The following is a 57,671-nucleotide window of genomic DNA, read 5'->3' on the forward strand; positions in this document are numbered from 1 at the left end:
ATGGGCTGTAGTACTTGGAGCTGTCAGTGGGACAGTGGCCAGCTTAAGGGATCCTGTACTAGGTGTATCGCCATACTTTATGATTCCTCTTGGTCTAGCAGGCGGTATCTTTGTCGGAATGTTAGCAGCAGGTTTAACAGAAGCGCTAAATGTGTTTCCTGTACTTGCCAAAAGACTTAGAATAGATGGAAAAATCATCATTTTAATAATGGCAATTGTGTTAGGGAAAATTGTTGGTTCAATCTTTCAGTGGGTTTATTTTGTACATCACTAAAAACTTCTTCTATCACGAAAGGATATCCCAGAATGAGTAATCGCAGACGGGTTATAGTAATTACGGATGGTGATGAGTATGCGAAAAGGGCTGTCGAACATGTAGCACATGAAATTGGTGGTCGCTGTATTACAAGTTCTCAAGGAAATCCTTCGGTACTTTCAGGTGAAGAACTTGTCAAATTAATTAAAATGGCCGCTCATGATCCAGTACTAGTCATGTTCGATGATAGTGGTCTAGTTGGTGAAGGCGCTGGAGAAAAAGCCTTAAAATACGTTGCTACTCATAAAGATATCGAAGTGCTAGGAATTATTGCAGTAGCTTCAAAAACACATCAGGCGGAGTGGACAAGAATAGATGTAAGTATTGACCGCGACGGTGAATTAACCCCATATGGTGTAGACAAGTTTGGTATACCAGAACTTGAAATTGGAAGGTTAAATGGAGATACCGTTTATTGTCTTGATGAATTAGATGTCCCCATTGTAGTTGGAATTGGAGATGTTGGTAAAATGGCGCGACGCGACCATTACGAATACGGTTCGCCTATTACAAAAAAAGCGGTTGAACTCATACTCGAAAGGAGCGGATATCGTGTCAAGGACAACAGATAAGAAATGGCCGATACCTGAATCATTACATGAAATAGAAAATTATATGAAACAGCGTGTTGGACTGGGTGTTAGTTTTGATTTGGGTGTCAGAAAACTAAAAATCCTGAAGAAGGATGTTCATTTTTATTTTGTAAATGGGTTGATTGATACAAGTTTCGTCATTGAAATAACCGAGCAACTTGTTGAAATCAATAACCATGAAAAGCTATCATCTGATCTCCTGAAGTTAGTAGAAAACCGTATTATTCATCAAGCAGTGGAGCATATAAAGACACTTGATGAATTAGTAGACTTAGTTCTATCAGGGCTAATTGTGGTTGTTGTGGAAGGTGCCGCAGTAGCACTATCCGTTGATGTAAGGAGCTACCCTGGGAGGACACCTCAAGAGCCGGATACAGAAAAAGTAGTACGGGGATCTAGAGATGGTTTTGTAGAAAATATTATCTTAAATACAGCTCTTACAAGAAGAAGAATTCGTGACGAGCGATTAAGGTTTGAGATGTTGAAAGTAGGAGAACGCTCAAAAACAGATGTAGCATTGGGCTATCTTGAAGATGTAGCAGATCCAGACTTAGTAAATATACTGAGGAAAGAAATTAACGCTATTGAGGTTGACGGAATACCGATGGCCGATAAGACAATTGAAGAGTTTATACTAAAACAAGGATTTAACCCATATCCGCTAGTTAGATATACGGAACGGGCTGACATTGCAGCAACACATATACTCGAAGGCCATGTTGTTATTTATGTAGACACCTCTCCAAGTGTCATTATCTCTCCAACGACATATTTTCACCATGTACAACATGCTGAAGAGTTTAGAGAATCACCAGTGATGGGTACTTTCTTACGCTGGATGCGCTTTCTAGGCGTTCTAACGTCTATTTTTTTACTACCTTTTTGGTTATTGCTCGTACTAGAACCATCCTTATTACCAAAAGCACTTTCATTCATAGGTCCGAATGAAAAGACCAATATACCCATTGTAGTTCAGATTTTCTTAGCCGATTTTGGAATTGAGTTTTTAAGAATTGCAGCCATACATACACCTACACCATTGTCAACTGCGATGGGATTAATTGCTGCTGTGTTAATCGGGCAAATTGCAGTAGATGTAGGGTTATTTGTACCAGAGGTTATTCTTTATGTTGCCATATCAGGGATTGGGACATTTACAACACCAAGCTATGAATTAAGTGTAGCGAATAAGATTGGCAGATTAATTTTATTATTATTTGTAGCATTTTTCAAAACTCCTGGTTTCGTAATTGGGACAACATTATTGTTTATTCATTTAGTCACGACAAAAACGCTCAACACCCCATATTTCTGGCCGTTCTTACCTTTTGAGCCCAAAGGGTTTTTACAAATTATCTTCCGAAGGGCTGTACCAGGAGCGATTTTCAGGCCTAGTATTGTTCACCCAAGGAATCGTTTTCGTCAGCCGCCAAAAGCAGAAAATAAATGAGATATTGCGGAATAGTATTAGTTGTGCTAAAGTAAATTTTACCTGAGTAAAAGGATAGAAAAAATAAAAAATAGGCAGTATCCTTTGCGGATTCTGTCTATTTATTTATTACTTTTTTATTGTTTAACATACACTAAAAACAAGAGTATTCATGGAGAGAGGGAAGGAAATGTATTTTTACGGGACAACCGGGGTAAATGGTAGAGGGAATTTGGAAATAGGCGGAGTAGATGCAGTTGAGTTGGCCGAACAGTTTGGAACTCCCCTCTATGTTTATGACGTTGCGTTAATGAGGGAAAGAGCAAGAGGATTCAAGCAAACCTTTGAAGAACAGAAAGTGAAATCACAGGTTGCCTACGCGAGTAAGGCATTCTCAACCATTGCAATGCTACAGCTTGCCGATGAAGAAGGATTATCTTTAGATGTAGTATCAGGAGGAGAATTATATACCGCCATAAAGGCTGGTTTTCCTGTTGAAAGAATTCATTTTCATGGGAATAATAAAAGTAGAGAAGAATTAGAAATGGCGTTAGAGAACAAAATTGGCTGCATCGTAGTGGACAATTTTTATGAACTAGAGTTATTAAAAACAATTAGCAAAGAAAAAAGTGAAACTGTAAATATTTTATTAAGGGTTACTCCAGGGATTGAGGCCCATACCCATGATTATATTTTAACTGGACAAGAAGATTCTAAGTTCGGTTTTGATTTGCAAAATGGACAAGCGGAAGAAGCACTTAAAACAGCCCTTTTGTGTAACAACTTTGAGGTTCTAGGATTACATTGCCATATTGGCTCACAGATTTTTGAAACAACTGGCTTTTTGTTAGCTGCTAAAAAAATCGTTGAGCAGATGAATAAATGGAAGCATGAAATATCTTTTGAAGCTAAGGTGTTAAACTTGGGCGGTGGTTTTGGAATTCGCTATACAAGTGAAGATGAACCAATGTTACCTTCTCAATATGTAAGCGAGATTATTAGGGAAGTTAAAGATTTAGTTGAACAATTTTCATTAAAGATGCCTGAGATTTGGATTGAGCCAGGTCGCTCACTTGTTGGCGATGCTGGAACCACGTTGTATCAGCTTGGATCCTCAAAAGAAGTACCAGGTGTTAGAAAATATTTAGCTATTGATGGGGGAATGAGTGACAATATTAGACCTGCACTCTACCAAGCAAAATATGAAGCGGTTTTAGCTACTAGACCATTAGCTGAGACAACTGAAACTGTTTCTATTGCTGGGAAATGTTGTGAATCTGGAGATATGCTCATTTGGGATCTGCCCTTGCCGGAAAAAAATGATGATGATTTATTAGCTGTTTTTTGTACGGGTGCTTACGGTTATTCTATGGCAAACAATTATAACCGCCTGCCACGGCCTGCTGTTGTATTTGTAGAGGATGGAAAGGCAAACCTGGTAGTGAAAAGAGAAACTTATGAAGATTTGGTTAGACTAGATCTGCCATTAAAGTAAATAAGCTGCCGTGTTTACGGCAGCTTACTTCTTTTCTTTGAAGAGATGGATTCTTTTTATTAATTAGTGTACAATGTAGGGCAGTACGCTATCTTCAAATACTATTTGGAGGTTTCAGCATTGAAGAAAAATAATTGGACAGTTTTTACCATTCTTATTGGTATTTCTGTTATTTGGGGAATAATATACTGGATAGTAATTGCCCCCAACCAGTAATAGTATGAAATGATAATATCGATGGTCAATCATCCATGTAACTGACATGACACTTTAATTACTCAACTACATACTATAAATAAATCTGAATAATATTTATATTTCAAAAGTGAAAAATAGACTATTTTTATCTGGTTTATTTCATATGATGAGGGATCTATTATGTTAATTCGTTATAAGAAAAATTTCGAAAAAATCGCGATGGGTTTGTTGTCCTTTATGCCGACTGAAAAGGACTTAAAGAAACTTCAATTAACGATCAAAGAATACGAGAACGAAGAGAACTGGCAACTATTTCTTTGGAAGGAAGAAGATATCATAGGGCTGATAGGGGTGCGCAATAACGACCTCGATCATTCACTGGAAATCCAGCATATTTCAGTTAATCCCTCCCATCGATACCAAGGGGTGGGTAAGAGAATGGTTAAAGCTTTAAAGGATTTCTATCCGGATAAGACAATAAAATCAAATGAACACACATCTGCATTTATTGATAAGTGTGAGCTATACTAAATGGCAACATCTAAAGAGGCAGCAATTATTCGCTGCCTCTTTTCTTGTTTATTGCATTTAATCTATCTTGAATGACAGGTGTTCGATCCCTTAAGGAATGTCTATTTACTAGCTCTTTATCCGAAATATCGCTTTCTTTCCCCCAAACATACCCTTTATTATTACATTCTGCTTTGCATTGTTCCAATAAGTTGGGATCGTTGATGGGTAGATTGAAGCTTTGATAAGGTTTTTCGTTTTCTATTGCTGCCAAAAGTTTGTGTAACAGCGGAAAAAGGAATAATTTATTTACACCTAGCTTTGATATTTCATGATCATGCTGAGTAAAGATTCGAATAGCTTTTTCTAACGTTCTCTTGGCACCAGCAAAATTAGAACGACGGTGATGATAAGTTGAAACTGCAAGAAGGATGAATCCGACCCAAATTGAATCCTTATGACCTTCCGTTTTCGTTTTCCAATATTCTTCTAAAATTTCATGGCATTCAAAATAATCGCGATCAGCATGGAAATGAACTAAGAACTTAATATAATCTCTTGGATACAAAACATCCTGCTCCTTTTCTGTACGTTTATGTATAGTTTATCACATTCAAAACGGTAGATAACCAGATAAGTTTGACTAGGAACAAAGACAAAGCCTGCCAGGTTAAACAGGCAGGCTTCTTTTTGATGTTAGAACCAAGAAGCACCAACGATAATTAACAGAATAAATAAAACTACGATTAACGCGATTCCGCCACCAAAACCGTAAGCGCCATCAGCCATATTTAAAACCTCCCAGAGTTTTTACCCTTTTCCCTGTCATCTTATGTAGTATCTCTGTCCAAAGTTATGGGCAATCATCCCTTTTTGCCATTTTATAAAAAAAGCAAAGGCAAATTTCTATTGGATAACCAATCCGAATCCACTATACTAGTAATAGTTATGAATTAATTTTAAGAAAATTTTTAAGGATTTTGGTGAAGAATGACTCCATATAGTGTGAAAATCGATGCGTTCGAGGGGCCGTTGGATTTACTCCTCCATTTAATTAATCGGCTAGAAATTGATATATATGATATTCCAGTTGCTCAAATTACTGAGCAATATTTAATTTATATAAAAACAATGACTGATCTTAAACTTGATGTAGCCAGTGAATTTTTGGTAATGGCTGCAACCTTGTTAGCGATAAAAAGTAAAATGCTTCTGCCTAAACATGAGGAAGAAATGAATGAACTAGACCCCGAATTAACCTTTGAGGAAGATCCAAGGGATGAACTGGTTGAAAGGCTGATAGAATATCGTAAATATAAAGAAGCAGCACATGATTTAAAATCAATGGAGGAAGAAAGGGGACTTATGTTCACCAAACCTCCAAGTGACCTCTCAAATTTTGCCAAAGAAAACCTGCCTGAAAAATCTGAGTTGAATATAACCCTATATGATATGCTGGCTGCTTTCCAAAAACTATTAAGAAGAAAAAAGTTACAAAGACCTTTAGCAACGAAAATTGCCCGTCAGGAAATTTCCATTGAAACGAGAATGACGGAAATTATGGACGAATTAAGATTGCTTAGAGGGAAAAGGAATTTTTACGATTTGTTCCCTTACCCCGCTAAGGAACATATTGTGGGGACATTTCTTGCCGTTTTAGAGTTAATTAAAAGAAAAGAAATCGATGTAGAGCAAGATGAGAACTTTGGAGACATCTTTGTCCATGCAATTGAGGAAGGAGCAGAAGGACTTGGAAATTATTAATTGGCAGAATATCTTAGAGAGTCTTTTATTTGCAGCTGGCGACGAAGGGCTGACAATTAAACATATAGCAGAGGTATTAGAGATCAATGAGTTGAAGGCTGCTGAAGTAATTGAAGAATTAAAAGAGGTGTATGATAACGATCAAAATCGAGGGATTATGATTGTTCAGCTTGCAGGTACTTATCAGCTTGCAACTAAAAAGGAAAATGCACCATATTTAAAAAGACTTGTTGATTCGCCAAGCACTACTGCCTTGTCACAGGCTGCCTTAGAAACATTAGCCATCATAGCTTATAAACAACCGATCACACGAGCAGAGATTGAAGAAATTCGAGGAGTGAAGACGGAACGTCCATTGCATACGCTCATGTCAAAGGCACTTATTAAAGAGGTCGGACGAGCAGAAGGAACAGGCAGGGCCTATCTTTATGGAACTACAAAAGAGTTTCTTGATTATTTTGGCTTAAAAAGTATCGATGAACTTCCTTTGCTCCCTGACAAAGTAGATGAAGAATATGTGCAAGAGGAAGCCGATTTGTTTTTTGAGAAATTTCAGGAAACGATTGGCTCTTAAACGGTTTGGTTGTGTTAAAATAAACTTAAGTATTTTGTTTGGATGATTTCCAATTTAAAGGTATTACATGATTTGTCCAAGGCTAAAGGAGATTGATTTAGTTGCTAATTAAAGAATGTATAGGATATGAATTAGAAAAGGAGCAATCGAATACATCAGAGGATTTCTTTAACAGAAGTGAAGTGACATTTGTTGAAGAGGGGGAGGAAAGAACGCTTCACGTTCTTTATGTTAGGTTTTTTGATGAATTCATTCACGAATTTACTCCATATCAGGAGAACCCAATTCTGACCCTAGGGGAAATGAACATTACATTTAAAGATATTGTGGCCCTTGTATGTCTAATAAAAAATCCTGGTTTACGCCAACGAAAAAGGTTGTATATTAATTCTAAACATGAATTTGCCTCCTACTTCAAAGGGATTGACTACAGCAAATTGCCTGAAATCCTGTTCTCAATAAAGCAGAATAAACCTTTCGAGCTTCAATCGCCATTAGAGTACATCACGCAGCCTAGTTAAAACTATTTACGAAAACTAAAAGGGGTGTAAAGTATGGGAAATGCATTAGTCAAAACCCAGCTTAATGACGTTAAAGAATTTTTAGCTAATACAAGCTTAAAATTAGAAAATTATCTAAATGAAACAACTATTGTCCAAATGCAGCGGGAAAAAGAGAGTGACCTTAATTACTACAAAATAATTCTTTCAAACCTTAGAAAGCTTTTGGTCTATAGTGAGGAAGGGTTAGAAGCCTGTTCGGTTATTCTGCAGAGTGAGCCATTTCAGAAAGCAACAGCAGAAAAAACTCTTTATCGAATTTTCCATCAATGCATTGAGGAATTCTTCTCTCCGAAAAATGATGCCTGGTATGAAAACAGTCGAAGTGCTTATACAGGCAAGAATTCTATAAAATTTTATAAAGAAATACCAGAAAACCTTCAGGTATTAATTAAAGGTTTAGAAGGTGAGTTTCAGAGAATTAGAGAAGAATTAGAATTTTATGAAACAGACTACCGGACAAAGATGATCCAATCAAAATAGTTATTTCTTTTAAAAAGCTGACCGTTATTAAAATGGTCGGCTTTTTTTATTACTAATTAATATTAATCATAAACCTGACGGTAATTCATACTCTTTAGGTAGTTAAGTTTTTAAGGAGGTATACAATGAGTCAGTTTAGGAATTATCTACAAGAGCTGTTTAAGTGGAATGAAGATATAAAAAAGTTTTTAGGCTCGCAGGAGGTCGAAAACAATACGGAGCTATGGGAACAACTCGATCGCTTTACAAAATTAGTAGAAAATGGCAGCAACAGTGGACAATTGTCGGACACAGAGCTGCTAAATCTTCAGACAGAAGCTGAGAATATTCATGAGCAGATGGAGAATTATTTTAATAGGAAACGGGTTGTAGGAACGATTTGGGTAAATGAAAAAGTAATTCCCCCTGGCGAACATACCCTCCCTGCACTCCCATATGCATACAACGCCCTAGAACCCTATATCTCAGAAGAAATAATGAGACTTCATCATGATAAGCATCATCAATCATATGTAGACGGTTTAAACAAAGCAGAACTTAAACTTAAGGATGCAAGGAAAACAGGTGACTTTTCCTTGATTAAACATTGGTCGAGAGAATTGGCTTTTCACGGATCAGGACACTATCTTCACACAATATTTTGGAATAATATGACCCCGAATGGTGGGGGGAGTCCACAAGGTCCGCTAAAAGAGAAAATAGATAATTATTTTGGGAGCTTCGACAATTTTAAGAAACAATTCTCAGAAGCAGCAAAACAAGTAGAAGGAGTCGGATGGGCTTTGCTAGTCTGGTCTCCTCGTGCAAGGCATTTAGAAATTCTTCAATCCGAAAGACATATGCTTTTAACACAATGGGATACTATTCCATTGCTTGTTCTAGATGTTTGGGAACATGCCTACTATCTCCAATATAAGAACAATAGAGGAGAATACATTGATAATTGGTGGAAAATTGTAAACTGGAACGATGTAGAACTACGCTTTGATCAAGTAGCTGAGATAAAATGGCCGGCTTTTTAAGTTTTTGTCAGAGCAATCAGTGTTTTTTGCTGATTGCTTTTGTTTAATATGGACAAAGTGTCATAACAATTCTTGTCCTGCATAAAATTTTATAAAACGCGAAAAAGCTAAAGAAGGGGACGAGGTAAATCTTATGAGAATGATTTGGAAGCTAGTCATTTTTACCCTCATGCTCTCACTCATCATGGCAAACATTCCTCAAAAGGTGGATGCTTCTGTTTCCGTAAGTGCACGCAGTGCTGTATTAATGGAACAAGAATCTGGACGTGTCCTATTTGAGAAAGATGCTCATACAAAAAGGAGAATAGCTAGTATTACTAAAATCATGACAGCGGTGCTAGCGATTGAGTCAGGGAAAATGAGTGATATAGTGAAAGTAAGTGAACAAGCTACCCGTACGGAAGGGTCATCGGTATATTTAAAGCCTGGAGAAAAAATAAAATTAGAGCACTTAGTTTATGGGTTAATGCTACGCTCTGGTAATGATACTGCAGTAGCAATTGCTGAAAATGTTGGCGGCAGTTTAGAAGGTTTTGTGTATCTGATGAACCAAAAGGCAAACGAAATTGGGATGTTAAATACCCATTTTGCCAATCCGCATGGTTTAGATGACCATGAGGACCACTATTCAACAGCATATGATATGGCGTTACTGACACGTTATGCAATGCAATATGAGAAATATAGAGATATTACCGGGACAAAGGAGCATCATGCACCAAACCCAGCAGAGAATTGGGAAAGAGAATGGAAAAACAAAAACCGCCTTCTAACAAAATATAAATATACAACAGGCGGTAAAACAGGATATACCAAACGTGCAAAAAGAACCCTTGTTACTACTGCTGCAAAGGGTGAAATGAACTTAATCGCAGTAACGATCAATGCTCCAGATGACTGGAATGATCATATTGCAATGTTTGAAAATGGTTTTAAAGCTTATGATATGGCGGAGGTGTTACCAGAAGGAAAATTAAAGCTTAAAGAAAACGAGGATTATAAGAATCAATTATATATAAAGGATTCATTTGTATATCCTGCAACAAAAGAAGAAATGGATTTATTTACCGTTAAATATAAACTGAACAAGCCGCCTGAAAATTGGGACAGGTCCAAGAATAATGAAGCAATCGTTGGAAGAGCATTAGTATACCTTGATGAAAAAGTTATTAAGGATTTGCCAATCTATTATGAAGCGATTCCAGAAAAGAAAAAGGGATTATTCGACTCCTTAAAAGAAATATTCCTATCCATTCTAGGTGTGAAAATGAATGGTTAATTACATTTGGGTTTTCATGATGGTAATTGGAATTGTTTTTGCAATGATAAACGGAACAATGGGAGAAGTTAACAAGGCTATATTCGATGGAGCAAAGGAAGCTGTTACTCTCTGCATTGGATTAATAAGTATACTCGTTTTTTGGCTAGGTTTAATGCGTATTGCCGAGGAATCAGGACTACTGAAACGGCTATCAAAGTTATTTAGACCTTTAGTAAAGAGATTATTTCCTGAGATACCACATAATCATCCAGCCATGGGCTATATTTTATCCAATATGATAGCCAATATGTTTGGTTTGGGGAATGCAGCCACTCCTCTTGGAATTAAGGCAATGGAAGAGTTAAAACGTTTAAATGGGGGAAAGAACTCAGCAAGCAGATCAATGGTAACCTTTTTAGCAATCAATACAGCAAGTATCACCATCATTCCTACCACGGTAATTGCTATTAGGATAAACTATAATTCTGCTTCTCCAACTGAAATAGTTGTACCGACCTTAATTGCAACTATTATTTCAATGCTAGGAGCAGTGATGATTGATCGTTATTTCTATTACCGGCGGAGCCGTAAAGGATGAGAAGCATGGAAATTATTTCACTCATTTCTCTAGGATTTATACCTGTATTAATAGGCTTTATACTCTTGTATGGAACGTTTAAGCAAGTTCAAACATATGAAAGCTTTGTTGAAGGTGGAAAAGAAGGAATCAAGATAGCTGTTTCAATTATTCCTTTTTTAGTTGGAATGTTAGTGGCCATTTCAGTGTTTCGTGCCTCAGGAGCATTAGAAGCTCTAATGAATTGGATCCGGCCAGCAATGGAGGCAATCAATGTCCCCGCTGAAATCGTACCCTTGATTTTAATAAGACCTATTTCAGGTACAGCTGCGCTTGGCATGACTAGTGATTTAATTGCAGTTTATGGACCAGACTCATTTATTGGCAGACTAGCTTCTGTCTTGCAAGGAAGTACAGATACGACCTTCTACGTGTTAACTGTATACTTTGGAGCAGTTGGCATTAAAAAAATGGGTGATGCACTAAAAGTGGGATTACTTGCGGATGTGGTAGGAATTATAGCAGCGGTTGTTGTCATCACACTATTTTTCGGAGCAGTTTAGTTTGTTTTACGATTTTTCATACTAAGTATTGGCAGGTTCCTTATAAAATAGGGCTTGCTTTTTTATTTTTAGGGTTTATTAATATCACCTGCTTTGAAAAAAGGCAAAGTTGTGTCATAATTCATTAGGATAGAATAATGAATTTTGTTTTTTTGGGGAATTTGGTTTTTCCCTACGTGTCCGAATACAGGCTAACATATGAGGTGAATTAATAAATGGAAAGATTACAAAAGGTAATTGCCCGTGCAGGCATTGCTTCTAGAAGGAAATCTGAAGAATTGATTAAGGAAGGTAGAGTAAAAGTAAACGGAAAAATCGTTACTGAACTAGGGATAAAGGTGACTCCTTCTGATCGGGTAGAGGTTAATGAAGTACAAATTGAGAGTGAAGTACCTGTTTATTTCTTATTATATAAACCCCGTGGTGTCATTTCGAGTGTAAGCGATGAGAAAGGAAGAAAGGTGGTAACAGATTTCTTTCCACATTTAATGGAAAGAATTTATCCTGTTGGTCGTCTTGATTACGATACATCAGGCTTATTGCTGCTAACCAACGATGGTGAGTTTGCTAATTTACTAATGCATCCTAGTAACCAAATTGAAAAAGTATATGTGGTTAAAACAAAAGGAATTCCAGCAAAGGAAAACCTCCGTAAATTGGAGAGGGGAATTCGTCTAGAGGATGGAAAAACTGCACCAGCAAGAGTTAAAATGCTTTCTGGAGATACGAAAAAACAAACAGCTATTATCGAAATTAGCATTCATGAAGGACGTAATCGACAGGTTAGAAGAATGTTTGAGGCAATAGGTCATGATGTTCTGAAATTAAAAAGAGAACGATATGGATTTTTAACATTGAGTGGTCTAACAGCGGGAGATGCAAGGGAATTAACTCCACATGAGGTGAAACAATTAAGAGCGATGGCAATGGATTTAAAGAAAAAGTCATAAAGATGTCACAATTCCATTCATCATTTACACTGTGTAAATGATGATAAATGATATACTTTAGACAAAATGTATCGGAGACTAGAAATACTGGGGGAGGACTTATGAAAAAACGGCGATTAATTATGAGGACAATCATCCTGCTCGTTCTAGGTGCAGCCGTAGCCTATACATTGTATGCAAACTTAACTAAAGACAAATTAGATCGAGTGGCTATTGGCAAGGAAGCTCCGGATTTTGTATTGGTAGATATGGATGGAACGAAACATCAATTATCCGAGTATAAGGGGCAGGGTGTATTTTTGAACTTTTGGGGAACATGGTGTAAGCCCTGTGAGGAAGAAATGCCTTATATGAATAATCAATATCATCAATTTAAAGACAGCGGGGTACAAATTCTAGCAGTAAATATTAGTGAGTCAGAGCTGGCGGTTAATCAGTTCGCAGCTCGACATAGCCTTGATTTTCCAATATTAATCGATAAGGATGATCAAGTCCGGACCGCTTATAGTATTGGTACGTTACCTGCAACTTATTTAATTGATAAAGATGGCAAAGTCATTAAATACCATACCGGACAGCTGACAGAAAGAGCAGTAAGGGAGTTCATGGAGAAAATTAAGCCGTAAGGTTGTTGGGAGATTTTTCAAATGAAAGATGTAAAATGTGAATGTGGTCATGTTAATCCACATGGGACCGTCTTGTGTGAAGCATGCGGGAAGGTTCTCGTTGAAGAGGCTATGGAAACTAAACTGCTCGATATGCGATATGAAGGCAGTGCTCGACGCTCACAAACATATAATAAAACGATTGTTGATAAAATATGGAATTTCTTTTCCTCTGTTAAGGTAGGAGTTAGTTTAATTGTTATTACCCTAGTTGCCTCAGCGGTTGGCACCATTCTTCCTCAGGAAATGTATATTCCTTCTGTACAGCCAAGTGTATATTACCAAGAGGAATATGGGTGGGTTGGAAAGCTATACTACGACTTAGGTTTTCATGACTTATATAGTTCTTGGTGGTACTTAATTTTAGTTGCCATGATTGGCGTCTCCCTTGTCATTTGTAGTCTTGATCGGGTAGTCCCGTTGTACAAAGCGTTAAAAGTACAAAATGTCACAAGACATGAAGGTTTTTTAAGACGCCAGCGTATCTTTGGTGTAACTGAGAGTGTCAATGTAAAGGACTTGGCTAGTATAAAGGAAGGTTTAAAGGCTAAAAGGTACAACGTTCGCGAAAAAAATGGTGACCTGCTAGCTGAAAAGGGCCGTTTTTCTCGCTGGGGCCCTTATGTAAACCACGTTGGACTTATTATTTTCTTAATTGGCGGTATGCTTAGATTTGTACCTGGTATGTATATCGATGAAGTCTTGTGGCTTCGTGAAGGGGAAACAAAGGTAATTCCTGAAACAGACGGACAATATTATATTACTAATAATAAATTTACCGTAGACCATTATGATAAAAATGAAAATAAAACTTTTGAAGCAGCTATTGACCGTGCGGGTATGGTTGTGAAAAACTACCAAACAGATGCTGTTCTTTATAAAAGAACAGGACCCGCTATTCCGGGTGAAGCACCAGATCTCAATAAGGTGAAGGAACATAAAATTAGAGTTAACCAGCCGTTGAAGTTTGAACATTTTGCTCTTTATCAGGTTGACTTTAAACTAAACGAATTAAACACCATGACCTTTTCCTTAACTAACAAAACTACCAAGGAAACCTTCGGGGATCTAAAAGTTAACCTTTATGAACCGGAGCCGAAGTATGAATTGGGCAATGGATATAGTGTAGAATTAATTAGTTATTTTCCCGATTTTGAGTTTGCAAAAACTGGGGAACCAACGACAAAGTCTAGAATCCCAAATAATCCTGCCTTTGTATTTAAAATGTTAACACCTGAAAAACCGCAGGGGGAAACAAGCTTTGTTGCGATTCAGCAGACGATTGAACCATTAGGGGAAAATGAATACAAAATGGCATTTAAGGGTGTTGAAACAAAAAATGTAACTGCCCTAACAGTTAGAAAAGACTTAACACTTTGGATAATTGCACTTGGCGGTGTTATTTTCATGATAGGAGTTGTACAAGGTGCCTATTGGAACCATCGAAGAGTCTGGATTCAACAAAAAAATGGACAGGTTTGGGTTGCGGGTCATACGAATAAAAACTGGTATGGTTTGAAAAGAGAATTAGAGATAGTATTTTCAAATACAGCTATAAATATTCCAGAAGATCAACTTCAAGAGAAAAATACGGATAAGGAGGGAGTCTAGTTGGTAACAATAAGTAGTAATTTACTTTATATTGCATTTATTTTATATTTAGTTGCGACCCTCTTCTTTGGCGGTGCCATAAAGTCAAATCATGGTATGGAAGAAAACAAAAAGGGAACAAATCGGTGGGGGAAATTAGCCGTTCTTCTTACCATTATCGGCTTCATTGCTCAAATAGGTTATTTCATTACAAGATGGGTTGCAGCTGGACATGCACCAGTTAGTAATTTATTTGAGTTCACAACATTTTTTGGAATGTGTCTTGTCGGTGCGTTTATCGTAATATATTTTATCTATCGAACTCCGCTTTTAGGTTTATTTACGTTACCGGTTGCTATTCTTATTATTGCTTATGCGAGCATGTTTCCAAGAGACATTTCACCATTAATACCTGCATTGCAAAGTGACTGGCTGCACATTCATGTAACAACTGCAGCACTCGGAGAGGCTATTCTAGCGGTGAGCTTTGCCGCAGGACTGATCTACTTGGTTAAGGTTATTGATCAGACAAAAGCTAGTAAAAGAACATTTTGGCTAGAAGCTGTAATGTTTAGTTTAGTGACAACAGTAGGTTTTGTTTTAGTTTCAACGGTCTTTTCAACTACGGATTATCACGCTGAATTTAAATGGATTGATAAGAACAACCAGGAAGTAACAATGGAATACACCATGCCGGCGATAACAGGCCCCCATGAATGGGAATTAACAACAAAGGGTAAATTTGAACCGCTTGTTGAAATGCCAGCTATTATTAATGCCAAAAAATTAAACACTGTTATTTGGTCTCTTATCGGCGGAATTCTACTTTATGGTGTAATAAGGCTTTTATTAAGAAAGCGGATGGCTGCCGCTTTACAACCTTTAGTAAGAAATATTAAGCTTGATTTAGTTGATGAAATTAGTTATCGATCCGTGTTAATCGGGTTTCCAGTGTTTACACTCGGAGCATTGATATTTGCAATGATCTGGGCGCAAATTGCATGGACACGTTTCTGGGGATGGGATCCAAAAGAAGTTTGGGCACTCATCACCTGGCTGTTCTATGCTGCATTCCTTCATCTGCGTCTCTCAAAAGGGTGGCATGGTGAGAAATCAGCTTGGCTTGCCGTAATTGGCTTTATCATTATTATGTTTAACTTAATCGCAGTAAACCTAGTCATAGCCGGTCTCCATTCATACGCAGGTTAAGACACCAACCTTATAGGCCTTCACCTTAGTGAAGGTCTTTTTAGAAAAAATTTTTATGTTTAATCGTCAAAATTTAGACACTTTTTAAACAGCCATTTTCTTTAAATTATAGATTAAACGATTAGCATTTTGTACAATAAACTGCATGGGGGGATTATAAATGGAAAAAGACGTGAAGATTTTAGTGGTTGATGATGAAGAAAGGATTCGCCGCCTTTTAAAGATGTACCTTGAGCGTGAGGACTATCTAATTGATGAAGCTGAGGATGGAATTGAGGCACTCGCGAAGGCTACAGCAAATGATTATGATGTAATCCTTTTAGATTTAATGATGCCAGGTAAAGATGGAATCGAGGTTTGCCGAGAACTGAGAGAAAAGAAAGCGACTCCGGTTATCATGTTAACAGCAAAAGGTGAAGAAGTTAACCGTGTGCAAGGGTTTGAAGTCGGCACAGATGATTATATTGTGAAACCATTCAGCCCGAGAGAGGTAGTTCTTCGGGTCAAGGCACTATTAAGAAGGTCTTCTCAAACTTCTTACTTGCAAACTGATACAACATCTAAAGATATTATCGTATTTCCACATTTAACGATTGATAATGATGCTCACCGGGTAACTGCCGATGGTAAAGAAGTAAGTTTAACACCAAAGGAATACGAATTGCTTTATTTCCTATCTAAATCACCAGATAAAGTATTCGACCGTGAACAATTACTAAAGGAAGTTTGGCACTATGAATTTTTCGGTGATTTACGTACAGTCGATACGCATGTGAAGCGTCTCCGCGAAAAGTTAAACAAGGTTTCGGAACAGGCCGCTAGGATGATTGTAACGGTTTGGGGAGTGGGGTATAAGTTCGAGGTAGTAAATGAATGACCTTTCTAAGAAGTGTAGTAGGTAAACTTTGGTTTACTATTATTTTTTTAGTATCCTTTATTCTGTTTATATTAACAGTGATGCTAGTAGAATTCTTTGAGAATACCAACATTACTCAAACTAAAAATGATTTGACGCATACGGCAGAGAAAATTGCCAGGGTTTTAGAAGAACATCCAGAAGAACAATTTCCGCTGGGGCTTGAAATATCTTGGGAAATTATAGATGAGGTTACAAAGGTGGTTATCATTAAAAATTCTGATGAAAGCTATTACTCACCCAATACGGAAAACGGAGTAAAGGTCCAATTATCAGAACTTAGAGATGATAACGAACTAGCAAAAGTATTTGAGGAACGTACTTCGGTTGAGAAAGTTTCTAACCTCTCCAGTGAACGTGAAGATATTGAAACAAAACACTTTATTATCGGTGTCCCACTTCAGTTAGATCCTGAAGAGAATGGAGCCGTATTTATTTACCAGTCATTGGAGGATGTACAAGAAACAACACGTTCTACCACAAGTTTTATATTATTGGTAGCCGGTGTGGCGATCATTTTGACGACAATATTTGCCTTTTTCCTATCAACAAGAATTACAGCTCCTTTGAGGAAGATGAGGGAAGCCGCTTTTGAAGTTGCAAGGGGTAAGTTTGATACCAAAGTACCCATATTAACGCATGACGAAATTGGTGAGCTGGCAACAGCCTTTAATCAGATGGGGCGTCAATTAAAATTTAATATGAATGCCTTAAGTCAGGAAAAAGAGCAGTTAGCAAGCATCTTAAGCAGTATGGCAGATGGGGTAATTACCTTTAATCGTGATGGGACCATCTTAATCACCAATCCACCCGCTGACCGCTTCCTCCAGTATTGGTATTACGAAAAAGGGGGAAACAGCAGTAACACGGAAGCTATTCCTTCAAAGGTTATGGAGCTGTTTCAGCTTGCAGTTGATACTGAGCAGGAGCAGGTTGGTGAAATCTCGCTTCAAGGCCGTCACTGGGTGATTCTTGTAAGTCCGCTATATAGCAATCGATTTATCCGTGGGGCAGTTGCCGTCTTGAGGGATATGACAGAGGAACGTCAGTTGGATAAGTTAAGAAAAGACTTTATAGCTAATGTATCTCATGAGTTAAGGACCCCGATTTCAATGTTGCAGGGTTATAGTGAAGCGATTGTTGATGATATTGCGGAATCTCAGGAAGAGAAAAAGGAAATGGCTAAAGTGATCTATGATGAATCGTTAAGAATGGGACGGCTTGTAAATGAGTTACTGGATTTAGCTAGGATGGAGGCTGGCCATATCCAGTTAACAGTTGAGGTAATGGATCTTGATTCTTTTATGAATCGAATTGTTCACAAGTTCCAAGGCCTAGCTCGGGAAAATGATATTTATCTAAGTGCAGAGCTAGATAAAGATATTCCGGCCATTTCATTTGATCCAGATCGTATTGAGCAGGTATTGACAAACTTAATTGATAATGCAATTAGACATACTCCTGAAGGGGGTTCTGTCCGGTTACACGTTACGCAGCACGAGAAAAGTATTAAAGTGGAAGTATCCGATTCTGGTTCAGGTATACCTCAAGAAGACTTGCCTTTTGTTTTTGAACGGTTTTATAAAGCAGACAAGGCCCGAACAAGAGGAAGAGCTGGGACAGGCTTAGGGTTATCCATTGCTAAAAACATCATCCATGCTCACCGAGGACATATATCGGTTCAAAGTAAAATCGGACAAGGAACGACATTCACCTTCCTTTTACCTCGAATATAGCAAAAAAATAGAAAATTATGCCGATTGTTCTTGATTCACGAGAAACAATAAGGTTTCGTTTAACAACTCATTCAATTTGAATGAGTTTTCTTTAAGTTTGAGGCTTTAACTTCTTTAAATTGCCTTTCTTTTTATTTACAGAAAGTCTATATTAAAAATGTGAAACTTTTTATACATAGGTATCGACTAATACTATGAACGGGGAGGGGAAATGATTTGGACTCCGTTTTCGATGAGCTATATCAAAAGTATCATCATGACGTTTTTCAATTTCTATTTTATATGGTAAGAAATAAGGAACATGCTGAAGATCTTGTACAAGAGGTTTATATCAGGGTGTTTAAGTCTTATCACCGGTTTGAAGGTAAAAGCAGTGAGAAAACATGGCTATTTTCGATTGCAAGAAATGTGGCAATCGATTTCTTTCGCAAGCAAAAAGGCTGGAAAGATCGGTTACTTGATAAATTTGATTGGTCTACAAGTCAAGTCAAGGATGAATATCCCATACCTGAGGAGATTACCGTTCAAAATGAAGAGATTAAGTGGATCTATAAATGTCTTGAATATTGTACGGTAGATCAAAGATCAGTAATAATCCTTCGGTATCTTAATGGTCTTTCTATTGCTGAAACGGCTCAAACACTTGGCTGGACAGATAGTAAGGTGAAGACAACACAGCATCGAGCTCTAAAAGTATTAAAAAAGCACATGGAAATGTTTTACGAAAAGGAGGGTTTAGAAAGTGAGAAAATCAGAGTGGAGTGATAAACAGCTTGAGGATTTATTGAGGCAAATGCCGAAGATACAGGATCAGCGCCATCCTCGCGAGATCTACCAAAATCTCTCTGTAAAAAAGCGGAAAAGGCCAATCTGGTTATTACCTGGAATTGCCACAGCCGCCGCCGCGCTTCTTTTTCTAATTCTTATTCCTAAACTCATGGTTGGAACTGAGTATTCGTTAGACCGTGCCCAGGAAGAAAAGTCATCCTCAGCAGAAAACTCTAGGATGACAGAAGACAATGCTAACTCAATAATGATGGAAAAACAAGACGATGCGAGTCTCGAAGAAGAATTAACACATTCTCAGCTTGAACAGGCTGCTCTTGGAGGCGGCAAAACATTATTATTTGAGGAAGAAATAGGCAATGGTAGGGTTATAACGTATTGGATTCCAGATTCACAGGTGCAAAATCTAGTTCCAATTTCGACCGTTGTTACTCATGAAGAGGGAGCAAATTGGTTAACAGTGTTTACGGAAACTATGGAAAAGTTAACAGAAGAAGAGTGGGGTTTAAGTGAATTTTACCCGCTTAATGCCACCTTAACTATAGACGCTAAAGATAATAGTTTAATGGTTGATGTACCCAAAGACCATAAATATGGGCAAGGATCAGCCATGGAAACAAACTTTATTAGTAGTTTGGTTAGAAATATAGCATCAAATAGTGATATAAGTAAAATTAAATTTTTTACAAATGGTCAACCAGGAATCGAATTGGGGAATTATGGTATTTTAAATGAATTACCCGTTAATCCAGATGAGAATCGTGCTTATTTTCGATTTACACCTGAAGGTGAGCAACTGCCAATGCTCGTTCCATCTTCAGATTCTTACAAGGACATTAACGCTGCTCTCAATGCTATGATGAAGGGGCCATCACCAGAGACGGGGTTATCTTCTTCCTTGGTGCCTTCCATTCAAATTCAGAATGCAAGCATAGCTGGAACCCAATTAGTCATAACCTTAAGTGATGGTTCAAACTTGGAAAATAATATTGATACCATGTATTCAGTCGAAGCAATATTATTAACGGCCAAGGATTTTGGGCTAAAAACTGTACTATTTGTAAATGCCCCAATTGAATATTTAGGACCTTATCAATTAACTGCTGAAATAAAAGTTCCATTAGCAGCAAATTATCGTCCACTCTAATACTAAGAAAATCGATCTTAAAAGTGATCGATTTTTTTGTATAAAAAGTCGAATGTCTCCAAATTATAACAAGTATGCTCAGGCAACCTCTCCAAAAATGGAACCAAATGTTCTATTTGTTCATAAACTGACATATGGTTTTGAAGGAGAGGACAAGAACTAAGGAGGAAGAAAATTGCGAGACTACATAAGGCGGCTATTAATCGCCGCAATTATGGCGCTATGTGTTGGTTTATTATTTCTTGGAGGTACACAAACAGAAGCGAAAACCCCAGAGTCAAATGAGCTTCAAAAGGAATGGATATGGCCAACTGATGGCATCATATCTGATACATATGGAACTAGGAATGGGGATCATAAAGGAGTGGATATTGCAGGGAACCTTAACTCCCCTATTATTGCTGTAGAAGACGGAATAATTGAAAAGTCCTATTATTCCAATACATATGGCCATGTTGTATTTATTAAACACCCAAGTAATTTTGTCACCGTATATGCGCATTTGAACAAAAGATTAGTAAAACCTGGACAAAATGTAAAACAAGGAGACAAAATTGGCACAATGGGAAAAACGGGTGAATCCACAGGAGTTCACCTCCATTTTGAAACCCATCAAACGGAGTGGACATTCGATAAGAAAAATGCTTTTAATCCTGAAATACTGTTAGGTAAGGCGGAAGTAGGATTTACTGTCCTTGGAGGGAGAAAAAGTAACGGTGAGGAAACTTTAGAGGCTAGCTCCTATCCAAAGGAAAGTAAAAATCATTATGTTGTACGAGCTGGGGATACACTAACCGCTATCGCAAGGGAAAATAACCAAACAGTTGCCAAGTTAAAGGAATTTAATCAACTCCAGTCTGATTTAATCAAACCAAATCAAATACTCATCGTAGATCAATGATCAAAACCCGCTGCAAAGTGCAGCGGGTTTTCTTAATAGAAAAGTATTTTTGTGAATAAAAACGTAACAATTGATCAAATTTCTTATAAAGCCTTATGACAGGTAGTACAACTGGAATACTATTTATTCTGTCAGCAATTTTTATGCTATGTTTATTCGAATGCAAGCCTGGATCAACCGGTTAACTTAATAAAAAATACTTAAGGTCAAAAAGCAGCCAGAGAGCATCTGGCTGCTTTTTTGCAAAAGGCTGTGTTAAACTAGGCTGTTGATTTACGCTACAGTCGCTATGCTTTCCGCGGGCTCGCCCGTGAGCCTATTACAGCTTCGCACCTGTGGGGACTCACTCAGCTCGTACATTCCGCAGGACAAGGAAGGCTACGGTAGCGAAACATCGCACGAAGAAAATGTGATTTTCATTTTCGAGGAGTCAAGCGCCTTTCACTCCAATCAACAGGTTATAAAATCAACAGTATCCATTAACACAGCCTTGCAAAAAAATTCCCCCTTATTGAAAAGGGGGAGCAGCTTAATTACAACCTTTTGACAATTATTCGAATTTTGTTGCGTCGCCCTCAAATGGTTCGTCAGCGACTTTAATAGAGTCTGTAGGGCAACCCTCGAAAGCATCCATCATGTCGTCAATTAAAACATCAGGAATTTCAACAATTCCTTCGTTATCATCAAGTGTTACAAATGCGATGCCCTCATCATCATAATCGTAAATATCAGGTGCTGCAGCACCACAAGCTCCACATGCAATGCAAGTTTCTTTGTCAACGATTGTATACTTTGCCATGAAAAAAACCTCCCAATAAAATAACAAAAATTATTCTTACTTATGCTTCCACTGGTTATGGAAACGCATTACTCATTCCTATTGTAAAACTGTATGACTAACTTTTCAATAGAAAAGTGCTCAGTATTTAAATACTTAGATATAAGTTAGAGTTGAATCCTGCTTATTATTTACAATGTAACGAATCTCTTCTTGATATGATAATGCATGCATTCATGTTATGATAATATAGAAAAACATCAAAATTTGTCGATACTAAATATAAAGTGGTGGAGATATGCAATATATCGAGAACGTTATGCTATATTGTTTAAAGCAATTAAATGGAGAAAGAACTATTTATTCCATCTACCATCTTTTGAATGGAAAAAAGTCATCTCAAACGCTTCAGGATGCACATTTATTTCTACTTAAAAAGTATTTCCGTATACTCGAATCTTTAACCAGAGAAGAATTTGATCAGATCATGAAACAATTAATCGATAAACAATATATTGAGACTATCGGGGAACAAAAGTTTGTGCTGAGCAGTCTCGGGGAAAAAGCTCTGAATACTACTATGCCTAATGAGTATATAAATGGGTGGAAATATCATCATTTGACATCTTTAGTTTGGGAAAGATTGTCCTTGATGGTTCAGGTAACCTCTAATTTAACTTTCCAAGAATCCCAATATATTCCGGTTCAAAAAAGTTCCGACGTTCACAACTGGCTAAAAAAGGTGCTTAAGAAACAATTGGTTCAGAAAAATGAGATGGGGAGAATTCTTTTTTTGGAATTAGTAGATTGCCTTGAAGGAGCAAAGGACCTTAATCCTTCTGTATTAGTCTTCCGATTAACCGGTTATCAACAAATTGGACTTACCTCAATACAAACAGCTCATATGCAGAAAATGAATCTAATGGATTATCACCTTGAATTTACTTCGATCATTCATTATATCCTCCAAAGGCTTGAAAAAGATTTTACCCGCTATAAATTGTTATCTTTGCTCTTATACGATATACAGGAGAATGACATACTAACACTTTCAGCCAGAAAAACATGGAGCCTGTTATCCCAAGGGTTCTCCTTAAAAGAAATTGCCGAAATACGAAAATTAAAAATGAGCACAATTGAAGACCATCTTATAGAGTTTGCCCTAAATGTAGAGAATTTCTCGATAGACACATATGTTGAGAGAGAGATCCAACAAAAAATACTCAAAATTTCCCAACGAGAATCCTCCAGACAACTTAAGGTCATTAGGAATTTCCTAGAAGAAGTCTCCTATTTTCAAATAAGACTGGTTATGGCAAAGTATGGTGATCGATAATGGAACTAGAAAAATTATTAAAAAAGCATTTTGGTTTTGATCAGTTTAAGCGAGGTCAAAAAGAGGTAATAACGTCTATTCTTAGTGGCAATCATACGCTGGCAATGTTACCCACAGGTACAGGGAAATCGATCTGTTATCAACTTCCTGGTTATTGTACCAAAGGGCAGACATTAATTGTCTCGCCCCTTTTATCGCTCATGCAGGATCAAGTGGAACAACTGATGAAGTTCGGAGAAAAAAGGGTAGTTGCGTTGAATTCCTTTCTGACTAACGAAGAGAAGTCAGATGCCTTTCAGAATTTATCTAAATACAAATTTATCTATATTTCTCCAGAAATGTTAAGTATTCCATGGGTCATCAAAAGGCTTCAGCAATTGTCCATTTCTCTTTTTGTAGTAGATGAAGCTCATTGTATTTCACAATGGGGATACGACTTTCGGCCAGACTACTCGAAGCTCGGAGAAGTGCGATACAAACTAGGAAATCCACTTACCCTTGCATTAACTGCGACGGCTACGAAAAACGTAAGGGAAGATATCATACAATCCCTCCAATTAAAAGAATTAAATAGATACGTATCATCAGTAGACCGTGACAATATTGCTTTTTATGTAGAAGAGGTCCCTGATTATCTTGGAAAAAAACAACGAGTATTTGACCTAGTTTCACAATTAGAAAAACCTGGGATTATATATTTCTCTAGCAAACGGATGGCTGAGGAAATGGCCTCTTTGTTAGCGAATCAAGGGAAAAACCGGGTTATGGCTTATCATGGGGGATTAGACCAAGAACAAAGGATACTTATTCAACAGCAATTTATTAATAACCAATTAGACGTAATTTGTGCAACAAGCGCATTCGGAATGGGTGTAAATAAAGAAAATATTCGTTTTATTATCCACTATCATATGCCTATGCAAATAGAATCGTATTTACAGGAAATAGGCAGGGCCGGTAGAGATGGCCAAAAGAGTATTGCGATATTGTTATATTCTCCAGGAGATGAGCAGCTCCCCTTGCAGCTTGCTGAAGGAGAGTTACCTTCCGAACAGCAAATAGATTGGCTGTTCAGAAACTATCCACAGATCCTTCAAGAAGTCGATTCTTCCCTCCATTCATATCAACAGTTCGGAGAGCACGCTGGTTTGTCAGAAGTCCAGTGGAGGCTATTACAAGACTTAATAAATCAGAATCAAGGAATTTCAAGTCTGCAGATGTTGAGGAATAAGATTTTACAAGTAGTGAATGGGAGATTGACAGAAAAGAGAGAGAATATACAATACCTGAAAGAATGGATACGTTCCAATTCCTGTAGAAGAGAAATAATCCTTAACTATTTTGAAGAAGAATTAATGCCTGAACAAAATGAGTATTGCTGTGATAATTGCGGCTTGGAAGTTGCTTCATATAAACAGAAAGACAGTAGTGTTGGTTCTTCCGCAAATCAGAGTGGATGGAAGGACTATTTAGAAAATATTTTAACAAATAGCAGGTTAAGTAAATGAAAAAAAAATATACAGAATTAATTAATGGACTAACAGATAAAGAACTATTGTTTCATCTTTATATGACACAATTGATTTTGTTGGTTATGTCGATTATTTTGGGATTTCTTCTTTATGACCGTTACTCCTTTTTACAAAATACCGACATAACTGACCCAAGAATATTTACGATTGGGATTCCAGCTGGTATCGCTGTTGTTCTTTTAGATATTTTGTTAATGAGATATCTTCCGCCTTCTTTTTATGATGATGGGGGATTAAATGAGAGGATTTTCAGAAATAGGAATGTTCTTCATATTGCATTTATTGCAGCCTTTGTAGCGTTTAGCGAGGAATTATTGTTTCGAGGAGTGATTCAGACTAAGGTTGGTTTAATTGTTGCCAGCATAATCTTTGCAATCATCCATTATCGATACCTTTTTAATTGGTTCTTATTTTCAAACATTGTGCTATTAAGCTTTTTAATTGGTTTTATATATGATTGGACTAATAATCTGGCTATTACTATTGTGATGCACTTTACCATTGATTTCTTATTAGGTCTATATATTAAGTGTAAAAAGGTAAAAGATGTCAATGTCCAGGAAGGAGATTAATATGAATAAGGAAGAACCGTATCGTGACCAAGCCGAAAGATTAAGGAGAAGAATTGAGAAAATCAATGAACAAAACTTAGTTGAACAGGATAAACTGCCCCCAAGAGAGCAAATTCATCGTCAAAAACGAAAAAAAACAAAGATGAAAATAAAATATCCTGTCATTCGGCTATTGGTTTTATCGTTTATTCTTCTTCCGATCATTATCTTTAGTATGAATTCTTATTATAATGACAAGAATCGGGGTGGTGTAGAAAAAACTACTGTGCCTACCTCTGGCTACGAAACCGTAAAGTTTGAAGAAGCTAATACTGATCATATTGTGGATGAAGATAAGGAAGAGGAACAGGCTGTTGTTGAGGTAGATTTGGCTGTTGAAACTGAGCCGGTAGAAGAAGTGATCCCACCTGAAAATGAAGCTTCTGAAAATGGAGTCGAAACTCCTGAAACAACTGCATCAACGAAAAATGATGAAACGAAAACCCAGCAAAATAATTTTATCTACCACACAGTTCAGCCTGGTGAAAACCTTTTTAGAATATCGATGAAATATTATCATTCGAAGGCCGGAGAGGAAATTATAAAAAAAGCGAATAAGCTGTTAAATGAGAATGTATATGTTGGACAGGTATTGAAGATACCACTTGAAAATTAACCGATCTGTGATCGGTTTTTTTATTGTAAAAATCATATTCAAAGGGACAAGTTCATATTAATGAAGGGAGGAGGGTGATAAAATGGATTCTCCAATCCTTTTACTAGAATATACGGATGAAGCAACGAAACATATGCTGGAAAATGTGAGAAAAAGAAAACAAAAATTTGATGATGCTAAAAGGTGGCATTATTACTCCATTTATGGAACGCTCTTTTTTGCCTTTATTTTCTTTGCCTATTTTTATTTCACAATAGCGAAATTTTATTCTTATTCCTTTTTCGCAATGTTTTCTGCCTCAGTCAACGATAGCGTTAGTGTTTTTTTGTTTTTTGTTACACTTGGCATATATGGGGCTATGAATGTTTTGAGACAGCAGAAGGATAAAAAGGAAAAGGAATATCAAGAATTACGATGTGAAATTGTGGATCGAAGTAAGGATTTATGGAAAAAAGAAGAACAGTGGAATAACCGGCATCATGTTTTTGAAGTAATGAAAAAGAAATATGATATAAACCTTTATCATGAAAAAAAATAAAGAAGCAGACAGACCTGCTTCTTTGATATTAAAATATCCTTTTCTTATCTCTTTCATCTTTTAATATTTCAACAGCCTCGCGGAAACGCTGAGAATGGATAATTTCTCTTTCGCGAAGGAAACGAAGACCATCATTTAAATCAGGATCATCACTTAAATTAATAATCCACTGATAAGTCGCTCTAGCCTTTTCTTCGGCTGCAATATCCTCATATAAATCAGCAATTGGATCACCTTTTGCTGCAATATAGGAGGCAGTCCAAGGGACACCAGCGGCATTATGATAAAATAAAGCACCATCATGATTTGCGTAATGGTCTCCTATGCCTGCAGCTTTCATTTGTTCGGGAGTGGCGTCTTTTGTAAGCTTATAAACCATCGTTGCAATCATTTCTAGGTGTGCAAACTCCTCAGTGCCAATATCAGTGAGCAGTCCTATAACCTTATCGGGTATGGTATACCTTTGATTTAAATAGCGAAGTGCGGCTGCAAGCTCTCCATCTGCACCACCGTATTGTTCAATTAAGTATTTTGCTAATGTTGGATTGCATGTACTTACACGAACAGGATACTGTAGTTTCTTTTCATATACCCACATCGATTTTTTCCCCTCCCTATTTAAAGTTTGATTATTACCCATTTTAAAAGTCAAAGGCAAAACGATTTATACCTGCCACGGCCAAGGAGAGTCATTCCAATTCCAGGGGTGTCCGGAATAACTATTTCCATATTGCAGTAAGGGTCCAAACTGACTCTCAAATAGTTTTTTTATTTTTTTCCTCTCTTTCGCATAATGATTGAATTGTTTAATCGCTTCTAAGTCATCAGGGTGAGTATCCAAATATAATGTTAGTTCGACAAGGACAAAGTCAACTGCTTGAAGCTGCTCAAGCACCTGATAGTATTCAGCAGGGACTTGTTTCATTCTGGAATCCCTCCTTTTGCTTTCTCATAAGGGTTGTAGTATGGATCATAAAAGGGTTTCCATAGGGTTCCCGCCTTTAGGGCCTCAAGTGGTGTAAATTGTGGAAGATTTGGTGGTTGAAATCCCATATAAAGATTTGGGGGAGTAGAGTATACTTTTTCAGGTATTGGCTTGCAGGGGTCATAGGGACTGGCGTACGGCTGCCAAGTTTTGTATAGAGTAAACATAATAGCCCTCCCTCGGGTCAATTTAGTTTATAAATATGAAAAGAATCTTCATATCATGACATAATCTTTTATTTGTAGAGGGTTCTTTGCTACTATTGTTGAAGTATAATAATGATGCAGGATTATTACTTTGAGGTGATGGGGATGTTTGTAAAAAATATTATGATTCCTAGAAATGAGTGCGTAACAGTAGAAAAAGGTACACCGGTAATGAATGCTTTAGAACTGCTGGAAAAGCACCAGATTGATGGAATACCGGTTTTAGAAGGCAGTCGCTATTTAGGAGTTGTTACTCGTTACAATATTTATGAAAATTATTTTATTTCTGGTCAGCCAAAAGAACAGTATTTAGCAGAGACCTTAGTAAATGATGTGGCAACACATCAAGATGACTTTTTAGAGGGTGGAGAAATGTTTGAGCGAACTCTGTTAGAGCTTAAAGACTTTCCACTGTTAGCTGTTCTAAGTGAAGACCAAAAATTTCTTGGGGTGGTAACACGTTCTGATGTGTTGACTACATTTGGCAGTGCTTTTGGAATCAATCGTCCTGGTGTCCGAATTGCCTTTACTTCTGTTGAAACTGAAGGACGAATTGCTCGTCTTTCAGAAATTGCCCATCACTTCCATGAACATATTATATCCCTTGTTACCTTTGATGAAACAGATAAACTAGTTAGAAGAATTGTCATGAAAATTGAGAAAAAAGATAATATCAATCGTTTTACTAAAAAGCTTGAAGAACATGGTTTTAGAATTTTAAGTATTCAAGAGGACTAGTTGCCTGATAATTGGAAAGTATAGGAATCCTTTTCATACAATCGTATGGGAGGGATTTTTTTATGCTGAAAATAACTTGGAGACTTTTTATGACTTTTTTATGTGGGTATTTATTAATACAATGGTTTCCTGTTATTCATCCCGTAAAGTTTTCTGATTTTATGATAAGGTTAATTATCAATCCGTTAGAATTCTTTGCTGCTTCAATTGCCTTCGTTTTCGGATTAGTTATGAGCGGCCAATTACTGGAAGAGATGATCCAGCATGTCATAGGGGTGTTGAGGAAACAAGATTCCATGTCACATTCTACCATAGCTGCCTTAACGGGTTTAACTTTTGTTTACTTTTTCCTTTTTCAAAGCGGTTGGGAACAAACAACTGTCCTTTTTAGTTTTAGCTTTCTTTATGGTATGATTTCCTTAAACAGTTGAATTAAAAAAGGGGAAAAGAGAGTATGATGATTGCTATTTTGGTTGGTATCCTTCTAGGCATATCTCTCTTGTTGTATATGGTGAGAGAAGCGTTTTTAAATAAAATTGTGCATCATGAATTTGCTTTTAGCGAATTTCCGGCAACATTCGGCAAGGTCACGATTTTTTTTATCTCTGATATACATAGGCGAGTCATTGCTGATAAAGTTATTGAAGAAGTAAAAGGGAAGGCTGATATTGTCATTATTGGCGGAGATTTAACAGAAAAAGGGGTACCGTTTGATAGGGTTAAGGAAAATCTGAAGAAGCTTAAACAGCTTGCACCAGTTTATTTTGTTTGGGGTAATAATGATTATGAAACAGATTATCGCAAATTGGATGCTACCTTTCTTGACTATGGAATAAAGGTTTTAGATAATACAGCAGTTACCTTTGAGTCAAAAAGCGGCGATAAATTATCTGTTTTAGGGATAGATGATATCAATCAAAAGCGGGATCGTCTCGATTTAGCTTTATCTGACGCGGAGTCAAAAAGTTTTAAGATATTAGCCAGCCATTATCCTGATATAAAAAATAAGCTAATGCCGGATCATAAAATTAATCTTGTTCTCAGCGGGCACACCCATGGGGGACAAATACATATTCTTGGCTATAGTCCATACAAAAAAGGTCGAGTCGAAAAAATAGGGAACACAACAGTTTTGATCAGTAATGGCTATGGTACCACTGGGGTGCCACTTAGGCTTGGCGCTCCTGCAGAATGTCACTTAATTACCTTAATTCATGATAGCAGTATTAAAAATAATAATTAATACGTTTCTAAGTTAAGCGGGGGAAACAGATGGAAGACCAAGAGGGTAAATATAATATTAAAGCTGTATCATTAATGCTCGGAATCCAGCCGGGAACTCTCAGGGCATGGGAAAGACGGTATAAAATGATTGCGCCAGTCAGAAACGACTCAGGGCATCGATTGTACACGGAGGAACATATTAAACTTTTAAGAATATTATTAAAGAAAACCAATCAAGGGTTTACAATTAGTCAAGCTGTAGCCATGATTAACCAAAAACCTTTATATGTAGAAACAGATGCAGAACAGCCTATTTATCAACAACAGTTAGTAAGACTGACAGAAGAGCTGTTAGAAGCATTCATTAAGTTTGAAGAACCTAAGGCACAAGAGGTGATAAATACATTATTTTCTATATTTACTGTTGAAAAAGTTATCTTTGACGTACTCAGCAACGTTCTGGTTAATATGGGGAGGTTATGGGAAACGGGTAAAGCAAATAGCAGTCATATACATTTTGCCTCCATGCTCATAAGGTCACGAATAGCTTCTATTTATTATAACCACACGGCTAATCCGCTTCGGCCAAAAGCAGTAACCTTTTGTAGTCCGGGTGAATGGCATGATATTGGCCTTTTAATTTTTTCGTCTTTTTTACGTCGGCAGGGGTTAAATGTTATTGATTTGGGAGCTAATATCGGTGCAGATGACCTGGATCAGAGTTTAAAAATAATTCAGCCAAAGTATTTATTTATATCCTGTACAATGGAGGAGAATATACCACCGACAATTGAACTGATTAATCAGCTTACTGAAAAATTTCCAAGTCTTCGAATTGGTCTAGGGGGCTCTGGATTCTGTACATTAAAGCAGGTGGAGAAAAAACAGCTTTCAAATATATTCGTTGGTCAAACTATAGCTGAATGGGAGAAGTGGCAAATGTAAAGGATGATACATAGACAAAGCACCAACCTGAATTTATGACATAAACTAAAAATAAGAGTTACGTCATGGCAGGGGGCTTAATATATGCGCTTAGAACGCTTAACCGTTAATAAAATAAAGATTTTCTTAACCTCTGATGATTTATTTGAAAGGGGACTTTCAAAAGAGGACATTTGGAAGGATTCAATTAAATGGCATCAGCTCTTCCATGATATGTTGGAGGAGGCTAGTGAGGAGTTTGATGTAGAAATTCAAGGTTCTGTCGCAGTTGAAATTTTTTCTCTACAAGCACAAGGCATGATTTTGATTATTACGGTTGACGAAACAGACAGTGATGAAGAAGTTTTGTTTGATGGCTTTGTGGAGATGCAAGTTAGGCTTGAAGGCTGTGAGAACCTCTTATATGAATTTGTCTGCTTTGAAGATATTATTGGCCTTTCTAAGAGGCTGGCTGTGCTAAATATTATGTGCGGAAGTGTATATTGCTTACATGGTCACTATTACTTACTTTTAGAGAATCTTGATTCGGAAATGATTGAAAAGGCTGCGGCATTATTATCAGAGTATGGAACAGCTTCTATACTAAGTCAACATGTACTCTTAGAATATGCGAAGAGGGTAATTGAAGATAACGCAGTTGAAACAATCCTGCATTATTTTAAATAAAGTTTAACCAAACTACCAAAAGGACTTAACTCACCTTTTTGGTTAGTTTGGTTAGCTTTAATAGTTTATGTATATATACATGAATGAGCTATTACTTTAAGCCAGCTGCTTTCCTTCTTTATCACACTAAAACACTCAACTGTTAGCGCTTACAAAATATTTTCGAAATACGGTAAAAGTGAATTTTTGTTCTTGCATAAATCAATTAAACGTGTATACTTGTGTCTGAAAGCGACAACATTCGTTAAAGTGATACTTAGGAGGTTTACAGATGGTAGCCGAAAAAGGAAATGAAAAAACGATTCAAGAGGGGAAAAATGATGTGTTGAAATCAACACAAACTGTTATACATAAAGCTCTTGAAAAGTTAGGTTATCCGGAAGAGGTATACGAATTATTAAAAGAGCCGCTGCGTATGATGACAGTTAAAATTCCAATTAGAATGGATGACGGTTCTGTTAAAATATTTACTGGCTACCGTGCCCAGCACAATGATGCTGTTGGCCCAACAAAAGGGGGAATCAGGTTCCACCCGGATGTAACTGAAACAGAGGTTAAAGCACTTTCCATTTGGATGAGTTTAAAGTGTGGGATTGTAGACCTACCTTATGGTGGGGGTAAGGGTGGAATTATTTGTGACCCACGAGATATGTCATTTAGAGAGCTTGAAAGACTAAGCCGTGGATATGTACGAGCAATCAGTCAAATTGTTGGACCAACGAAGGATATTCCTGCACCTGATGTATTTACGAACTCACAAATTATGGCATGGATGATGGATGAATACAGCCGTATTGATGAATTCAATAATCCTGGATTTATTACAGGTAAACCTTTAGTTTTAGGTGGTTCACATGGGCGGGAATCTGCAACGGCAAAGGGTGTTACCATTTGTATACGTGAAGCGGCAAAAAAGAAAGGTATCAATATTGAGGGTGCCAGAGTTGTTGTACAAGGCTTTGGGAATGCTGGAAGCTTTTTATCTAAATTCATGCATAATGCTGGAGCAAAAGTAGTTGGAATTTCAGATGCTTATGGTGCATTATATGATCCAAATGGATTAGATATTGATTATCTCTTAGATCGTCGTGACAGCTTTGGAACCGTTACAAAATTGTTTAACAATACCATATCAAATAAAGAGCTTCTTGAATTAGATTGCGATATTCTCGTTCCTGCAGCGATTGAAAATCAAATTACTGCAGAAAATGCCCATAATATTCGTGCCAGCATTGTGGTGGAAGCTGCAAACGGTCCCACTACATTAGAAGCAACTGAGATTTTAACTGACCGGGGAATTCTTTTAGTTCCTGATGTGCTTGCTTCTGCCGGTGGTGTTACTGTTTCTTATTTTGAATGGGTGCAAAATAATCAGGGTTATTATTGGACAGAAGAAGAAGTTGAAGAAAAGCTTGAGCGGGTAATGGTAAAATCCTTCAACAATATTTATGATACAGCCCAAACACGCCGTGTAGATATGCGATTAGCTGCCTATATGGTGGGGGTAAGGAAGATGGCTGAGGCCAGCCGCTTTAGAGGTTGGATTTAATTTATATGTTTTAATATTGAAACTAAACAAAAAAACTCCTATCATAAGACGGTAGGAGTTTTTGATTTTAAGTCAGTTTTTTACAGGGGTGTTACACATGCAGATAGAAGATATTATTATTATCGGTGGAGGGCCATGTGGGCTGGCTGCTGCCATTGCCATGAAGGAAATAGGAAAAAATCCGCTTATTATTGAAAAGGGGAATGTAGTGAATTCCCTCTATCATTATCCGACTCATCAAACATTTTTTAGTACTAGTGAAAAACTAGAAATAGGGAATATTCCATTTATAACCGAACATTATAAACCAAAGCGAAACCAGGCACTTGTTTATTACAGAGATGTTGTAAAGAGAAAGGAACTTCGAATTAATGCTTTCGAAACAGTTTACAAGGTTTCTAAGCAGGACGATCTGTTTTTGATTAGTTCCAATACAGGAACTTACAAATCCCGTTTTCTAGTTGTTGCAACCGGATACTATGATCATCCTAACTATATGAATGTACCTGGTGAGGATTTACCTAAGGTGTTTCATTACTTTAAGGAAGCCCATCCTTATTTTGATCAAGATGTTTGTGTCATTGGTGGGAAGAACTCCAGTGTTGATGCCGCATTAGAGCTTGTTAAAGCAGGCGCTAGAGTTACTGTGTTGTATCGTGGGCATGAGTATTCCCCAAGTATTAAGCCGTGGGTACTGCCGGATTTTGAAGCTTTAGTCAAAAATGGCACGATTACGATGGAATTCAATGCACAAGTAAAAGAAATTACCGGGGACAAGGTGATTTATGTAAAGGATAACTTGGAAAAAGTGATTGATAATGATTTCGTTTTCGCAATGATAGGCTATCATCCTGACCATCAATTCCTTAAAACAATGGGGATTGAAATAGATGAGCTAACAGGAAGGCCATTATATAACCCAGATACGATGGAAACGAATATTGAAAATATTTTCATAGCAGGAGTTATCGCTGCTGGTAATAACGCAAATGAGATTTTTATTGAAAATGGCAGGTTCCATGGCGAACAAATAGCTGCTTCAATTTTAGAAAAAGATGAAAAGGGTGAATGATATGAAAAAGGTAGTCTTGTTAACAACAGGCGGAACGATTGCTAGTAAACCTAACAAAGACTCAGGCAAATTGGCTTCTGGAGAATTAACAGGAGAAGAACTTGCAGCAATGTGCAATCTGCCTAAGGATATTGAAGTTATTATTGAATCTGTGTTTCAAAAAGCTAGTATTCATATTACTTTTGAGGATTTAGTATTATTAAAAGAAAAGATTGAAACATATTTTACTGATGATACGGTTTCAGGTGTAGTGGTTACCCATGGAACAGATACCCTGGAGGAGACTGCTTATTTTCTAGATTTAACGGTAAACGATTCAAGGCCTGTCATTGTTACTGGGTCACAGCGTTCACCGGAGGATTTGGGCAGTGATGTTTATATAAATCTTAGGCACGCAATTTATTCTGCTTGTTCAGATGATTTAAGAAATGCTGGTACTGTCGTTGTTTTTAACGAGAGGATATTTGCGGCGCGATATGTGAAAAAAGAACACGCATCGAATATACAAGGATTTAATGCTTTTGGCTTTGGTTACTTGGGAATCATCGATAATGATGCTGTACACGTTTTTCAGAAACCTATTAAGCGTGAATATTTTCACATAACACAACCTATTCCGCAGGTTGAAATTATTAAGTGTTATATGGGTGCTGATGGGAAATTTATCAAGGCTTCCAGGGAAGCTGGGGTAAAGGGCATTGTCTTAGAGGGAGTCGGTCGTGGACAAGTTGCACCGAGCATGATGGAAGAAATTGAAAAATCAATTTCTGCTGGAGTCGTTTTAGTAGTTACAACAAGTGCAGAAGAAGGATCAGTATACACAACCTATGATTATAAAGGCAGTGCTTATGATTTATTCAACAAGGGAGTAATTCTTGGCAGTGACAATGACTCGAAGAAAGCTAGAATAAAGTTGTCAGTAGCACTTGCGAGCGGACTGGAGAATATCAACTTCTAAAATGAACAGTAATGGATGATTTTTTTCATTTAATAAATCCTCCTATCATGGTACGATAAAGGAAACGAATTGGAAATGAGGATAAGCCATGCTGGGAATCTTGTCAGCCGGAATTGCTCCCGGTCTGGCCTTGCTAAGTTACTTTTATTTAAAAGATGAATATGACTCAGAGCCTATTTCGGTGGTAATGAAAGCATTTTTATACGGAGCTCTTCTGGTATTTCCCATTATGTTTATCCAGCACGTCCTTCATACCGAAAATATTATTAAAAGTGATTTCGTCGATGCTTTTCTATCCTCAAGTCTTCTTGAAGAGTTTTTTAAGTGGTTTATTTTATTTTATGTGATTTATCAGCATGCTAATTTTGATGAACCGTTTGATGGAATTGTTTATGGAGTAGCAGTGTCACTCGGTTTTGCAACAGTTGAGAATATCCTTTATTTACTCGCAAACGGGATTGAATATGCGATGGCGCGGGCATTACTTCCTGTGTCTAGTCATGCTCTTTTTGGAGTTATTATGGGTTTTTATATTGGAAAAGCAAAATTCACTGAAAATAAAAGAAAGTGGATAGTATTTTCCTTGTTTTTACCCTTTGTTTTACATGGATCTTACGATTTTATTTTAATATCACAAGAGCACTGGTTATATATTATTTTGCCTTTTATGATTTTTTTATGGTGGTTCGGACTGAGAAAAGTAAAAATGGCCAAAACCCTTACGGCTATTCACAAAAAGCACCAATATTCAGCAGAAAAAACCCTTCATTTATAGATGGAGGGTTTTTGATTTGTCTTTTTTGGAATAAAAAAACTAAAAGAGCAAAAAATAGGTTTACATCTAAAAAGATTTACAACTGGGGGTTAGTTTGCTATGAAGAAGAAAAAAATCTTATTTAAATCTTTCATTGTTATCTCCCTTTGTATGATGCCATTATCTTATGTGGAGGACAATAGGGTTCATGCCTTTTCCAATCAGGTAATCCAACAAGGGGCCGTTGGTGAGGACGTTATTGAACTTCAATCTAGACTACAATACATTGGCTATTACAATGGAAAGATTGATGGAGTTTTTGGTTGGGGAACTTATTGGGCATTAAGAAATTTCCAATATGAATTTGGACTGCCAATTGATGGACTAGCAGGGACTGTAACAAAAGCAAAGCTGGTAAAAGCGAGTAAATATAATAAACAGTTTGTAAGAGAGCAAATAAATAAAGGTAATAAGTTTACCCATTACGGTGGAGTTGATAAGAATAAACAGAGTGCTCCTGCGAAACCGCCAGCAGGTCAGCAAGCCAAGCCGCCGGCAGGTCAACAGGCCAAGCCACCAGCAGGTCAACAGGCCAAGCCGCCGGCAGGTCAACAGGCTAAGCCGCCAGCAGGTCAACAGGCTAAGCCGCCGGCAGGTCAGCAGGCTAAGCCTCCTGCAAATACTGCAAACCCTCAAGCACCGGCAGAGCAACCGACGAAACCAACGGCGGCAAATACACCGGGTGGCTTTTCAAGCAATGATATACAGTTGATGGCTAATGCTGTTTATGGAGAAGCAAGAGGAGAGCCATATACAGGGCAAGTGGCAGTTGCTGCAGTCATCCTTAATCGTGTAAACAGTGCTACATTCCCTAATACTGTCTCTGGAGTTATTTTTGAGCCAAGAGCCTTTACTGCAGTTGCTGACGGACAAATTTGGTTAACTCCAAACGAAACGGCCCGAAAAGCAGTTTTAGACGCAATAAATGGTATAGATCCAACTGGCCAGGCCTTATATTACTTTAATCCGGATACAGCAACAAGTGGATGGATTTGGACGAGACCACAAATTAAAAAAATTGGAAAACATATTTTTTGCAAATAAAGGGGTGAAAAGGATGATAAGAGGAATCATCATTGGTGTTCTAGCGATTGGTGTAGCGGGTACAGCCTATTGGGGCTACCAAGAGCATCGGGAGAAAAATGCAGTTTTATTGAATGCCGAGAATAACTATCAACGTGCATTTCATGATTTAACATATAACATGGATTTACTAAACGATAAGATAGGAACAACCCTAGCGATGAACTCAAGGAATTCATTGTCACCTTCCTTGGCGGAAGTATGGAGAATAACTTCAGAGGCGCATAGTGATGTGGGGCAGCTTCCACTAACTCTGCTTCCTTTTAACAAAACGGAGGAGTTTTTAGCTAACATCGGAAACTTTAGTTATCGAACGGCGGTAAGAGATTTGGACAAAGAACCACTATCAGATGAAGAATACGAAACGTTAAAAGTTCTATACAGTAAGTCAGGAGAAATTCAACAGGAGCTTAGAAAGGTTCAACACATGGTCCTAGAGAATAATMTTCGTTGGATGGATGTTGAACTAGCGCTGGCCTCAGGAACAGTAGCTGGAGATAATACGATTATTGATGGGTTTAAAACAGTTGAAAAAACAGTTTCAGGTTATAAAGAAAGTGATCTTGGTGTCTCATTCAGTAATTTGCAAAAGAAGGATGAAAACTTTGCAAAGATAAAAGGGGAAACCATAACAGAAAAACAAGCCATTACAACAGCAAAAAAGTATATGAAATTTAATGGTGATGCTGAAGCAAAGGTAACTAAAAATGGTAAGGGTTCTGACTATGGTTTTTATAGTGTGTCGATTCAGAATAAAAAAACAGGTCAAGAAGGAAATATGGATATAACAAAAAAAGCTGGATATCCAATTTGGTTTATTAATTATCGGGATGTAACCGAACAAAATATAAGTCTAAACGATGCTTCAAATAAAGCAACTGCATTTTTAAAGGAAAATGGATATAAAGACTTAGAACTATTTGAGAGTTCCCAATATGATAATACAGGAGTCTTTAATTTTGTCACTTCTGTCAATAACGTAAGAATTTACCCAGAGGCAGTCAAGATAGAAGTGGCTCTCGATAACGGCGATATCATCGGTTTTTCTGCACAAGAATACTTAAAATCCTACCAGACAAGAGAAATTGAACAACCAGTACTTACAAGTGAACAGGCCCGTGCAAAGGTTAATCCGAACTTGAAAGTGATGGAAGAAAGACAAGCGGTAATTATCAACGATTTAAATAATGAAGTTTTATGTTACGAGTTCTTAGGTACATTGGGTAATGATACTTACAGAATCTTTATAAATGCAAAAGATGGTGTAGAAGAAGAAGTAGAAAAACTTAAAAATGCCGAAGCGGTATATGATGATGTAGTTTAGGAAAAGCAATTCTGCTTTTCCTTTTTCTTCATGAAGAGAATAAATTGTTCCTAACACTCTCATAATAGTGAATATAGAAATTGAGGTGTTGGTATGAAGGTTTTTGAGAGGATTCTGCTAAAAGTTATTGTTATCCAATTTATCTTTCTCCTAATGGTTCAGTTGTTCTTGCATCAATTAGACGTCTTTCCTCAGCTGGACCAATTAACAAAATATGAAGGTGTAAATGAAAATACCTTCACTGAGATTCTTCAAACCTTTAATGGGAACTAGTAGAACATATAGAAAAGTTAGTACTTAAAAGCAGGATACCTGCTTTTTTTTTGGCTAATAGGAAAGAAGAAATTTCTTCAAACTTCTTCTTTCCTAACGCATAAGAAAAACTAAGGCACTCGCTAAGAACATGGCGAACGCCAAGTTCCTCTAATGGTGTGTGGGAACAGTATACATTAGAGAATTCAATTTTTTCGAAGATAAAAAACGAGGAATATCCCTTTCTTATGGTAAAATAAATTTTGGGTACAAGATTAGACCTGAACGACCTAGGAGGAAATATGGAAAAGAAAATATCTATCGCAATTGACGGTCCTGCTGCAGCCGGAAAAAGTACAGTAGCAAAAATTGTGGCAGAAAAACTATCATACATATACATCGACACTGGTGCGATGTATCGAGCATTAACTTACAAAACAAAAGTTAAGAATATCAATCTTGAGGATGAAAATGCTCTATTACATACTCTGCTTGAAACGAAACTAGAGTTGTTCCCTTCACCTAAGGGACAATTAGTGTATCTTGACCAACTAGATGTAACTGAGACAATTCGATCTTCTGAGGTTACAAATTCAGTGTCAATCGTTGCCAAGCACCAAAAAGTACGGGAAGAAATGGTAAAAATGCAACAAGCCTTTGCTGTTGGTGGTGGTGTTGTGATGGATGGCCGGGATATAGGAACCCATGTCCTTCCAAATGCTGAAGTAAAGGTGTTTTTGCTTGCCAGTGTGGAGGAACGGGCAGTTAGAAGGCATATGGAAAATCTTCAAAAGGGTTTCCCATCGGATTTAGAACAATTAAAAGAGGAAATCGCCCGTAGAGATAAAATTGATTCTGAACGGGAATATGCTCCTTTAAAAAAGGCGGAAGATGCAATCGAAATTGATACCACATCTCTGACCATTCCTGAGGTTGTAGAAAAAATTATGATTCTGGCATTAGAAAGGATTGGATAAGTGTGACGTTTTATTCTTTTGCAAAAGCGGTTGCAGGATCTGTCTTCAAACCATGGTATAGAATTGAGGTAAGCGGAATAGAACATTTCCCAAAGGATGAAGGTGTGTTGCTTTGTGTGAATCATATTCATAACTTCGACCCCATTATTACAGGAATCACTGCACCCCGACCCGTGCATTTCATGGCAAAGGAAGAGATATTTAAAGTTCCCGTTTTAGGAAATATCGTTAAAAATTGTAATGCTTTTCCAGTAAAGAGGGGGATGAGTGATCGGGAGGCACTTAGAAAAGGATTAAATGTCCTGAAGGAGAACGGAGTACTCGGACTTTTTCCTGAGGGGACTAGGAGTCATACTGGGGAACTGGGTAAGGGTCTTGCTGGGGCAGGCTTTTTTGCCCTGAGATCTAACGCGGATGTAGTTCCAAGTGCTATCATTGGTCCATACAAAAGCATGCGGAAATTAAAAGTGGTTTACGGCAAACCGATACCGATGGAAGAGTTAAGAAATAGAAAGGCTTCCGCTGAACAAGTGACCGAATTAATTATGGAAGAAATTCATAAACTTATTAAAGAGCATCAATAGGTTGTGCTTGACAAAATAGTTTATTTATAAGAAGTTAGTTAAAAGAGATTTTTTTGGCTAGGAAAGCTTTATTTTTTCATATATTTCTTTGCAGTAAATGGATTAAGGAGGAGTACATATGTCGGAAGATATGAATCAAGTAGAAGTAAAAAATTATGAAATTGGCGACAAAGTCACCGGACAAGTCACAAAAGTAGAAGAGAAGCAGGTTATAGTAAATATTCCTGATAGTAAGTTAGATGGAATTATCCCAATTAGTGAACTTTCAAGCCTCCACGTTGAGAAAGCCTCTGATGTGGTTTCTGAAGGTGATGAACTTGATTTAGAAGTGCTGAAAGTGGAAGAGGATGCATTAATCCTTTCTAAAAGAAAAGTCGATGCAGAGAAAGCCTGGGTCAACTTAGAGCAGCTTTTTAACAGCGGAGAAATTATTGAAACTGAGGTAAAAGATGTTGTAAAAGGCGGACTAGTGGTTGACCTTGGTGTACGTGGGTTTGTACCAGCGTCTTTAGTTGAAGCGCATTTTGTAGAAGATTTCTCTGACTATAGAGGTCAAACACTTACCTTTAAAATCGTCGAACTTGATAAGGAAAAGAATCGTTTGATTCTATCTCATCGTGCGGTTGTCGAGGAAGAAAAAGGCAGACATAAGAAAGATTTACTTAAAAATATTCAGCCAGGCCAGGTCATCGATGGAACGGTTCAAAGAATTACCGATTTTGGTGCATTTGTTGATATTGGTGGTGTGGATGGTCTTGTCCATATTTCCCAACTATCTTATGAACATGTCGAAAAACCTACAGATGTCGTACAAGAAGGCCAAAAAGTAAAAGTGAAAGTCTTGAATGTTGATCGTGACAATGAAAGAATTTCTTTATCAATTAAGGAAACCCAACCTGGGCCGTGGTCAAATGTTAGTGAGAAAGCACCAAAAGGCGGTACACTAAAGGGCACTGTTAAAAGATTGGTATCATACGGTGCATTTGTTGAAGTATTCCCAGGAGTCGAAGGCCTAGTTCATATCTCGCAAATCGCACATAAGCATATTGGAACACCTCACGAGGTTTTAAAGGAAGGTCAAGAGGTTAACGTAAAAGTCCTTGACAGCAATGAACAAGACCAGCGCCTCTCCTTGAGTATTAAGGATCTTCTTGAAAGAGAAGGGGAAGAGAACTTTGATTACGAACTTCCGGAAGAATCAAAAGGTTTTCAGCTTGGAGAAGTAATTGGAGATAAATTAAAGAATCTTAGAAAATAATGGTGATTATTAGTGTCTAGATCTGAACGCAAATGGGATCATATTCGATTTGCCCTTAAAAACCAAAAGGGGCAACGTTTTAACGCTTTCGATGATATACAGTTTATCCATCAAAGTCTGCCAAACATTAATGTATCAGATGTCCGATTAGACCAGAAAATAGGCGAACTTTATTTAAGTTCGCCTATTTTTATCAATGCAATGACTGGCGGCGGAGGGGAAAAAACTTTTGAAATCAATAGAGAGCTTTCCAAGGTCGCAAGATCATCAGGGCTGACCATGGCTGTAGGGTCGCAAATGTCTGCAATAAAGGACAAGAATGAAAGATATACATATGAAGTTGTCAGAGAAGAAAATCCTGATGGAGTATTACTTGCAAATCTTGGAAGTGAAGCAACACCTCATCAAGCAAAGCTTGCTGTTGACATGATTGCTGCCAATGCACTACAAATACATTTGAATGTTATTCAAGAATTAACGATGCCTGAAGGCGACAGGGATTTTACTGGTGCGCTTCGAAGGATTGAAGAAATTGTAAATGAGGTAAATGTACCTGTCATTGTTAAAGAAGTCGGTTTTGGAATGTCAAAAGATACAGTAGAATCACTTGTAAATATCGGAGTTTCTGCGGTTGATGTAGGTGGTTTTGGGGGGACAAATTTTGCCGAAATTGAAAATAGTAGGCGCAGTCATTCCCATTCCCTGGCATTTTTTAATAACTGGGGTATTCCAACTCCGATATCCATCTTAGAAGCTTCACAAATTTCTGGAATTACTGTCATAGGTTCAGGGGGCTTTACATCCGGACTTGAAATAGCCAAGGGGATAGCTTCAGGAGCAAATATTATTGGTTTTGCAGGGAATTTTTTGAGAATTCTGATGGAGGATGGTATTGATGCTTTAAGTGAACATATTGATTCGCTTCAAAAGGAATTAATTATGATTATGACTGCAGTTGGTGCAAACTCAATCAAAGAATTACAAAGTGCTCCAATCATGATATCTGGTGATACATATCATTGGTTGTCACAAAGAGGGATAAATACAAAACAATATAGTCAGCGTATAATAAGATAAGCTCTCGCAGTTGCGAGAGCTTTGTTCGGTTAAAACGTTTTAACTATACTTCGAATCGTTCAAGCCTCTAGCCTCTTCTGGGCTTTGAAGTTTTGTTGAGCCAGGATAATGCAGGGCCTGGTCACGATCAGATTCAACTCGTCCACTTGCCTTTAACTTTTTCTCTTGGCGGTCTTTTCCCATTTGCACACCTCCTTCTTATAGAATGATTTTGATGTGGGAAGATTATTCAAGAAAGTATGAAAATACATAAAGTATACCGATAATGGAAACATTAGGAGGTGTGGCAATTGGAAGGTTCAATGTTTTACTGGATTCTCTGGGTATTTTGGGTGTACCTTACTTTCATGTTCAATAAGAAAAACCATCAACGTCTGAACTTATCAGTAATCATTTTACTAATCATTATTCTTTCTGATTTTCAAATTAAGCTAGGTGATTTTGAGATAACGGCTAGTGGAGTGTTCATGCTGCTTCTATCCTATATCATTTTAAGTAAAGAAAAAAATTGGTCTTTGCTTTATATTTATCTATGTTCGGTTATTATTACATTAGCCTACGCTGCCTTTAATTTATTTGAGATATTTGACCCCATATGGATCATCTTTCAAAAAGAATGGATGATGGGTGTAAGCTTTTGTTATTTAGCGGTACTGTTACAAAAAACTTTAAAGGGCAGGTTGCTGATTATTGTATGCGGAACGATTCAGGGTGAAATAGTATACGCCTATTTCCTAAGCAGACTTCAATTTCCTTACCCGGTATCTTCTCTAGCATATCTGGATGTGTGGGCGTTAATTACAGCCTTGCTTTTAGTGTGGAGCTTACTTGAAAATACAGGTGCTTTTCTACAAAATCATTTTAGTTTTATGGAAAAACAGAAACAAAAGTCATCGTAACTGGAGGGCAAGACGAGTTTTCAGGTTGCGGTAAAGGTTTAACATTGCTAAACTAATATGGTTAGACCCTTCTAAACGAGAGAAGGGTTTCTTTAGCATTTATTTTTAACTTTTAAGTCATTGCTTAAGATAAAAGATAAACAATATTGAAAATTACAAGGTATTTAGAAAGGTGGCAATTGAAAATGGTAAAGCCCGTTATAGCTATTGTAGGTAGACCAAATGTAGGAAAGTCAACGATCTTCAACAGGATTGTTGGTGAGAGAGTTTCGATTGTAGAAGATATCCCAGGAGTGACAAGAGACCGTATCTATAGCTCTGGAGAATGGTTAACCCATGATTTTAATGTAATTGATACCGGTGGAATTGATATCGGCGATGAACCATTCTTAGAACAGATTCGTCAGCAGGCTGAGATAGCAATTGACGAAGCAGACGTAATTATCTTTTTAACGAATGGAAGAGAAGGAGTTACGGCTGCAGATGAAGAAGTAGCTAAAATCCTATATAAATCAAAAAAGCCAATTGTCTTAGGTGTAAATAAAATTGATAATCCTGATATGCGTGAACAAATTTATGACTTTTATTCATTAGGTTTTGGAGAACCGATTCCGGTATCTGGCTCTCATGGGCTGGGTTTAGGTGATTTATTAGATGAGGCAGCCAAATACTTCCCGAAGAATAAGCAGCAAGATTATGATGCAGATACGATTAAATTTTCTTTAATTGGACGACCTAATGTTGGTAAATCATCACTAGTTAATGCTATTTTAGGAGAAGAACGAGTCATTGTCAGTGATATTGCAGGAACAACCCGAGACGCAGTTGACTCTCCTTATACATATAACGGTCAGAAATATGTGATTATTGATACTGCTGGAATGAGGAAAAAAGGGAAGGTGTACGAAAGTACTGAGAAATACAGTGTTCTGCGTGCACTAAGAGCGATTGAACGATCAGATGTTGTCCTCGTTGTTATTAATGCTGAAGAGGGAATTATTGAGCAAGATAAGAAAATTGCTGGATATGCTCATGAAGCAGGAAGAGCCGTTGTTATTGTTGTAAACAAATGGGATGCCATTGAAAAAGATGAGAAAACCATGAAAGAGCTCGAACAACAAATACGTGAACATTTCTTATTCCTTAGCTATGCTCCGGTTGTATTTTTATCCGCAAAAACGAAAAAACGGATCCACACGCTGTTGCCTATGATTAATACTGCTAGTGAGAATCATGCAATGCGAGTTGAAACAAGTGTTTTAAATGATGTAATTATGGATGCTATAGCCATGAACCCAACACCGACAGATAAAGGGCGCCGCTTAAAAATTTATTACACCACACAAGTTGCTGTAAAGCCGCCGACATTTGTTGTGTTCGTAAACGAGCCTGAACTACTCCATTTTTCTTATGAGCGTTTTCTAGAGAATAGAATTAGAGATGCTTTTGGATTTGAAGGAACCCCAATTAAGCTTTACGCTAGAGAAAGAAAATAATATTGGTGGGAGTTGTTGTATTATGGAGAGTAATAATGCACCTATAGCGGTTGTTGGAGCAGGGAGCTGGGGGACTGCCCTAGCAATGGTGCTTGCAGACAATGGTCATGAAGTGCGTCTTTGGAGCCACAATGAAAGCCAAGTAAATGAGATTAATCACTTTCATACCAATAAGAAGTATTTACCAGAGATCACATTACCGGAGTTAATTATCGGATATGCTTCGCTAACAGATGCCTTGGCAGATGTAAGAACAGTCATTTTGGCTGTACCTACTAAGGCAATCCGCGAAGTAGTTGGGAAAATCCGTTCGATTCAAACAAAACCAATTACAATCGCTCACGTAAGTAAAGGGATTGAGCCCGATTCATTAATGAGAATAACAGAGATGATTAAGGCTGAGATGCCAAGTGAATTCTTAACGGCAGTTGTAGTACTTTCAGGACCAAGTCATGCTGAGGAAGTAAGTTTACGTCATCCAACAACCGTTGCGGTTTCGTCTGAAAATATGAAGGCTGCAGAGGAAGTTCAGGATCTATTTATTAATCAAAATTTCCGAGTCTACACCAATCCTGATGTAATTGGAGTTGAAATAGGCGGGGCATTAAAGAATATCATCGCTTTAGCTGCTGGAATTACAGACGGACTTGGATATGGGGATAATGCCAAAGCAGCTTTGATGACTAGAGGGCTGGCTGAAATTGCACGTTTAGGTACAAAAATGGGTGCGAACCCCTTAACCTTTGCAGGTTTAGCTGGAATCGGTGATTTAATTGTAACATGTACTAGCGTCCATTCAAGAAACTGGCGGGCGGGAAACTTACTGGGTAAAGGGAAAACGCTAGAGGAAGTATTAGAAAATATGGGAATGGTTGTCGAAGGTGTTCGGACAACGAAAGCAGCCTACCAGCTTTCTGAGAAGTATGGAGTTAATATGCCGATTACACATTCACTTTATGATGTTCTTTTCAACGGTAAAAATGCAAAAGATGCGGTCGATGTGTTAATGACCCGTGGAAAGACACATGAAATGGAGGATTTAGTCAATATTCTCGAGGAAAGAAATACTGACGAATAAAAATGTAAGATTAACCCATAAAAATAGCAATTTGTGATTCCTTTTATTGCTGGATTGCATACAATGCAACGAAGAACACTTGAAGTATGAACCTATAAAATGGGTTATTTTAGTCATAATGCTGAAGTAAAGAAATCGCCCCTCTTTACTTCAGTTTTTTTATTGCAAAAGAATAATTTTTTTAATGATTTTGCTTACCTATGATATAATTACTTTCGGAATAAAGGGGGAATTAATTTGTCACCAGGTATGCTGAAAATGTGGATATCAATCGCTGGAATTGGACTCATGTTTCTAGCGATCATTACAATTTATTTAAGCAGATTTAAACTAAAAGGCTTTCTAAGAATTATTACGGCAATACTAGCTTACTTGTTTTTAGTCGTATCAGGATTAACCCTGTTTATTGTCCTATTTACATAAGGTACATAGAAATAAACAGATAAACTCTAACTTTTAAGGTGATTGTTATGAAATGGAAAGTGCTTGGTATAGTTATCTCATTAACGTCATTATTTTTATCAGGATGTATGTACCCTAACTCTAAGCTGGCAAAAAATCAAATACCGTACACAGATCAACTCCAAGCTGTTCAGCAGGCTGTAAATTCATTTCAAGAGGATAACGGCGGAATCCTGCCTATAAAGACTAAAGATGCCGAAACACCAATTTATCAAAAATATCCTATTGACTTCAAAAAAATAGCTCCGCGATATTTGGCCGAACCACCAGGGAATGCTTATGAAAGTGGAGGGGTTTTTCATTATGTTCTTGTCGATGTGGAGACAAATCCAACAGTAAAATTACTGGATTTAAGAATAGCTGAGACCATCCGCGATATTAGGTTTAGAATTAGCGCAAATGGTTATCCGCCATTTAAAGATAGATTAGGCAAAAATGTCTATTCAATTGATTATGAACAGCTTGGCTATGAAAAGCCTCCGTTTGTTTTGAGTCCATTTACTAGTCAAAATTTACCCTTGGTAATTACGACAACGGGTGATGTTGTGGTAGATTATCGCCAAGACCTTTACCAAGAACTGCAGAAAACGGACAAGCAGGTAAAGCCGGGAGAGGATATTCGATTTATCCTTGTTGAAGATTCGATGTTTGTTCCGGCCTACTCAATACCGTATACTTTAGATGCCGAAAGTAATGAGCCTGTTTTTTTAGAACAATAATTTGTCATATCCCTTTTTCTACGAAATATATTGTAGGAGAAGGGTTTTTTTTTAGGCTAAAAGGTGTAATCCAAATCTATTATGAACTCTCGCATGGAAATTCCTTGGAGCCCTGCTATTAATAAACCCTCATTCGATCAAAACTTTAAGACACGACAGATACTAGGAAAAGCAGCGAATTCTTTTAAGGGAGGTAAAAAATTTTTAAAAAAGTGTCATAACAATATAGGACAACATCATAAACATATATTGTCCAAAAATATCTAGATGGATAATATTATCCCACTTTACTCTATGATCGGGAGGGGATCACTTGGAAAAGGTTGATATTTTTAAAGATATTGCCGAAAGAACAGGCGGTGATATTTATTTAGGAGTTGTAGGTGCTGTACGAACAGGAAAATCTACCTTCATAAAAAAGTTTATGGAGCTAGTAGTTTTACCAAACATAGAAAATGAGGCGGAAAGATCAAGAACACAGGATGAACTTCCACAAAGTGCAGCAGGAAAAACAATTATGACTACAGAGCCAAAATTTGTACCAAATCAGGCTGCGACTGTCCATGTTGACGAAGGACTCAATGTAAATATTAGACTAGTGGATTGTGTGGGCTATACAGTTCCTGGAGCAAAGGGTTATGAGGATGAAAATGGTCCGAGAATGATTAATACACCGTGGTACGAAGAACCTATTCCTTTTCACGAAGCGGCTGAAATAGGCACAAGAAAAGTAATTCAGGAACATTCTACAATCGGGGTAGTCGTTACAACAGATGGAACGATTGGAGAAATTCCTAGAAGTAATTATATTGAGGCTGAGGAAAGGGTAATAGAAGAGCTTAAAGAAGTTGGCAAGCCATTTATTATGGTTGTCAACAGTGCTCAGCCTTACCATCCAAGCACAGAGACGCTTAGAGCAAATTTAGCTGAGAAATATGATATTCCGGTTTTAGCAATGAGTGTCGAGAGCATGCGTGACAGCGATGTGCTTAATGTACTTAGAGAGGCTCTCTACGAGTTCCCTGTACTTGAAGTTAATGTTAATCTCCCGAGCTGGGTGATGGTATTAAGAGAAAATCATTGGCTTCGTGAGAGCTATCAGGAAGCAGTAAAGGAAACAGTTAAAGATATCAAGAGATTACGAGATGTGGATCGAGTTGTACAACAGTTTAGTGACTTTGATTATATTGAAAAAGCAGGTTTAGCGGGGATTGAAATGGGTCAGGGTGTAGCAGAAATTGACCTATTCGCTCCTGATGAGCTATACGATGATATCTTAAAAGAAATTGTAGGAGTGGAAATCAGAGGAAAAGACCATTTACTCGAGCTTATGCAGGATTTTGCACATGCCAAGGCAGAATATGACCACATTGCAGATGCTCTGAAAATGGTAAAGCAAACAGGATATGGCATTGCCTCTCCAACACTTTCAGATATGAGTCTAGAAGAGCCTGAGATCATTCGTCATGGTGCACGATTCGGTGTAAGATTGAGAGCAGTTGCCCCTTCCATCCACATGATTAAAGTAGATGTAGAATCCGAGTTTGCACCAATCATTGGAACTGAGAAACAAAGCGAGGAACTTGTCAGATACTTAATGCAAGATTTTGAGGATGATCCGTTATCGATTTGGAACTCAGATATTTTCGGAAGATCACTAAGTTCAATTGTACGAGAAGGTATTCATGCGAAACTTTCGTTAATGCCAGAGAATGCGAGATATAAATTAAAAGAAACGCTAGAAAGAATCATAAATGAAGGTTCTGGTGGATTAATCGCCATTATCCTCTAAGTACTAAGACTCCATTTTTGGGGTCTTTTTCTTTTTTGACAAAAAAGCAACTCCAAATTCTTCAAAAATAGTAGAATTTTGTCGAATCGAAGAAAAGATTACCATAATTTCATGAATTATTCTTGATATGCTCAAATGATTGTGATAATCTTTTAACAGACTTACGTTTAGTGCTTAAAACCTTTATATAATAGGGTTTTTTATTAAAAAGTACATTAAAACATAAATTACCGTAATTTTTGATTACTTTACTAATAAAACTGCACTATGACGTATAGAAACTAGAAAAATTGTTTAGAAATGTAGATAAGTAATCTTATTTTACGAATCTAAATTCATTTTATTGGGAGGAGGTGAATGGCATGAACAAGACAGAACTTATTAACGCAGTAGCAGAAGCAAGTGAGCTATCTAAAAAAGACGCTACAAAAGCAGTTGATGCTGTTTTTGATTCAATTCTAGATGCTTTAAAAAATGGTGATAAGGTACAACTAATTGGTTTTGGTAACTTTGAAGTACGCGAGCGTGCAGCCCGTAAAGGTCGCAATCCTCAAACTGGTGAGGAAATCGAAATCGGTGCAAGCAAGGTGCCTGCTTTCAAACCAGGTAAAGCGCTTAAAGACGCAGTAAAATAATTACATACAATTATTGCTTTAAGCGATCGCTTAGGCAAAAGGCCGTGGGACAACCATGGCCTTTTTTCTTTATGGTAAAATCTTATTGCAGATTTGATTTTTGATTGCACGTAAATGGATATGCTAATATGTACATGTCATAGATAATTTTACTGTTTTACATAGGAGGAAAAAAGATGGCAGAAGTAAATCGGGCCCAAATTGAAGAGGCGGTGCGTTTAATATTAGATGCAATTGGTGAAGACCCCAATCGAGAAGGGTTGCTTGATACACCGAAACGAGTAGCTAAAATGTATGAAGAAGTTTTTAGCGGTCTAAATGAGGATCCGAAAACACATTTTGAGACTATCTTCAGTGAAGATCATGAAGAATTGGTTTTAGTAAAGGATATTCCCTTTTACTCCATGTGTGAGCACCACCTTGTCCCGTTCTATGGTAAAGCGCACGTTGCTTATATTCCCAAAAACGGACGAGTAACTGGACTTAGTAAGCTAGCAAGAGCCGTTGAAGCTGTTGCGAAAAGACCTCAGCTTCAAGAAAGAATTACATCCACTGTTGCTGAAAGTATGATGGAGAAGTTAGATCCATACGGAGTAATGGTAGTGGTTGAAGCAGAGCATATGTGTATGACCATGCGCGGAGTGAAGAAACCAGGGGCTAAAACAATAACAACAGCTGTTCGAGGAACGTTAGCTGAAGATACATCCGCACGTTCTGAAATTCTATCACTAATTAAAATGGACTGAGGTGTAAAAATGGAAAAACGACTCGCTCATAATAGTGATTTTGTGGTTATTAAAGCAATTGATGACGGTGTAAATGTTATAGGGTTAACGAGAGGGACGGATACTAGATTTCATCATTCCGAGAAGCTTGATAAAGGAGAAGTATTAATTGCTCAATTTACCGACCATACATCAGCGATCAAGATCAGGGGTAATGCTAAAATACTTACCCAATTTGGGGAAATCGACAGTGAAATGAAGAAGTAGTTTGTGTAGTGGAAGAAAGGGGAGCGTCTTAATTATCTTTTTTTAGATAATTGAAATGTATTTATTTTGTGAATTCCTGCCCATCCAAAAAGCATTTATGATATAATTGTGACTGCCTTGTAAAGATAAAAGAGTTTAATAAATATACATTTAGGGGAAGCAAGGGTGATTAGATTGCCAAATATTCGACAAAATTATACAGACACAAAACGACTGGTTGAACAAAGGGTCTATCATCCCTACTTGCTTAAATTTATTGAAACTCCGATAATTGATGATGATAAGCTGCTTATTTTAGTTTCAATGCTAGAACGACAAAAATTCTCTTCTAGTGATATACAAACCTACGCACTTACTACAATGCTTATACAAATTGCTCTAGATACCCATGAACATATATCGAATAAAGATGTTGATGAAAAAAGCCGACAGTTAACTGTTTTGGCTGGTGATTACTATAGCGGCTTATACTATAAGCTTCTGGCCCAAGCAGAAGACATTGGTTTAATTAGAGAACTATCCAAAGGAATCAAAGAGGTTAATGAACATAAAATAATTATTTATCAAAAGGAAACGATTGGTATTGAACAATTAATGGTAAGTATCAAAAAAATTGAAAGTGCAATTTTTAATAAATATTCAGGATATTTCCAAGTTGAATTTTGGAATGACTTCATAGAAAACTTTTTATTTATAAAACGGCTTATTAGAGAAAAAAGACACTTTGTCGAGAATGGTGAATCCTTTTTATTTGATGCATTGAAAGCTTTGATGTATCCCGGGTACAGTTCAAAGGTTAAATTATCTGAGGAACAAACAAAACACCTTATTACTATTTGTGATGACTATATTAATGAATCAAAAGATGAAATAAAAGGAACAAGCCAGCATACCTTTATTAATGACATGATAAAAGAAAGAATTGAAATGATCATGAATGAAAAACAGCCAATTGTAAAACTTTAGTGGAAGAAGGGTTAACACATGCAGCAATCGAAAGAACAGCGAGTTCATAAGGTGTTTGAAAAAATATCTGACAACTATGATAAAATGAACTCAGTTATCAGTTTTCAACAACACATCAGATGGCGGACAGATACTATGAAGAAAATGGCTGTCAAGCCAGGTTCTAAAGCGCTGGATGTTTGTTGTGGAACAGCAGATTGGACGATTGCATTAGCTGAAGCTGTTGGTCCAACAGGCGAAGTTACTGGCTTAGACTTTAGCCAAAATATGTTGAATGTTGGGATTGACAAGGTAAAAGACCTGGGGCTAAAACATGTTCACCTGGTACATGGCAATGCCATGGAGCTTCCATTCCCTGATCATAGCTTTGATTATGTAACAATTGGTTTTGGATTGCGTAATGTTCCTGATTACCTTCAGGTATTAAAAGAAATGAATCGTGTACTAAAGCCAGGCGGAGTAGCCGTTTGCCTAGAAACCTCACAACCGACCTTAATTGGCTATAAACAGATGTATTATTTTTACTTCCGGTTCATTATGCCGATGTTTGGCAAGTTATTTGCAAAAAGCTATAAAGAATATTCATGGCTCCAAGAATCTGCAAGGGACTTTCCAGGAATGAAAGAATTGGCACGGATGTTTGAAACGGCTGGTTTTAAAAATGTTATGTACAAACCATATAGTGGTGGAGCGGCGGCAGTCCATATGGGGTATAAATAATAGAACAAGAATTGTAGACAGGAAGAAAAGCTGGGTGAATACAAATGAAATTAAAAATGATGTATTCATTTTTGAATTCGGATATAAACATAATTGAAAAAAAGCTAGAGGCTACTATACAAGCTGACTCTCTTCTTTTGAAACAAGCTTCTTTGCATACCTTACAAGCAGGAGGAAAAAGAATTCGTCCTGTTTTTGTTTTGCTCGCAGGGAAATTTGGGCATTATGATATAAATGTCATGAAAAATGTCGCGGTTGCTTTAGAGCTGATTCACATGGCCTCACTCGTACATGATGACGTAATTGATGATGCAGATATTAGAAGAGGACAACCAACAGTTAAAGCAAAATGGGACAATAAGACAGCTATGTATACTGGGGACTTTATCTTTGCGCTGGCACTCGAGTTAATGGCGAATATTGGAAAGCCCCTTGCACATAAAATCTTGGCAAACACCATTGTTGAAGTGACTGTTGGTGAGGTTGAACAAATCAAGGACAAATACCGCTATAATCAAAATCTTAGAAATTATCTTCGTAGAATAAAAAGAAAGACAGCATTATTGATTGCAGCAAGCTGCCAGTTGGGTGCAATTGCAGCAGGTGCAGATGAAAAAACTCACAAAAAACTATATCTCTTTGGATACTTTGTAGGAATGTCTTTCCAAATCACTGATGATATATTAGACTTTACCTCAACAGAAGAAGAGCTCGGTAAACCAGCAGGGAGTGATCTTCTTCAGGGAAATATCACTGCGCCAGTCCTATATGCAATGGAAGATGAGAAGATCCGGTTAGAAGTTGAAAAGGTTCATGAACATATCGAACCCGCTCATATGGCAGAAATCCTCAAGATGATAAAAGATTCTGGTGCAATTGAAAAGTCAATAAGACTAAGTGATATGTACCTCGAAAAAGCCTTAGCTGTCTTAGAAGATCTACCTTCAAACAGGGCAAGAAAAACGCTTCGTGATATTGCTAAATTTATTGGCAGAAGAAAATACTGATAGGTAGCGGACTATTAGCAAAACACAAGCGGCAAGGTGCTAAACACACCTTTTAAATGCCGCTTTATTTCTTTCTTGCGAAATATTCAAAAAAGTGTTATATTTTCATGGGTTGCCCAATGGCAGCAATTATACATATTTGATTTAGGAGTGGAATTCATGGAAAAAACTTTTTTGATGGTAAAACCTGATGGTGTACAACGAAACTTGATTGGTGAAATCGTTGCACGTTTTGAAAGAAAGGGTTTTCAATTGGTAGGGGCTAAATTAATGACCATCCCTACTGAGCTAGCAGAAGAACATTACGGTGAACATAAAGAGCGTCCATTCTTCGGTGAATTAGTCGATTTTATTACATCTGGTCCAGTATTTGCCATGGTTTGGCAAGGTGAAAATGTAATTGCTACAGCACGCCAAATGATGGGGTCTACAAACCCTAAGGATGCAGCTCCTGGTACAATTCGTGGAGATTACGGTTTAACGGTGGGCAAAAATGTAATCCATGGTTCAGATTCACTTTCAAGCGCTGAGCGTGAAATTGGATTGTTTTTTAAAGATGGCGGCGTAGTAGAGTACGGTAAACTAGTAAACGAATGGATCTATTAATAAAAGGAAGGCGCTTGTATAGATAATATACAAGCGCCTTTTTGTATGCGCATACATAATTTTTAATGAAGAAATAATGATCTTTTATGTACAAATGGTAGAATACTCATTATTATTAAATAAATAATTACCATTCAAATTTTTATGATATTTTCTGAATAGTTACTCTATGTTTATTAAATGGTATATGTTATATTGGTACAAAATCCTTTAATGAGTTGAAGGGAGAAAGAGTTATGGCAATGAGATATTTAACAGCGGGGGAATCCCACGGACCGCAATTAACGACTATTTTAGAAGGCCTTCCAGCAGGGATGCCGTTAGTAGCAGAAGATATTAATAATGAATTATCAAGACGTCAAAAAGGCCATGGCCGCGGCAGAAGAATGCAGATTGAAAAGGATACTGCGGAAATCATGTCTGGTGTTCGTCATGGTCAAACCCTTGGTTCACCAATTGCTTTAGTTGTAAAGAACAACGACTGGAAGCATTGGACAAATATTATGGGTCCCGAACCCTTATCAGAGGGGCAATCTGATGAAGTAAAAAGAAAGATAACCAGGCCGCGTCCAGGACATGCCGACTTAAACGGTGCAATTAAGTATGGTCATCGTGATATGAGGAATGTGTTGGAGCGTTCATCTGCTAGGGAAACAACCGTAAGAGTAGCAGCAGGTGCGGTGGCAAAAAAGCTTTTGTCACTAGTTGGAGTGGAAGTAGTTTCACACGTTGTTGAAATAGGCGGCATAAAAGCGAGTGTGAATCCAGATTTAAGTATTGAAGCATTAAAAGAACTCTCAGAAGTTTCTCCTGTCCGCTGTACGGATGCCAGCGTGGAACAAAAGATGATGGATGCCATCGATGAAGCAAAGAAAAATGGAGACTCTATAGGCGGGGTAGTAGAAGTAATAGTTACAGGAATGCCGTCAGGAGTAGGCAGTTATGTCCAATATGATCGTAAATTAGATGCTAAACTTGCAGCCGCAATTGTTAGTATTAATGCATTTAAAGGTGTTGAATTTGGAATAGGTTTTGAAGCAGCGAGAAAACCAGGAAGTGCGGTTCATGATGAGATCCAGTGGGACGAGGAAAAAGGGTACACTAGAAAGACGAATCGTCTAGGAGGCTTTGAAGGCGGTATGACGACTGGAATGCCAATCGTCGTTCGTGGCGTAATGAAACCAATTCCAACACTATATAAACCATTAATGAGTGTTGACATCGAAACAAAAGAACCGTTTGCTGCTAGTGTAGAACGTTCGGATAGCTGTGCAGTTCCAGCCGCAGCGGTTGTTGCAGAACACGCTGTTGCATGGGAGTTGGCTAACGCACTTGTCGATCAGTTTTACAGTGATCGGTTTGAAACCTTCGCAGCTGAAATAAAGCGCCAGCATGAGTATGCGAGGGATTATTAATGGAGACGATCCATATACAAACTAGTTCGAAAAGCTATGATGTAATAGTTGGAGAAGGTGTTATTCGCGATATTAACTCGTTTCTGACTGCCCAGTTTCCAGACTTGACGAAAATACTGATTATTACAGATGAAACAGTTGCAAAGTTACATCTGAATAGTTTAATGCCCTATCTGAAGGAGTGGGAGCCGGTTGTCTACACGGCTCCTAGCGGCGAAAAAGCAAAAACTTTTGATGTTTATTATAATGCCTTATCTGTTGCATTAGAAAACCGTCTAGATCGCAAATCTCTCATAGTTGCATTTGGCGGTGGAGCGGTAGGAGATTTATCAGGATTTGTTGCCGCTTCATTTATGAGGGGAATACCATTTATTCAAGTTCCAACTACAATTCTAGCTCATGATAGTGCAGTTGGTGGTAAAGTAGCAATTAATCATCCATTAGGTAAAAATATGATTGGGGCCTTCCATCAACCTGCTGCTGTTTTTTATGATCTTRATCTGCTTGGTACCTTAACTAGGCAAGAAATACGATCAGGATTTGCAGAGGTTATTAAACATGCGCTCATCCATGACCCTGAATTCTATCAATTGTTACGAGCAAATCTAACGAACTTAGATTCGCTCCCTGCTCATGTTTTATTTAAGTCACTCACTGCCGGAATAAAAATTAAAAATGCATTTGTTTCCCAGGATGAAAGAGAGTCTGGAATACGTGCATATTTAAATTTTGGGCATACATTGGGTCATGCGATTGAGGCTGAAATGGGCTACGGGAACATTACCCATGGGGAAGCGGTTATGATTGGTATGGTCTATTCACTTAGTTTAAGTAATGATTTACTGGAGCTTTCATTTGATTTAAGTGATTTCATTTCCTGGGTTCAGCAGTTAGGGTATGTCACGACAATTCCATCAAATCTATCGCATGACCAATTACTGGAAAAAATGAAGCAGGATAAAAAATCAATAGGAGAGTCTATTCATTTTGTCCTGTTACAGCAAATTGGAACACCAATACTTCAGCAGCTAAATGATGATATCTTGTTAAGTAAGTTAAAAGAACTTTAAGGGGGAATTTTCATGCTAAGAGGGGTGAGAGGAGCAACAACGGCGAGCAGTAATACGGAAGAAGCCATTATTTCTGCCACCGAAGAGCTTCTGTCAAAGTTGATTGAAGTAAATCAGGTTAACCCAGAGTATGTTGCATCCGTTTTTATCTCAGCTACAGAAGATATTGACGCAGTATTTCCTGCGAAGGCTCTTCGAAACTTTCCAGGATGGAAGTTTGTACCAGTCATGTGTATGAGAGAACTTCCTATATCAGATTCCTTGCAAATGTGTATTAGGGTTATGATGCATGTGAATACAACTCAATCGCAAGAAGATGTCGTGCATGTATATTTAGGTAATGCGGATGTTTTAAGACCTGATCTTGGTAAAAACTTGGAATCGTAATTCACATTATTAATATGGGCGAGGTAGAGAACAATGAGATGGAAAAAACAGTTACTAACACTAACTCCATATCAACCTGGTAAATCAATAGAGTCAGTTAAGAAACAATATAATCTTGATAAAATTGTCAAGTTAGCATCAAATGAAAATCCATTTGGCTGTTCCACGAGGGTAACCGAAACACTTCTATCTAACCAGCCAGGTTTGGCTATATATCCTGACGGCTATACGACCAAATTAAGGGAAGGATTAGCGTCCTTTTTAAAGGTAGAGCAAGAAGAATTAATATTTGGCAACGGATCAGATGAAATTATCCAAATCATTTCAAGGGCTCTTCTAGATCGTGATACGAATACAGTAATGGCTGCACCAACCTTTCCGCAATACAAGCATAATGCGGTAATTGAAGGGGCAGACATTAAGGAAGTGCCGCTTGTTAATGGTGAACACGATTTGGAAAAAATGCTAGGAGCTGTAGACGAGAAAACCAATGTTGTTTGGGTATGCAGCCCCAATAACCCTACTGGTACATATATTTCTGAAAATAAATTAATATCGTTCCTAGAAAAAGTTCCTAAGCATGTACTGGTAGTTCTTGATGAAGCCTACTATGAGTACGTTGTGGCGGATGACTATTATGATTCCATTTCGTTAACACGCACTTATTCCAACTTGATTGTTCTAAGGACCTTTTCGAAAATTTACGGCCTGGCTTCGCTAAGAGTCGGTTATGGAGTTGCAAATCCAGCCATTATACAGGCACTTGAACCTGCAAGAGAGCCTTTTAATGTAAATAGCTTTGCCCAAGTTGCCGCCCTGGCAGCTTTGGAGGACCAGGAATTTGTCATATCCTGTAATGAGAAAAACAGACAAGGTTTAGCACAGTTCTATGATTTCTGCGCTGAAAACCAATTGAGCTATTATGAATCGCAAACCAATTTTATCTTAATAGATTTCAAGGTAGAGGGTAATAAAGTGTTTCAATATTTATTAGAAAAAGGTTATATCGTCCGTTCAGGTCAAGCCCTCGGGTTCCCTACATCAGTAAGAATTACAGTT

At 37.5% G+C, this 57,671-nt stretch carries 67 protein-coding genes (2 of these 67 cut by a window edge); 60 read left to right on the plus strand and 7 right to left on the minus strand.

Going from position 1 to position 57,671, the window contains the following annotated elements:
* The 5 genes from BTR25_RS10205 to BTR25_RS10225 all read left to right on the plus strand — a co-directional run.
* A protein-coding gene (locus BTR25_RS10205; RefSeq protein WP_075687974.1) for a stage V sporulation protein AB crosses the window boundary here: on the plus strand, positions 1–274 show its 3' portion. The gene continues 149 nt to the left of window position 1, outside the view; the window shows 274 of its 423 coding nt (coding positions 150–423); its start codon lies beyond the left edge, outside the window; the stop codon is at positions 272–274.
* Between the two features lie 32 nt (positions 275–306).
* Complete coding sequence (spoVAEA, locus tag BTR25_RS10210) at positions 307–888, plus strand: stage V sporulation protein SpoVABEA (RefSeq protein WP_075687975.1); 582 nt, start codon at positions 307–309, stop codon at positions 886–888.
* The gene (locus BTR25_RS10215; protein WP_075687976.1) at positions 869–2,359 is read left to right on the plus strand and encodes a spore germination protein; all 1,491 of its coding nucleotides are present in this window, start codon (positions 869–871) and stop codon (positions 2,357–2,359) included. Before spoVAEA ends, BTR25_RS10215 begins: the two co-directional genes overlap by 20 nt.
* 169 nt (positions 2,360–2,528) lie before the next feature.
* On the plus strand, positions 2,529–3,833 hold the full coding sequence (gene lysA, locus BTR25_RS10220) for a diaminopimelate decarboxylase (protein ID WP_075687977.1): 1,305 nt from the start codon (positions 2,529–2,531) through the stop codon (positions 3,831–3,833).
* A 378-nt stretch (positions 3,834–4,211) separates the two neighbouring features.
* Positions 4,212–4,562 (plus strand): GNAT family N-acetyltransferase, encoded by a 351-nt coding sequence (locus BTR25_RS10225; RefSeq protein ID WP_075687978.1) that lies wholly within the window; start codon positions 4,212–4,214, stop codon positions 4,560–4,562.
* A gap of 25 nt (positions 4,563–4,587) precedes the next feature.
* Here the strand turns inward: BTR25_RS10225 and BTR25_RS10230 are convergent, their stop codons facing one another.
* Positions 4,588–5,109, minus strand: coding sequence for a DUF309 domain-containing protein (locus BTR25_RS10230; protein ID WP_075687979.1), 522 nt, complete (start codon positions 5,107–5,109; stop codon positions 4,588–4,590).
* 128 nt (positions 5,110–5,237) lie between these two features.
* Complete coding sequence (locus tag BTR25_RS10235; RefSeq protein WP_075687980.1) at positions 5,238–5,330, minus strand: YjcZ family sporulation protein; 93 nt, start codon at positions 5,328–5,330, stop codon at positions 5,238–5,240.
* A 201-nt stretch (positions 5,331–5,531) separates the two neighbouring features.
* Here BTR25_RS10235 and BTR25_RS10240 point away from each other — a divergent pair, with 201 nt between their 5' ends.
* The 17 genes from BTR25_RS10240 (at position 5,532) to BTR25_RS10320 (ending at position 21,245) form a co-directional block, all read left to right on the plus strand.
* Positions 5,532–6,305: a segregation/condensation protein A gene (locus BTR25_RS10240; protein ID WP_075687981.1), complete on the plus strand. Its 774-nt coding sequence runs from the start codon at positions 5,532–5,534 to the stop codon at positions 6,303–6,305.
* A complete protein-coding gene (gene scpB / locus BTR25_RS10245) occupies positions 6,292–6,879 on the plus strand; it encodes an SMC-Scp complex subunit ScpB (RefSeq protein ID WP_075687982.1) in 588 nt (195 codons plus the stop codon). The genes BTR25_RS10240 and scpB overlap by 14 nt, the downstream gene beginning before the upstream one ends.
* Positions 6,880–6,980: 101 nt before the next feature.
* Positions 6,981–7,400, plus strand: a complete 420-nt coding sequence (locus BTR25_RS10250; RefSeq protein WP_075687983.1) for a hypothetical protein — start codon at positions 6,981–6,983, stop codon at positions 7,398–7,400.
* Positions 7,401–7,433: 33 nt separating this feature from the next.
* Entirely contained in the window at positions 7,434–7,922 is a 489-nt protein-coding gene (locus BTR25_RS10255; RefSeq protein WP_075687984.1) for a YpuI family protein, read from the plus strand.
* 125 nt (positions 7,923–8,047) lie between these two features.
* The gene (locus BTR25_RS10260) at positions 8,048–8,944 is read left to right on the plus strand and encodes a superoxide dismutase (RefSeq protein ID WP_075687985.1); all 897 of its coding nucleotides are present in this window, start codon (positions 8,048–8,050) and stop codon (positions 8,942–8,944) included.
* 133 nt (positions 8,945–9,077) lie between these two features.
* A complete protein-coding gene (locus BTR25_RS10265) occupies positions 9,078–10,223 on the plus strand; it encodes a D-alanyl-D-alanine carboxypeptidase family protein (RefSeq protein WP_139311214.1) in 1,146 nt (381 codons plus the stop codon).
* Positions 10,216–10,803, plus strand: coding sequence for a nucleoside recognition domain-containing protein (locus tag BTR25_RS10270; RefSeq protein WP_075687986.1), 588 nt, complete (start codon positions 10,216–10,218; stop codon positions 10,801–10,803). The genes BTR25_RS10265 and BTR25_RS10270 overlap by 8 nt, the downstream gene beginning before the upstream one ends.
* A 5-nt stretch (positions 10,804–10,808) precedes the next feature.
* Positions 10,809–11,345: a spore maturation protein gene (locus tag BTR25_RS10275; protein WP_075687987.1), complete on the plus strand. Its 537-nt coding sequence runs from the start codon at positions 10,809–10,811 to the stop codon at positions 11,343–11,345.
* Positions 11,346–11,560: 215 nt separating this feature from the next.
* Positions 11,561–12,295, plus strand: coding sequence for a 23S rRNA pseudouridine(2605) synthase RluB (rluB, locus tag BTR25_RS10280; RefSeq protein ID WP_075687988.1), 735 nt, complete (start codon positions 11,561–11,563; stop codon positions 12,293–12,295).
* A 101-nt stretch (positions 12,296–12,396) separates the two neighbouring features.
* Entirely contained in the window at positions 12,397–12,921 is a 525-nt protein-coding gene (gene resA / locus BTR25_RS10285) for a thiol-disulfide oxidoreductase ResA (RefSeq protein WP_075687989.1), read from the plus strand.
* A gap of 21 nt (positions 12,922–12,942) precedes the next feature.
* Positions 12,943–14,571 carry a cytochrome c biogenesis protein ResB gene (resB, locus tag BTR25_RS10290; protein WP_075687990.1) on the plus strand — a complete coding sequence of 543 codons (1,629 nt, stop codon included), beginning with the start codon at positions 12,943–12,945 and terminating at the stop codon, positions 14,569–14,571.
* Positions 14,572–15,759, plus strand: a complete 1,188-nt coding sequence (ccsB, locus tag BTR25_RS10295) for a c-type cytochrome biogenesis protein CcsB (protein ID WP_075687991.1) — start codon at positions 14,572–14,574, stop codon at positions 15,757–15,759.
* Between the two features lie 160 nt (positions 15,760–15,919).
* Positions 15,920–16,636 carry a response regulator transcription factor gene (locus BTR25_RS10300; protein ID WP_075687992.1) on the plus strand — a complete coding sequence of 239 codons (717 nt, stop codon included), beginning with the start codon at positions 15,920–15,922 and terminating at the stop codon, positions 16,634–16,636.
* The gene (locus BTR25_RS10305) at positions 16,633–18,411 is read left to right on the plus strand and encodes an ATP-binding protein (RefSeq protein WP_075687993.1); all 1,779 of its coding nucleotides are present in this window, start codon (positions 16,633–16,635) and stop codon (positions 18,409–18,411) included. Before BTR25_RS10300 ends, BTR25_RS10305 begins: the two co-directional genes overlap by 4 nt.
* A 216-nt stretch (positions 18,412–18,627) precedes the next feature.
* A complete protein-coding gene (gene sigX, locus BTR25_RS10310) occupies positions 18,628–19,176 on the plus strand; it encodes an RNA polymerase sigma factor SigX (protein WP_075687994.1) in 549 nt (182 codons plus the stop codon).
* Positions 19,154–20,344, plus strand: a complete 1,191-nt coding sequence (locus tag BTR25_RS10315; protein WP_075687995.1) for a GerMN domain-containing protein — start codon at positions 19,154–19,156, stop codon at positions 20,342–20,344. Before sigX ends, BTR25_RS10315 begins: the two co-directional genes overlap by 23 nt.
* 175 nt (positions 20,345–20,519) lie before the next feature.
* Positions 20,520–21,245 carry a peptidoglycan DD-metalloendopeptidase family protein gene (locus BTR25_RS10320; RefSeq protein WP_075687996.1) on the plus strand — a complete coding sequence of 242 codons (726 nt, stop codon included), beginning with the start codon at positions 20,520–20,522 and terminating at the stop codon, positions 21,243–21,245.
* A gap of 550 nt (positions 21,246–21,795) precedes the next feature.
* Here BTR25_RS10320 and BTR25_RS10325 read toward each other — a convergent pair.
* The gene (locus tag BTR25_RS10325; RefSeq protein WP_075687997.1) at positions 21,796–22,044 is read right to left on the minus strand and encodes a ferredoxin; all 249 of its coding nucleotides are present in this window, start codon (positions 22,042–22,044) and stop codon (positions 21,796–21,798) included.
* Between the two features lie 277 nt (positions 22,045–22,321).
* On the opposite strand from BTR25_RS10325, the gene BTR25_RS10330 reads away from it, so the two are divergent.
* From BTR25_RS10330 to BTR25_RS10350, 5 genes are all read left to right on the plus strand, one after another.
* On the plus strand, positions 22,322–23,359 hold the full coding sequence (locus tag BTR25_RS10330) for a YpbB family protein (protein ID WP_075687998.1): 1,038 nt from the start codon (positions 22,322–22,324) through the stop codon (positions 23,357–23,359).
* Positions 23,359–24,867, plus strand: coding sequence for a RecQ family ATP-dependent DNA helicase (locus BTR25_RS10335; protein ID WP_075687999.1), 1,509 nt, complete (start codon positions 23,359–23,361; stop codon positions 24,865–24,867). The genes BTR25_RS10330 and BTR25_RS10335 overlap by 1 nt, the downstream gene beginning before the upstream one ends.
* On the plus strand, positions 24,864–25,463 hold the full coding sequence (locus BTR25_RS10340; RefSeq protein WP_075688000.1) for a CPBP family intramembrane glutamic endopeptidase: 600 nt from the start codon (positions 24,864–24,866) through the stop codon (positions 25,461–25,463). Before BTR25_RS10335 ends, BTR25_RS10340 begins: the two co-directional genes overlap by 4 nt.
* Before the next feature lies 1 nt (position 25,464).
* Entirely contained in the window at positions 25,465–26,118 is a 654-nt protein-coding gene (locus BTR25_RS10345) for a LysM peptidoglycan-binding domain-containing protein (protein WP_075688001.1), read from the plus strand.
* 82 nt (positions 26,119–26,200) lie between these two features.
* Entirely contained in the window at positions 26,201–26,656 is a 456-nt protein-coding gene (locus tag BTR25_RS10350) for a DUF2663 family protein (RefSeq protein ID WP_075688002.1), read from the plus strand.
* 28 nt (positions 26,657–26,684) lie between these two features.
* Here the strand turns inward: BTR25_RS10350 and cotJC are convergent, their stop codons facing one another.
* The 3 genes from cotJC to BTR25_RS10365 form a co-directional block, all read right to left on the minus strand.
* A complete protein-coding gene (gene cotJC, locus BTR25_RS10355; RefSeq protein ID WP_075688003.1) occupies positions 26,685–27,254 on the minus strand; it encodes a spore coat protein CotJC in 570 nt (189 codons plus the stop codon).
* A gap of 66 nt (positions 27,255–27,320) precedes the next feature.
* Positions 27,321–27,581, minus strand: coding sequence for a spore coat protein CotJB (locus tag BTR25_RS10360; RefSeq protein WP_075688004.1), 261 nt, complete (start codon positions 27,579–27,581; stop codon positions 27,321–27,323).
* Positions 27,578–27,808, minus strand: coding sequence for a spore coat associated protein CotJA (locus BTR25_RS10365; protein ID WP_075688005.1), 231 nt, complete (start codon positions 27,806–27,808; stop codon positions 27,578–27,580). Before BTR25_RS10365 ends, BTR25_RS10360 begins: the two co-directional genes overlap by 4 nt.
* Before the next feature lie 144 nt (positions 27,809–27,952).
* On the opposite strand from BTR25_RS10365, the gene BTR25_RS10370 reads away from it, so the two are divergent.
* From BTR25_RS10370 to fni, 16 genes are all read left to right on the plus strand, one after another.
* Complete coding sequence (locus BTR25_RS10370) at positions 27,953–28,585, plus strand: CBS domain-containing protein (protein ID WP_075688095.1); 633 nt, start codon at positions 27,953–27,955, stop codon at positions 28,583–28,585.
* A 62-nt stretch (positions 28,586–28,647) separates the two neighbouring features.
* The gene (locus tag BTR25_RS10375; RefSeq protein WP_075688006.1) at positions 28,648–29,016 is read left to right on the plus strand and encodes a hypothetical protein; all 369 of its coding nucleotides are present in this window, start codon (positions 28,648–28,650) and stop codon (positions 29,014–29,016) included.
* Positions 29,017–29,039: 23 nt separating this feature from the next.
* Positions 29,040–29,828, plus strand: a complete 789-nt coding sequence (locus BTR25_RS10380) for a metallophosphoesterase (RefSeq protein ID WP_075688007.1) — start codon at positions 29,040–29,042, stop codon at positions 29,826–29,828.
* Between the two features lie 29 nt (positions 29,829–29,857).
* Positions 29,858–30,754, plus strand: coding sequence for a MerR family transcriptional regulator (locus BTR25_RS10385; RefSeq protein ID WP_075688008.1), 897 nt, complete (start codon positions 29,858–29,860; stop codon positions 30,752–30,754).
* A gap of 84 nt (positions 30,755–30,838) precedes the next feature.
* Positions 30,839–31,420, plus strand: coding sequence for a genetic competence negative regulator (locus BTR25_RS10390; RefSeq protein WP_075688009.1), 582 nt, complete (start codon positions 30,839–30,841; stop codon positions 31,418–31,420).
* A gap of 271 nt (positions 31,421–31,691) precedes the next feature.
* Positions 31,692–32,969, plus strand: coding sequence for a Glu/Leu/Phe/Val family dehydrogenase (locus tag BTR25_RS10395; RefSeq protein WP_075688010.1), 1,278 nt, complete (start codon positions 31,692–31,694; stop codon positions 32,967–32,969).
* A gap of 97 nt (positions 32,970–33,066) precedes the next feature.
* Positions 33,067–34,041 carry a YpdA family putative bacillithiol disulfide reductase gene (locus BTR25_RS10400; protein ID WP_075688011.1) on the plus strand — a complete coding sequence of 325 codons (975 nt, stop codon included), beginning with the start codon at positions 33,067–33,069 and terminating at the stop codon, positions 34,039–34,041.
* A gap of 1 nt (position 34,042) precedes the next feature.
* On the plus strand, positions 34,043–34,999 hold the full coding sequence (locus BTR25_RS10405; protein ID WP_075688012.1) for an asparaginase: 957 nt from the start codon (positions 34,043–34,045) through the stop codon (positions 34,997–34,999).
* Positions 35,000–35,087: 88 nt separating this feature from the next.
* Complete coding sequence (gene prsW, locus BTR25_RS10410; RefSeq protein WP_075688013.1) at positions 35,088–35,774, plus strand: glutamic-type intramembrane protease PrsW; 687 nt, start codon at positions 35,088–35,090, stop codon at positions 35,772–35,774.
* A 99-nt stretch (positions 35,775–35,873) separates the two neighbouring features.
* Positions 35,874–36,857, plus strand: a complete 984-nt coding sequence (gene sleB / locus BTR25_RS10415) for a spore cortex-lytic enzyme (protein WP_075688014.1) — start codon at positions 35,874–35,876, stop codon at positions 36,855–36,857.
* A gap of 13 nt (positions 36,858–36,870) precedes the next feature.
* Positions 36,871–38,220 (plus strand): germination protein YpeB, encoded by a 1,350-nt coding sequence (gene ypeB, locus BTR25_RS10420; RefSeq protein ID WP_075688015.1) that lies wholly within the window; start codon positions 36,871–36,873, stop codon positions 38,218–38,220.
* A 93-nt stretch (positions 38,221–38,313) separates the two neighbouring features.
* Positions 38,314–38,493, plus strand: a complete 180-nt coding sequence (locus BTR25_RS10425) for a YpfB family protein (protein ID WP_075688016.1) — start codon at positions 38,314–38,316, stop codon at positions 38,491–38,493.
* Between the two features lie 281 nt (positions 38,494–38,774).
* Positions 38,775–39,449, plus strand: a complete 675-nt coding sequence (cmk, locus tag BTR25_RS10430) for a (d)CMP kinase (protein ID WP_075688017.1) — start codon at positions 38,775–38,777, stop codon at positions 39,447–39,449.
* 2 nt (positions 39,450–39,451) lie between these two features.
* Positions 39,452–40,033 (plus strand): lysophospholipid acyltransferase family protein, encoded by a 582-nt coding sequence (locus BTR25_RS10435; protein WP_075688018.1) that lies wholly within the window; start codon positions 39,452–39,454, stop codon positions 40,031–40,033.
* Between the two features lie 118 nt (positions 40,034–40,151).
* Positions 40,152–41,291, plus strand: coding sequence for a 30S ribosomal protein S1 (gene rpsA, locus BTR25_RS10440; RefSeq protein WP_075688019.1), 1,140 nt, complete (start codon positions 40,152–40,154; stop codon positions 41,289–41,291).
* A 12-nt stretch (positions 41,292–41,303) separates the two neighbouring features.
* The gene (gene fni, locus BTR25_RS10445; protein WP_075688020.1) at positions 41,304–42,368 is read left to right on the plus strand and encodes a type 2 isopentenyl-diphosphate Delta-isomerase; all 1,065 of its coding nucleotides are present in this window, start codon (positions 41,304–41,306) and stop codon (positions 42,366–42,368) included.
* A gap of 39 nt (positions 42,369–42,407) precedes the next feature.
* Here fni and BTR25_RS10450 read toward each other — a convergent pair whose 3' ends face one another.
* Complete coding sequence (locus tag BTR25_RS10450) at positions 42,408–42,551, minus strand: YpzI family protein (protein WP_075688021.1); 144 nt, start codon at positions 42,549–42,551, stop codon at positions 42,408–42,410.
* Between the two features lie 107 nt (positions 42,552–42,658).
* On the opposite strand from BTR25_RS10450, the gene BTR25_RS10455 reads away from it, so the two are divergent.
* From BTR25_RS10455 to hisC, 17 genes are all read left to right on the plus strand, one after another.
* Positions 42,659–43,267, plus strand: a complete 609-nt coding sequence (locus BTR25_RS10455) for a YphA family membrane protein (RefSeq protein WP_075688022.1) — start codon at positions 42,659–42,661, stop codon at positions 43,265–43,267.
* 185 nt (positions 43,268–43,452) lie between these two features.
* The gene (gene der, locus BTR25_RS10460; protein ID WP_075688023.1) at positions 43,453–44,763 is read left to right on the plus strand and encodes a ribosome biogenesis GTPase Der; all 1,311 of its coding nucleotides are present in this window, start codon (positions 43,453–43,455) and stop codon (positions 44,761–44,763) included.
* Between the two features lie 22 nt (positions 44,764–44,785).
* Positions 44,786–45,841: an NAD(P)H-dependent glycerol-3-phosphate dehydrogenase gene (locus BTR25_RS10465; RefSeq protein WP_075688024.1), complete on the plus strand. Its 1,056-nt coding sequence runs from the start codon at positions 44,786–44,788 to the stop codon at positions 45,839–45,841.
* Between the two features lie 237 nt (positions 45,842–46,078).
* Positions 46,079–46,264, plus strand: a complete 186-nt coding sequence (locus BTR25_RS10470; RefSeq protein WP_075688025.1) for a DUF2768 domain-containing protein — start codon at positions 46,079–46,081, stop codon at positions 46,262–46,264.
* A 47-nt stretch (positions 46,265–46,311) separates the two neighbouring features.
* Complete coding sequence (locus tag BTR25_RS10475; protein ID WP_075688026.1) at positions 46,312–47,022, plus strand: hypothetical protein; 711 nt, start codon at positions 46,312–46,314, stop codon at positions 47,020–47,022.
* A gap of 313 nt (positions 47,023–47,335) precedes the next feature.
* Complete coding sequence (gene spoIVA, locus BTR25_RS10485) at positions 47,336–48,814, plus strand: stage IV sporulation protein A (RefSeq protein ID WP_075688028.1); 1,479 nt, start codon at positions 47,336–47,338, stop codon at positions 48,812–48,814.
* A 362-nt stretch (positions 48,815–49,176) separates the two neighbouring features.
* Positions 49,177–49,449 (plus strand): non-specific DNA-binding protein Hbs, encoded by a 273-nt coding sequence (gene hbs / locus BTR25_RS10490; RefSeq protein WP_034676225.1) that lies wholly within the window; start codon positions 49,177–49,179, stop codon positions 49,447–49,449.
* A 176-nt stretch (positions 49,450–49,625) separates the two neighbouring features.
* The gene (gene folE / locus BTR25_RS10495) at positions 49,626–50,195 is read left to right on the plus strand and encodes a GTP cyclohydrolase I FolE (protein WP_075688029.1); all 570 of its coding nucleotides are present in this window, start codon (positions 49,626–49,628) and stop codon (positions 50,193–50,195) included.
* 9 nt (positions 50,196–50,204) lie between these two features.
* Positions 50,205–50,441 carry a trp RNA-binding attenuation protein MtrB gene (gene mtrB, locus BTR25_RS10500; protein WP_075688030.1) on the plus strand — a complete coding sequence of 79 codons (237 nt, stop codon included), beginning with the start codon at positions 50,205–50,207 and terminating at the stop codon, positions 50,439–50,441.
* Positions 50,442–50,606: 165 nt separating this feature from the next.
* Entirely contained in the window at positions 50,607–51,407 is an 801-nt protein-coding gene (locus tag BTR25_RS10505) for a heptaprenyl diphosphate synthase component 1 (RefSeq protein WP_075688031.1), read from the plus strand.
* A gap of 18 nt (positions 51,408–51,425) precedes the next feature.
* Positions 51,426–52,127, plus strand: a complete 702-nt coding sequence (locus tag BTR25_RS10510; protein ID WP_075688032.1) for a demethylmenaquinone methyltransferase — start codon at positions 51,426–51,428, stop codon at positions 52,125–52,127.
* A gap of 44 nt (positions 52,128–52,171) precedes the next feature.
* Positions 52,172–53,134 (plus strand): heptaprenyl diphosphate synthase component II, encoded by a 963-nt coding sequence (gene hepT, locus BTR25_RS10515; RefSeq protein ID WP_075688033.1) that lies wholly within the window; start codon positions 52,172–52,174, stop codon positions 53,132–53,134.
* A 159-nt stretch (positions 53,135–53,293) separates the two neighbouring features.
* Positions 53,294–53,740 carry a nucleoside-diphosphate kinase gene (gene ndk / locus BTR25_RS10520; RefSeq protein ID WP_075688034.1) on the plus strand — a complete coding sequence of 149 codons (447 nt, stop codon included), beginning with the start codon at positions 53,294–53,296 and terminating at the stop codon, positions 53,738–53,740.
* 242 nt (positions 53,741–53,982) lie between these two features.
* Complete coding sequence (aroC, locus tag BTR25_RS10525) at positions 53,983–55,155, plus strand: chorismate synthase (protein WP_075688096.1); 1,173 nt, start codon at positions 53,983–53,985, stop codon at positions 55,153–55,155.
* Entirely contained in the window at positions 55,155–56,225 is a 1,071-nt protein-coding gene (gene aroB, locus BTR25_RS10530; protein ID WP_075688035.1) for a 3-dehydroquinate synthase, read from the plus strand. The genes aroC and aroB overlap by 1 nt, the downstream gene beginning before the upstream one ends.
* Positions 56,226–56,237: 12 nt before the next feature.
* Entirely contained in the window at positions 56,238–56,612 is a 375-nt protein-coding gene (gene aroH, locus BTR25_RS10535; RefSeq protein ID WP_075688036.1) for a chorismate mutase, read from the plus strand.
* 33 nt (positions 56,613–56,645) lie between these two features.
* Positions 56,646–57,671, plus strand: partial view of a histidinol-phosphate transaminase gene (hisC, locus tag BTR25_RS10540; protein WP_075688037.1) — the 5' portion only. It continues 87 nt past the right edge of the window; the window shows 1,026 of its 1,113 coding nt (coding positions 1–1,026); the start codon lies at positions 56,646–56,648; its stop codon lies off the right edge, out of view.

It is taken from the genome of Bacillus sp. MRMR6 (assembly GCF_001940785.1).
Taxonomy (GTDB): domain Bacteria; phylum Bacillota; class Bacilli; order Bacillales; family Cytobacillaceae; genus Neobacillus.

Bases quoted from the DNA above. Each gene is read 5' to 3' on its own strand.
- spoVAEA (WP_075687975.1), top strand. From the start codon at position 307: ATGAGTAATCGCAGACGGGTTATAGTAATTACGGATGGTGATGAGTAT.
- lysA (WP_075687977.1), top strand. From the start codon at position 2,529: ATGTATTTTTACGGGACAACCGGGGTAAATGGTAGAGGGAATTTGGAA.
- BTR25_RS10225 (WP_075687978.1), top strand. From the start codon at position 4,212: ATGTTAATTCGTTATAAGAAAAATTTCGAAAAAATCGCGATGGGTTTG.
- BTR25_RS10235 (WP_075687980.1), bottom strand. From the start codon at position 5,330: ATGGCTGATGGCGCTTACGGTTTTGGTGGCGGAATCGCGTTAATCGTA.
- BTR25_RS10240 (WP_075687981.1), top strand. From the start codon at position 5,532: ATGACTCCATATAGTGTGAAAATCGATGCGTTCGAGGGGCCGTTGGAT.
- BTR25_RS10255 (WP_075687984.1), top strand. From the start codon at position 7,434: ATGGGAAATGCATTAGTCAAAACCCAGCTTAATGACGTTAAAGAATTT.
- BTR25_RS10260 (WP_075687985.1), top strand. From the start codon at position 8,048: ATGAGTCAGTTTAGGAATTATCTACAAGAGCTGTTTAAGTGGAATGAA.
- BTR25_RS10265 (WP_139311214.1), top strand. From the start codon at position 9,078: ATGAGAATGATTTGGAAGCTAGTCATTTTTACCCTCATGCTCTCACTC.
- BTR25_RS10270 (WP_075687986.1), top strand. From the start codon at position 10,216: ATGGTTAATTACATTTGGGTTTTCATGATGGTAATTGGAATTGTTTTT.
- BTR25_RS10275 (WP_075687987.1), top strand. From the start codon at position 10,809: ATGGAAATTATTTCACTCATTTCTCTAGGATTTATACCTGTATTAATA.
- rluB (WP_075687988.1), top strand. From the start codon at position 11,561: ATGGAAAGATTACAAAAGGTAATTGCCCGTGCAGGCATTGCTTCTAGA.
- resA (WP_075687989.1), top strand. From the start codon at position 12,397: ATGAAAAAACGGCGATTAATTATGAGGACAATCATCCTGCTCGTTCTA.
- resB (WP_075687990.1), top strand. From the start codon at position 12,943: ATGAAAGATGTAAAATGTGAATGTGGTCATGTTAATCCACATGGGACC.
- BTR25_RS10300 (WP_075687992.1), top strand. From the start codon at position 15,920: ATGGAAAAAGACGTGAAGATTTTAGTGGTTGATGATGAAGAAAGGATT.
- BTR25_RS10305 (WP_075687993.1), top strand. From the start codon at position 16,633: ATGACCTTTCTAAGAAGTGTAGTAGGTAAACTTTGGTTTACTATTATT.
- BTR25_RS10325 (WP_075687997.1), bottom strand. From the start codon at position 22,044: ATGGCAAAGTATACAATCGTTGACAAAGAAACTTGCATTGCATGTGGA.
- BTR25_RS10330 (WP_075687998.1), top strand. From the start codon at position 22,322: ATGCAATATATCGAGAACGTTATGCTATATTGTTTAAAGCAATTAAAT.
- BTR25_RS10335 (WP_075687999.1), top strand. From the start codon at position 23,359: ATGGAACTAGAAAAATTATTAAAAAAGCATTTTGGTTTTGATCAGTTT.
- BTR25_RS10340 (WP_075688000.1), top strand. From the start codon at position 24,864: ATGAAAAAAAAATATACAGAATTAATTAATGGACTAACAGATAAAGAA.
- BTR25_RS10345 (WP_075688001.1), top strand. From the start codon at position 25,465: ATGAATAAGGAAGAACCGTATCGTGACCAAGCCGAAAGATTAAGGAGA.
- BTR25_RS10350 (WP_075688002.1), top strand. From the start codon at position 26,201: ATGGATTCTCCAATCCTTTTACTAGAATATACGGATGAAGCAACGAAA.
- cotJC (WP_075688003.1), bottom strand. From the start codon at position 27,254: ATGTGGGTATATGAAAAGAAACTACAGTATCCTGTTCGTGTAAGTACA.
- BTR25_RS10360 (WP_075688004.1), bottom strand. From the start codon at position 27,581: ATGAAACAAGTCCCTGCTGAATACTATCAGGTGCTTGAGCAGCTTCAA.
- BTR25_RS10365 (WP_075688005.1), bottom strand. From the start codon at position 27,808: ATGTTTACTCTATACAAAACTTGGCAGCCGTACGCCAGTCCCTATGAC.
- BTR25_RS10370 (WP_075688095.1), top strand. From the start codon at position 27,953: ATGTTTGTAAAAAATATTATGATTCCTAGAAATGAGTGCGTAACAGTA.
- BTR25_RS10375 (WP_075688006.1), top strand. From the start codon at position 28,648: ATGCTGAAAATAACTTGGAGACTTTTTATGACTTTTTTATGTGGGTAT.
- BTR25_RS10380 (WP_075688007.1), top strand. From the start codon at position 29,040: ATGATGATTGCTATTTTGGTTGGTATCCTTCTAGGCATATCTCTCTTG.
- BTR25_RS10385 (WP_075688008.1), top strand. From the start codon at position 29,858: ATGGAAGACCAAGAGGGTAAATATAATATTAAAGCTGTATCATTAATG.
- BTR25_RS10390 (WP_075688009.1), top strand. From the start codon at position 30,839: ATGCGCTTAGAACGCTTAACCGTTAATAAAATAAAGATTTTCTTAACC.
- BTR25_RS10395 (WP_075688010.1), top strand. From the start codon at position 31,692: ATGGTAGCCGAAAAAGGAAATGAAAAAACGATTCAAGAGGGGAAAAAT.
- BTR25_RS10400 (WP_075688011.1), top strand. From the start codon at position 33,067: ATGCAGATAGAAGATATTATTATTATCGGTGGAGGGCCATGTGGGCTG.
- BTR25_RS10405 (WP_075688012.1), top strand. From the start codon at position 34,043: ATGAAAAAGGTAGTCTTGTTAACAACAGGCGGAACGATTGCTAGTAAA.
- prsW (WP_075688013.1), top strand. From the start codon at position 35,088: ATGCTGGGAATCTTGTCAGCCGGAATTGCTCCCGGTCTGGCCTTGCTA.
- sleB (WP_075688014.1), top strand. From the start codon at position 35,874: ATGAAGAAGAAAAAAATCTTATTTAAATCTTTCATTGTTATCTCCCTT.
- BTR25_RS10425 (WP_075688016.1), top strand. From the start codon at position 38,314: ATGAAGGTTTTTGAGAGGATTCTGCTAAAAGTTATTGTTATCCAATTT.
- cmk (WP_075688017.1), top strand. From the start codon at position 38,775: ATGGAAAAGAAAATATCTATCGCAATTGACGGTCCTGCTGCAGCCGGA.
- rpsA (WP_075688019.1), top strand. From the start codon at position 40,152: ATGTCGGAAGATATGAATCAAGTAGAAGTAAAAAATTATGAAATTGGC.
- BTR25_RS10450 (WP_075688021.1), bottom strand. From the start codon at position 42,551: ATGGGAAAAGACCGCCAAGAGAAAAAGTTAAAGGCAAGTGGACGAGTT.
- der (WP_075688023.1), top strand. From the start codon at position 43,453: ATGGTAAAGCCCGTTATAGCTATTGTAGGTAGACCAAATGTAGGAAAG.
- BTR25_RS10465 (WP_075688024.1), top strand. From the start codon at position 44,786: ATGGAGAGTAATAATGCACCTATAGCGGTTGTTGGAGCAGGGAGCTGG.
- BTR25_RS10475 (WP_075688026.1), top strand. From the start codon at position 46,312: ATGAAATGGAAAGTGCTTGGTATAGTTATCTCATTAACGTCATTATTT.
- hbs (WP_034676225.1), top strand. From the start codon at position 49,177: ATGAACAAGACAGAACTTATTAACGCAGTAGCAGAAGCAAGTGAGCTA.
- folE (WP_075688029.1), top strand. From the start codon at position 49,626: ATGGCAGAAGTAAATCGGGCCCAAATTGAAGAGGCGGTGCGTTTAATA.
- mtrB (WP_075688030.1), top strand. From the start codon at position 50,205: ATGGAAAAACGACTCGCTCATAATAGTGATTTTGTGGTTATTAAAGCA.
- BTR25_RS10510 (WP_075688032.1), top strand. From the start codon at position 51,426: ATGCAGCAATCGAAAGAACAGCGAGTTCATAAGGTGTTTGAAAAAATA.
- hepT (WP_075688033.1), top strand. From the start codon at position 52,172: ATGAAATTAAAAATGATGTATTCATTTTTGAATTCGGATATAAACATA.
- ndk (WP_075688034.1), top strand. From the start codon at position 53,294: ATGGAAAAAACTTTTTTGATGGTAAAACCTGATGGTGTACAACGAAAC.
- aroC (WP_075688096.1), top strand. From the start codon at position 53,983: ATGAGATATTTAACAGCGGGGGAATCCCACGGACCGCAATTAACGACT.
- aroH (WP_075688036.1), top strand. From the start codon at position 56,238: ATGCTAAGAGGGGTGAGAGGAGCAACAACGGCGAGCAGTAATACGGAA.